The sequence below is a fragment of the Paraburkholderia sp. NMBU_R16 genome (assembly GCF_013282575.1).
Taxonomy (GTDB): domain Bacteria; phylum Pseudomonadota; class Gammaproteobacteria; order Burkholderiales; family Burkholderiaceae; genus Trinickia.
This window is the reverse complement of sequence record NZ_JAAAYE010000043.1, coordinates 1-51,835: the sequence shown is the minus strand read 5'-3', so window position 1 is coordinate 51,835 and position 51,835 is coordinate 1. Positions and strand designations below refer to the sequence as shown.

General features: G+C 62.9%; 45 protein-coding genes, 1 tRNA gene and 1 pseudogene. 25 read left to right on the top strand and 22 right to left on the bottom strand.

Annotation, left to right across the window (positions count from 1 at the left end; translation table 11 throughout):
• Window positions 1–408: 408 nt before the first annotated feature.
• From GWC77_RS20345 to GWC77_RS20325, 5 genes are all read right to left on the bottom strand, one after another.
• The gene (locus tag GWC77_RS20345; RefSeq protein ID WP_173259955.1) at window positions 409–756 is read right to left on the bottom strand and encodes a hypothetical protein; all 348 of its coding nucleotides are present in this window, start codon (window positions 754–756) and stop codon (window positions 409–411) included.
• Between the two features lie 30 nt (window positions 757–786).
• Window positions 787–1,458, bottom strand: a complete 672-nt coding sequence (locus GWC77_RS20340) for a SagB/ThcOx family dehydrogenase (protein ID WP_173259954.1) — start codon at window positions 1,456–1,458, stop codon at window positions 787–789.
• Between the two features lie 167 nt (window positions 1,459–1,625).
• Window positions 1,626–4,136 carry a cation-translocating P-type ATPase gene (locus GWC77_RS20335; RefSeq protein ID WP_173259953.1) on the bottom strand — a complete coding sequence of 837 codons (2,511 nt, stop codon included), beginning with the start codon at window positions 4,134–4,136 and terminating at the stop codon, window positions 1,626–1,628.
• Between the two features lie 44 nt (window positions 4,137–4,180).
• Window positions 4,181–4,654, bottom strand: a complete 474-nt coding sequence (locus tag GWC77_RS20330; RefSeq protein WP_173259952.1) for a carboxypeptidase regulatory-like domain-containing protein — start codon at window positions 4,652–4,654, stop codon at window positions 4,181–4,183.
• A 185-nt stretch (window positions 4,655–4,839) separates the two neighbouring features.
• Window positions 4,840–5,700, bottom strand: coding sequence for an MBL fold metallo-hydrolase (locus tag GWC77_RS20325; protein WP_173259951.1), 861 nt, complete (start codon window positions 5,698–5,700; stop codon window positions 4,840–4,842).
• A gap of 84 nt (window positions 5,701–5,784) precedes the next feature.
• On the opposite strand from GWC77_RS20325, the gene GWC77_RS20320 reads away from it, so the two are divergent.
• The 4 genes from GWC77_RS20320 to GWC77_RS20305 are packed head-to-tail and all read left to right on the top strand — an operon-like array spanning window position 5,785 to window position 7,546.
• Window positions 5,785–6,102 carry a metalloregulator ArsR/SmtB family transcription factor gene (locus tag GWC77_RS20320; protein WP_173259950.1) on the top strand — a complete coding sequence of 106 codons (318 nt, stop codon included), beginning with the start codon at window positions 5,785–5,787 and terminating at the stop codon, window positions 6,100–6,102.
• Between the two features lie 15 nt (window positions 6,103–6,117).
• Window positions 6,118–6,552: a YeeE/YedE family protein gene (locus tag GWC77_RS20315; protein WP_173259949.1), complete on the top strand. Its 435-nt coding sequence runs from the start codon at window positions 6,118–6,120 to the stop codon at window positions 6,550–6,552.
• A gap of 1 nt (window position 6,553) precedes the next feature.
• Window positions 6,554–6,985, top strand: coding sequence for a DUF6691 family protein (locus GWC77_RS20310; protein ID WP_173259948.1), 432 nt, complete (start codon window positions 6,554–6,556; stop codon window positions 6,983–6,985).
• A gap of 30 nt (window positions 6,986–7,015) precedes the next feature.
• On the top strand, window positions 7,016–7,546 hold the full coding sequence (locus tag GWC77_RS20305) for an aspartate carbamoyltransferase (RefSeq protein ID WP_173259947.1): 531 nt from the start codon (window positions 7,016–7,018) through the stop codon (window positions 7,544–7,546).
• A gap of 13 nt (window positions 7,547–7,559) precedes the next feature.
• Here the strand turns inward: GWC77_RS20305 and GWC77_RS20300 are convergent, their stop codons facing one another.
• Together GWC77_RS20300 and GWC77_RS20295 are read right to left on the bottom strand one after the other, a co-directional pair.
• Window positions 7,560–7,907 (bottom strand): carboxymuconolactone decarboxylase family protein, encoded by a 348-nt coding sequence (locus GWC77_RS20300; RefSeq protein WP_173259946.1) that lies wholly within the window; start codon window positions 7,905–7,907, stop codon window positions 7,560–7,562.
• 182 nt (window positions 7,908–8,089) lie between these two features.
• Window positions 8,090–9,325, bottom strand: coding sequence for an MFS transporter (locus GWC77_RS20295; protein WP_173259945.1), 1,236 nt, complete (start codon window positions 9,323–9,325; stop codon window positions 8,090–8,092).
• A 134-nt stretch (window positions 9,326–9,459) separates the two neighbouring features.
• On the opposite strand from GWC77_RS20295, the gene GWC77_RS20290 reads away from it, so the two are divergent.
• Entirely contained in the window at window positions 9,460–10,152 is a 693-nt protein-coding gene (locus tag GWC77_RS20290) for a CBS domain-containing protein (protein ID WP_173259944.1), read from the top strand.
• A gap of 122 nt (window positions 10,153–10,274) precedes the next feature.
• Here GWC77_RS20290 and GWC77_RS20285 read toward each other — a convergent pair whose 3' ends face one another.
• A complete protein-coding gene (locus tag GWC77_RS20285) occupies window positions 10,275–10,964 on the bottom strand; it encodes a TetR/AcrR family transcriptional regulator (protein ID WP_173259943.1) in 690 nt (229 codons plus the stop codon).
• A 276-nt stretch (window positions 10,965–11,240) separates the two neighbouring features.
• Between GWC77_RS20285 and GWC77_RS20280 the strand changes: the two genes are divergently transcribed.
• From GWC77_RS20280 to hydA, 5 genes are all read left to right on the top strand, one after another.
• Window positions 11,241–12,512, top strand: coding sequence for a Zn-dependent hydrolase (locus tag GWC77_RS20280; protein ID WP_173259942.1), 1,272 nt, complete (start codon window positions 11,241–11,243; stop codon window positions 12,510–12,512).
• Between the two features lie 69 nt (window positions 12,513–12,581).
• Window positions 12,582–13,955 (top strand): NAD(P)-dependent oxidoreductase, encoded by a 1,374-nt coding sequence (locus GWC77_RS20275; protein ID WP_173259941.1) that lies wholly within the window; start codon window positions 12,582–12,584, stop codon window positions 13,953–13,955.
• 47 nt (window positions 13,956–14,002) lie between these two features.
• The gene (preA, locus tag GWC77_RS20270; RefSeq protein WP_173259940.1) at window positions 14,003–15,295 is read left to right on the top strand and encodes an NAD-dependent dihydropyrimidine dehydrogenase subunit PreA; all 1,293 of its coding nucleotides are present in this window, start codon (window positions 14,003–14,005) and stop codon (window positions 15,293–15,295) included.
• Between the two features lie 91 nt (window positions 15,296–15,386).
• Entirely contained in the window at window positions 15,387–16,898 is a 1,512-nt protein-coding gene (locus GWC77_RS20265) for an NCS1 family nucleobase:cation symporter-1 (RefSeq protein ID WP_173259939.1), read from the top strand.
• Window positions 16,899–16,946: 48 nt separating this feature from the next.
• Window positions 16,947–18,398, top strand: a complete 1,452-nt coding sequence (gene hydA, locus GWC77_RS20260; protein WP_173259938.1) for a dihydropyrimidinase — start codon at window positions 16,947–16,949, stop codon at window positions 18,396–18,398.
• A gap of 5 nt (window positions 18,399–18,403) precedes the next feature.
• On the opposite strand, the gene GWC77_RS20255 is transcribed toward hydA, so the two are convergent.
• Together GWC77_RS20255 and GWC77_RS20250 are read right to left on the bottom strand one after the other, a co-directional pair.
• Window positions 18,404–21,370: a hypothetical protein gene (locus GWC77_RS20255; RefSeq protein WP_173259937.1), complete on the bottom strand. Its 2,967-nt coding sequence runs from the start codon at window positions 21,368–21,370 to the stop codon at window positions 18,404–18,406.
• Window positions 21,371–21,731: 361 nt separating this feature from the next.
• Entirely contained in the window at window positions 21,732–23,297 is a 1,566-nt protein-coding gene (locus tag GWC77_RS20250) for a Na+/H+ antiporter (protein WP_173259936.1), read from the bottom strand.
• A 196-nt stretch (window positions 23,298–23,493) separates the two neighbouring features.
• On the opposite strand from GWC77_RS20250, the gene GWC77_RS20245 reads away from it, so the two are divergent.
• Together GWC77_RS20245 and GWC77_RS20240 are read left to right on the top strand one after the other, a co-directional pair.
• Entirely contained in the window at window positions 23,494–23,799 is a 306-nt protein-coding gene (locus GWC77_RS20245; RefSeq protein WP_173259935.1) for a hypothetical protein, read from the top strand.
• The gene (locus GWC77_RS20240) at window positions 23,796–24,155 is read left to right on the top strand and encodes a YcgJ family protein (RefSeq protein WP_173259934.1); all 360 of its coding nucleotides are present in this window, start codon (window positions 23,796–23,798) and stop codon (window positions 24,153–24,155) included. The genes GWC77_RS20245 and GWC77_RS20240 overlap by 4 nt, the downstream gene beginning before the upstream one ends.
• Window positions 24,156–24,236: 81 nt before the next feature.
• On the opposite strand, the gene GWC77_RS20235 is transcribed toward GWC77_RS20240, so the two are convergent.
• The 4 genes from GWC77_RS20235 to GWC77_RS20220 all read right to left on the bottom strand — a co-directional run bounded on the left by GWC77_RS20235 (window position 24,237) and on the right by GWC77_RS20220 (window position 28,880).
• On the bottom strand, window positions 24,237–24,662 hold the full coding sequence (locus GWC77_RS20235) for a hypothetical protein (RefSeq protein ID WP_173259933.1): 426 nt from the start codon (window positions 24,660–24,662) through the stop codon (window positions 24,237–24,239).
• A 239-nt stretch (window positions 24,663–24,901) separates the two neighbouring features.
• Window positions 24,902–27,163, bottom strand: coding sequence for a molybdopterin cofactor-binding domain-containing protein (locus GWC77_RS20230; RefSeq protein ID WP_173259932.1), 2,262 nt, complete (start codon window positions 27,161–27,163; stop codon window positions 24,902–24,904).
• Window positions 27,160–27,615, bottom strand: a complete 456-nt coding sequence (locus tag GWC77_RS20225) for a (2Fe-2S)-binding protein (RefSeq protein ID WP_173259931.1) — start codon at window positions 27,613–27,615, stop codon at window positions 27,160–27,162. Before GWC77_RS20225 ends, GWC77_RS20230 begins: the two co-directional genes overlap by 4 nt.
• Complete coding sequence (locus GWC77_RS20220; protein ID WP_173259930.1) at window positions 27,612–28,880, bottom strand: cytochrome c; 1,269 nt, start codon at window positions 28,878–28,880, stop codon at window positions 27,612–27,614. Before GWC77_RS20220 ends, GWC77_RS20225 begins: the two co-directional genes overlap by 4 nt.
• A 214-nt stretch (window positions 28,881–29,094) precedes the next feature.
• Between GWC77_RS20220 and GWC77_RS20215 the strand changes: the two genes are divergently transcribed.
• Both GWC77_RS20215 and GWC77_RS20210 read left to right on the top strand, forming a co-directional pair.
• Window positions 29,095–30,012 carry a hypothetical protein gene (locus GWC77_RS20215; RefSeq protein WP_173259929.1) on the top strand — a complete coding sequence of 306 codons (918 nt, stop codon included), beginning with the start codon at window positions 29,095–29,097 and terminating at the stop codon, window positions 30,010–30,012.
• Between the two features lie 133 nt (window positions 30,013–30,145).
• Window positions 30,146–30,487, top strand: a complete 342-nt coding sequence (locus GWC77_RS20210; RefSeq protein WP_173259928.1) for a hypothetical protein — start codon at window positions 30,146–30,148, stop codon at window positions 30,485–30,487.
• 133 nt (window positions 30,488–30,620) lie between these two features.
• On the opposite strand, the gene fabI is transcribed toward GWC77_RS20210, so the two are convergent.
• Entirely contained in the window at window positions 30,621–31,415 is a 795-nt protein-coding gene (gene fabI, locus GWC77_RS20205) for an enoyl-ACP reductase FabI (protein ID WP_173259927.1), read from the bottom strand.
• 126 nt (window positions 31,416–31,541) lie between these two features.
• Between fabI and GWC77_RS20200 the strand changes: the two genes are divergently transcribed.
• From GWC77_RS20200 to GWC77_RS20180, 5 genes are all read left to right on the top strand, one after another.
• Window positions 31,542–33,431: an extracellular solute-binding protein gene (locus tag GWC77_RS20200; RefSeq protein WP_173259926.1), complete on the top strand. Its 1,890-nt coding sequence runs from the start codon at window positions 31,542–31,544 to the stop codon at window positions 33,429–33,431.
• Between the two features lie 51 nt (window positions 33,432–33,482).
• Window positions 33,483–34,529: a microcin C ABC transporter permease YejB gene (locus GWC77_RS20195; RefSeq protein WP_173259925.1), complete on the top strand. Its 1,047-nt coding sequence runs from the start codon at window positions 33,483–33,485 to the stop codon at window positions 34,527–34,529.
• Between the two features lie 82 nt (window positions 34,530–34,611).
• The gene (locus GWC77_RS20190; RefSeq protein WP_173259957.1) at window positions 34,612–35,643 is read left to right on the top strand and encodes an ABC transporter permease; all 1,032 of its coding nucleotides are present in this window, start codon (window positions 34,612–34,614) and stop codon (window positions 35,641–35,643) included.
• Window positions 35,640–37,274, top strand: coding sequence for an ABC transporter ATP-binding protein (locus GWC77_RS20185; RefSeq protein WP_173259924.1), 1,635 nt, complete (start codon window positions 35,640–35,642; stop codon window positions 37,272–37,274). Before GWC77_RS20190 ends, GWC77_RS20185 begins: the two co-directional genes overlap by 4 nt.
• A gap of 136 nt (window positions 37,275–37,410) precedes the next feature.
• Window positions 37,411–38,097: a C40 family peptidase gene (locus GWC77_RS20180; protein WP_173259923.1), complete on the top strand. Its 687-nt coding sequence runs from the start codon at window positions 37,411–37,413 to the stop codon at window positions 38,095–38,097.
• A gap of 116 nt (window positions 38,098–38,213) precedes the next feature.
• On the opposite strand, the gene GWC77_RS20175 is transcribed toward GWC77_RS20180, so the two are convergent.
• Window positions 38,214–39,095, bottom strand: coding sequence for a patatin-like phospholipase family protein (locus GWC77_RS20175; protein ID WP_173259956.1), 882 nt, complete (start codon window positions 39,093–39,095; stop codon window positions 38,214–38,216).
• 301 nt (window positions 39,096–39,396) lie between these two features.
• On the opposite strand from GWC77_RS20175, the gene gltX reads away from it, so the two are divergent.
• From gltX to GWC77_RS20155, 4 genes are all read left to right on the top strand, one after another.
• On the top strand, window positions 39,397–40,806 hold the full coding sequence (gltX, locus tag GWC77_RS20170; protein WP_173259922.1) for a glutamate--tRNA ligase: 1,410 nt from the start codon (window positions 39,397–39,399) through the stop codon (window positions 40,804–40,806).
• 107 nt (window positions 40,807–40,913) lie between these two features.
• Window positions 40,914–40,989, top strand: a tRNA-Ala gene (locus tag GWC77_RS20165).
• A gap of 413 nt (window positions 40,990–41,402) precedes the next feature.
• A complete protein-coding gene (locus GWC77_RS20160) occupies window positions 41,403–42,704 on the top strand; it encodes an MFS transporter (protein WP_173259921.1) in 1,302 nt (433 codons plus the stop codon).
• 13 nt (window positions 42,705–42,717) lie between these two features.
• Window positions 42,718–43,512: a substrate-binding domain-containing protein gene (locus GWC77_RS20155; protein ID WP_173259920.1), complete on the top strand. Its 795-nt coding sequence runs from the start codon at window positions 42,718–42,720 to the stop codon at window positions 43,510–43,512.
• Between the two features lie 36 nt (window positions 43,513–43,548).
• On the opposite strand, the gene GWC77_RS20150 is transcribed toward GWC77_RS20155, so the two are convergent.
• On the bottom strand, window positions 43,549–44,490 hold the full coding sequence (locus GWC77_RS20150; protein ID WP_173259919.1) for a LysR family transcriptional regulator: 942 nt from the start codon (window positions 44,488–44,490) through the stop codon (window positions 43,549–43,551).
• 145 nt (window positions 44,491–44,635) lie between these two features.
• On the bottom strand, window positions 44,636–45,556 hold the full coding sequence (locus GWC77_RS20145) for a LysR substrate-binding domain-containing protein (RefSeq protein WP_173259918.1): 921 nt from the start codon (window positions 45,554–45,556) through the stop codon (window positions 44,636–44,638).
• A gap of 167 nt (window positions 45,557–45,723) precedes the next feature.
• On the opposite strand from GWC77_RS20145, the gene GWC77_RS20140 reads away from it, so the two are divergent.
• Window positions 45,724–46,128, top strand: coding sequence for a RidA family protein (locus tag GWC77_RS20140; protein WP_173259917.1), 405 nt, complete (start codon window positions 45,724–45,726; stop codon window positions 46,126–46,128).
• An 84-nt stretch (window positions 46,129–46,212) separates the two neighbouring features.
• Window positions 46,213–47,670 carry an aldehyde dehydrogenase family protein gene (locus GWC77_RS20135; protein ID WP_173259916.1) on the top strand — a complete coding sequence of 486 codons (1,458 nt, stop codon included), beginning with the start codon at window positions 46,213–46,215 and terminating at the stop codon, window positions 47,668–47,670.
• Window positions 47,671–47,755: 85 nt separating this feature from the next.
• Here the strand turns inward: GWC77_RS20135 and GWC77_RS20130 are convergent, their stop codons facing one another.
• From GWC77_RS20130 to GWC77_RS20115, 4 genes and pseudogenes are all read right to left on the bottom strand, one after another.
• On the bottom strand, window positions 47,756–48,886 hold the full coding sequence (locus GWC77_RS20130) for a DSD1 family PLP-dependent enzyme (RefSeq protein WP_173259915.1): 1,131 nt from the start codon (window positions 48,884–48,886) through the stop codon (window positions 47,756–47,758).
• A 305-nt stretch (window positions 48,887–49,191) separates the two neighbouring features.
• The gene (locus tag GWC77_RS20125) at window positions 49,192–50,499 is read right to left on the bottom strand and encodes an FAD-binding oxidoreductase (protein WP_173259914.1); all 1,308 of its coding nucleotides are present in this window, start codon (window positions 50,497–50,499) and stop codon (window positions 49,192–49,194) included.
• The gene (locus tag GWC77_RS20120) at window positions 50,496–51,257 is read right to left on the bottom strand and encodes an amino acid ABC transporter ATP-binding protein (protein ID WP_173259913.1); all 762 of its coding nucleotides are present in this window, start codon (window positions 51,255–51,257) and stop codon (window positions 50,496–50,498) included. Before GWC77_RS20120 ends, GWC77_RS20125 begins: the two co-directional genes overlap by 4 nt.
• Window positions 51,254–51,706, bottom strand: a pseudogene (locus GWC77_RS20115) (amino acid ABC transporter permease); the annotation flags it as partial. The pseudogene GWC77_RS20115 and the gene GWC77_RS20120, both read right to left, overlap by 4 nt.
• Window positions 51,707–51,835 lie beyond the last annotated feature (129 nt).

The window sequence follows — 51,835 nt, the reverse complement described above, 5'->3', positions numbered from 1 at the left end:
GATGACGGGGGACTGCTCGGCGCGGCGTGGCGGCAGCGGTTCCGGGCTACGCCCTTCACCGCTGCCGCCACGCCAGTACTCTCATCCTGATTGACGCGCTGCTCTCATCTTGTTTGACGCGCGGCAGCATGTGTTCACCCTCGCTTGCGAAAGGAAATCGCGCGCTTGGCAGGACTATCGGCAGGCTATTGACGGGCGTGCGTGCTGGCGAAGCTGACACGCACGGCGTCTTCCCGGCTGCGAGTGTCAACGGCGGCTGGGCCTGACGTGCGCCGTCATGATCATCGTCGCTACTCATCCACGCAGCATTGCGCTTGACGATGCCGTGCAGCCGCGCGGGCTTCATCTCGTGCGACGGCGCGCTTCAATATTTTGACGGCTTCTGCGTCCTCTATCTGTTCACCTTCATCAGAACGCGGCCTGCAGCCAGTAATCGAAGGCGAGCACGGCGAACGAGCAAAGAAGTCCCATTGCCAGGTTCGTCAGGCGATGCTCGAGATCGGCGTGCCGATAAAGCCAGGCACCGATCAGAAACAGCGCTTCGACGACCACCTGCACGGCGAACACCGCGAGCATCAGCCCATACTCGTAGCCCATCTGCTTGAAGTTCGCGAAGCTCATGCCGAATGCGGCAATCCAGGACCCGACACGGTAGAGCTCATAGATGAACAATAGCGCCGGGAACACGTAGCTCACGACGTAGGTCGGCTTCGTCGCATGCTGCAACTCGAAATGAAGATGGTGTGTATTTTCCATGTCAGCCTCCTACGGGATGTCGCGAAAGCGCTAAGCGGGGCTCTGTTGTGCCACGTCGTCGATGCGCAAACCGATCGACTGCGCAAGTATGGGTACTTCGTCTTCATTGAGACTGAGCGCCTCGCCGAGCAGTCGATGATCGATCCAGCCGCGCACGACGGTAGCGAGGCCCGCGGACGCGCAAAACAGCGACACATTTTGCGAAATCGCGCCGGCCGTCACAGCGGGAAAGATGTCGCGCTGCGAGGCGGGAATCGTCAGCAGTTTCGAGGTACGAACGACATAGACGAGATCGAGCGGCGCGGTGCCGACGAAGTCCTGATATCCGGTCATGTTGCGCGCATCGATAGCGTGCTTGAGTATCAGTCGATGCGTAGGAGGATCGTAGCGGTACACCCCGTTCGGGAGTGCGACGTAGATATCGATCTCGTGCAGCCCGTGCGGCGAGGGAGCGGTACGTCCACCCGTGATCGAGCGGTTGACGCCGTCGGCCGCCCACAGCAATGGCCCCAGCGTCTCGAGCGCTACTGGCGCTGCGGCGAACTCACGCGTGCTCGCGCGAAGCGAAAGCGCCGTCATCAGTGGCAAGGTCGCCGCTAAATCCGGGCGAGGCAAATCGATGGCATCGGGGGCGCCGCCATCCGCCGGTTTCGGAACTAGTCCGGAAAGAGGCGCATAGGATACCTGTTGCGTCTGCGTCATTTCGCGCTCCCGTCGTGAGCATGTTGCAATCCGGCTACTCGCAATTTCCGTATCGGCTCTACCGCACTTTAAAAATAGCGAACGGTGAAGAACCGGAATTGATCTCGGTCAACCCGGCCGCAGGACGACTTTCCGGAAATCGATTTTGTGCCTGCCGTACGCCTGCTTCAAGGACCGAACAGCGCAACCAGTCCGAAGAGTCGCGCCAGGGCGGGAACGGTCATCAAAAGCACGAGCGCCACCCCCGTAATGCTCAGAACAATCCAGAGATAGCGATTCCGCTCGGACGCATGCGCACGGCTCCCAGACTGCGGCAACGCGCGGATTGCAAAGATCAAAGCAACATTGCCCACTACGAGTGACGCAAATGCCAGTGTGCGAGCGAACGGCAGCGGGTAGCCATGAGTCAGCAGGCCAGCATAGAGGCCCACCACGAGCGTGGCGGCCACGGCGCCAGCCGTCGCCCCCTGAGCCAGCGCGCGATTCGAAAGCAGCCGCTCACCGGCGCGGCGCGGTGGCAGACGCATCAGGTTCGCCCGTTCGGGCTCGTTCTCGAACACGACCGAGCAGACTGGATCGATAACCAGTTGCAGAAAAACGATGTGGACCGGCGCGAGCATGGGCGGCCAGCCTACAAGAACCGGAATCATCGTGGCAGCGATCATCGGAATATGAACGGCCACCGTGTAGCTGATCGCTTGCACAAGATTGGCGTAGATACGCCTGCCCAGCCGTATCGTCGATACGATCGGCGCGAAGTCGTCACGTAGCAAGACTAGCGAGGCGACCTCGCGTGCAACTTCGGCGCCGCGCAACCCCATTGCAATGCCGATGTGCGCCGCCTTGAGCGCCGGTGCATCGTTCACGCCGTCGCCCGTCATTGCGACCACCTGCCCACTTTCCCGGAACGCGTTGACGAGCCGCAGCTTCTGCTCCGGCTTTACCCGTGCGAATGTGTCGACATTCTCGATGGCATCGCGAAGCTGTACATCGTCCATCGCTGCCACTTCCCCGCCGGTCACGATCCGTGCGCCGTCGATGCCGACTTCGGTCGCAATAGCCCGCGCCGTGGACGGATAATCGCCGGTGATCATCACGACGCGGATACCGGCTGCCTGGCATTGCGCGATGGCGTCCGCGACTTCCGGACGCACCGGGTCCAAGAGACCCACAAGCCCTACGAAAGAGAACTCGAAGTCATGCTGTTTTTCGGGCCAGGCCGCATGTGAGTGCTGTGCCTTGGCCACCCCAAGCACCCGTAGCCCGCCGGACGCCATCTGCGCGGCATGGTCGAGGACGGTTTGCGTTTCGCGCTCACCAAGGTGACACAGAGCACAGACCGCCTCCGGCGCGCCCTTGCAGGCCACTGCGTGATGGCCGGGTTCCAGCGTATGCCACGCGTGGGACATCGCCGGCAACTCCGGTGTCAGCGCGTACTCATGAACCAGCGACCAGTCCTTGTGAAGACGTCCGGTGCCGGCGAGTCCAACCCGACCCGTTTCGTGAAATGCGCGCTCCATTGGATCGACCGGCTCGATTTCGCTGGCGAGCACGAGATATTCGATCAGTTCGTGATAGGCCTCGTCTATGCGCTGAGTGTTCTGATCGATGATTTGCCGCTTTCCTTGGGCGAACAGCACGCGCACGGACATGCGATTTTGCGTCAATGTGCCAGTCTTGTCGACGCAGAGTACCGAAGTCTGGCCAAGGGTTTCGATTGCGCTCATGCGGCGCGTCAGCACGCCTTCGTTAGCGATGCGGCGCGCACCTAATGCCATGAATACGGTCAATATCACGGGAATCTCTTCGGGAAGAATTCCCATGGCCAGCGTGATGCCGGCCAGCACGCCCGGAAGCCACTCCCCGGAGCGCCAACGATAGGCCACGACCAGCACCAAACACAGTGCGATCGCAGTCAACGCGAAGCGATTGACGAATGTTCTCGTTTCGAGTTGCAACGGCGAGCGGGCTTCCGTAATGCCGGTCAACGATTTGCCAATGCGACCGAGCATGGTATTCGGCCCCGTCGCTGTCACGATCATTTGCCCCTGACCTTGTACAACCATCGATCCGAAGAAAAGTTGACTGTCCGGGGCTTGCTCGGGAGGTGCATCGGCTCGCAAAGCGGACTTACTCACCGAAACGGATTCGCCCGTCAGAAGCGACTCGTCGACGCTCAGTTCGTGAGCCTCCGTCAAGGCGCCGTCAGCCGGCACGCGTGCTCCTTCGTCGACGAAAACCACATCGCCGGGCACCAGTTCGGCGGCGGAAACGAGTTGCCGCTGTCCGTCTCGAAGCACCTGCGCGCGGGGCGCGGACAGTTCGCGAAGAGAGTCGAGAACCTGAGCGGTGCGGTGACTTTGGAAGACCGTGAGAAAGACGATCCCCGCCACGAAAGCGAGGAGCGTCAGCGCTTCGGAAACGTCTCCAAGCACGAAATAGATTGCGCTCGCAGCGAGCAGCAGCAGGAACATGGGTTCACGGAGCACTTCCTCCAATGTTCGCCACCAGGTGCGCCGCACCGCGGAATCCACGACGTTGCGGCCGAAGCGGGCACGCAGTTGCTCCACGCGTGCGCTCGTCAGCCCACACGTTTTATCGACGTCCCCAGCCGGCGATGCCGGTTCGACGTAATCGGAGACTACGTCCGGGACGGGCTCAATGCGATTTGCCGGCATTGTGGTGCCGATTTATGCAAGGACTGCGTGATGGAACCGGCTACTCACCGACGGGCGGGGCCCCGACAGCTCTTGCAGATTTGAATGACTCCATGGGCATCTGGATCGTCCCAATAGAAACGCAATTCAGCCCCGCCGTGTGCGGGCACCTGGATCGTTTTGGTTTCGGAGACGTGAAGTCTTTGCGCCCCGATCCGGTAGCGCCCGGCGGGCAGGCGGACATAGAGGAACGGCCCGTCTGTCCGAACGGTCAGGACAGTTTGTCCCGCGCGCGACGTTATCGTTACATCGACGTCGGACAAATAATTCCCCGCTTTCGACGCGAATGTCATGCGAAGGTTGTAGTTTGGCGCTGCGGCGCGAAATGCCTGCACTTCGTCTTCGCCTACACCGCCGGTTATGTAGGAGACGCCATTTTGCGAAGTGGGTTGCGGTAACGATTGCGCGAGCGCGGCGCCGTTTGCGCAGACGCAGACGAGAAAAGCTGGAAGCAACAGAAAGCGAAGTTTCGTGTACATGGCGATCCCGGATGCGCGAACTTTCCTGCGAGGCGGGCGACCGAAACCGCGGTTCATCGGCGCCCGGTCAAGGAACGTTCAATCCACTGCCGGCAAATGCCGTGCACAGAGCGTACCCGTCTCCAGAATGGCGCGAGGCGACCCCGCCATCCTTGACTTGCGTCAAGTAGTTGACTCTGGGCGTGCTACAACGCATTCAGCGGAATCTTCAGATAGCTGACGCCGTTTTCCTCGACGGGCGGAAATTCGCCGGCCCGTATGTTGACCTGCACCGACGGCAGAATAAGAACAGGCATTGCGAGCGTCGCATCACGCGCTTCGCGCACGCTTACGAACTGTTCTTCCGTCACCCCGTCGTGCACGTGGATGTTGTGCGCCCGCTGCGCGGACACCGTGGTTTCCCATTCGGCTTCCCGACCCTCGGGCGGATAGTCGTGGCACATGAAGAGTCGCGTGTTGTCCGGCAGGCTTAGCAGCTTTCGTATCGACCGGTAGAGCGTATGCGCATCGCCGCCGGGAAAATCGCAGCGTGCGGTACCGAGATCCGGCATGAAAAGCGTATCGCCCACAAACACAGCGTCACCGATCTGGTAAGCCGTATCCGCGGGGGTGTGGCCGGGCACGTACAGCGCCTTCGCTGTCAAATTGCCAATCGAAAACGCCTCGTCTTCGCCGAATAATCGGTCGAACTGTGAGCCGTCCAGCCGGAATTCGGCCCCCAGGTTGAAGAGCTTCTTGAAGCTCCGTTGCACCGTACGTATGTGTTCTCCGATCGCAATCTTGCCACCGAGATGGATGCGCAAATAATGCGCGGCCGAGAGGTGATCCGCGTGGGCATGCGTCTCCAGAATCCACTGCACTTGCAGGCCCCGCTGGCGAACGAACTCGATGATCTTGTCGGCATTTGTCGTGGAGGTACGTCCCGCCTTCGGGTCGTAATCGAGGACTGGATCGATGACGGCGCAGTACCGCTCCCCGGGCCCGGAGACCACGTACGTTACGGTGCCGGTAACAGAGTCGAAGAACGCTTGAACGATGGGCTGCATGAAATCCTCCGTGGGTGCACTCATTCTATTTGCAAATAGTTTATAGTTCAATATAATGAATGCATATGAGTCATTGAGTGCGCGATGAAGAAGAACTTCGCTCGAATCGACCTGTCGGCGATGCAATCGTCGGCGGAAAGGGCCTGTGCGCTTCTTAAGGTTCTGGCTAATCCGGACCGGTTGCTGCTGATGTGCCAGTTGTCCCAAGGGGAGTGGTGCGTGAGCGATCTGGAAGAGCAGTTGGGAATTCGTCAGCCCACACTCTCCCAGCAGCTCGGGGTGCTCCGCGATAACGCGCTCGTCGAGACGCGGCGGGAAGGGAAGAACATCTTTTATTCCATCGCGAGCAAGGAAGCGATTGCGATCATGGCCGTGCTGTACGACCAGTTTTGCTCGCAATGAAGATGAGGAGTGGCCATGTCGATCGATATCGTGAGTTTCACGCCGGGTCTGTCACTGGCCGGCGGCCTGGTGATAGGCGCCGCGGCTGCCGTGCTCGTTTTGTTCAACGGACGTATCGCGGGCATCAGCGGCATTTTCGGTAGCCTGCTCGGCTCGCCGCAGACGGATGCGGGCTGGCGTCTCGCTTTTCTTGCGGGACTTGTCGGGGCGCCCGTTCTGGCGGCGTTGCTCGGGCACCCCATAGCGCCCGATATCCAAGCCGGATGGGGTGAAATACTCGTAGCAGGATTTCTGGTCGGTATCGGCACGCGTTACGCGAGCGGTTGCACGAGCGGCCATGGTGTCTGCGGAATCTCGCGCGGCTCCATCCGTTCGGTCGTTGCGACGGCAACATTCATGGCGAGCGGCATTTTGACCGTTTTCTTCCATAGGCATCTGCTGGGAGGCTGAGATGGGGTGGCTCACCGCACTACTTTCCGGGCTTCTTTTCGGAATCGGCCTGATGCTATCCGGCATGGCGAATCCGGCAAAAGTGCTTGGGTTCCTCGACATCGCCGGACGATGGGACCCATCGCTGGCATTGGTGATGGCTGGGGCAATAGCCGTTGGGGTCATCGCGTTTGCGTTTGCAAAGCGTCTGAAGAAATCTCTTTTGGGCTTGCCAATGTGGATTCCGAGCGGTTCGTCCGTTACCTTGAGACTGGTGCTCGGCAGCGCGGTGTTCGGCGTGGGCTGGGGGCTTGCGGGGTTTTGCCCGGGTCCGGCGTTGGTCGTCCTGGGCGCAGGCTTTCCGAAGGCATGGGGTTTTGTGGCCGCGATGCTCGCCGGTATGGCTGTATTCGAGTTGATCGAGCGTGCGAAGCAGAGCCGGCTGCATGCTTGAGTCGTTGCGGATAGGTGGAGGGGAGGTTCGATGAATGCAACCGCATTGCTGGCTGCCGCGGTAGTGGCAGCAGGGCTGAACACGCCGCTGCAGGCGTTTGCTGCAGACGCTGGACGCCAGGCGGAAGTGGCGGCGCGGGGTGCCGAAGTCATGCCCTTTACGGTCGATGGCGCGATTCACATCTTCACCAAATCCGACCATGGCGGAAGCCAGCGCGTCGTCGTCCGAGACCCATCCGATAAAGCCCAGATCCCGCCGATACGTGCGCACCTGCGCAAGATCCAGGCCGACTTCCGGCGTGGCGATTTTTCTGCCCCCGCCCGGATTCACGGTGCGGACATGCCCGGTTTATCGCAACTCAGGGCGGCCAAGCCGGGGCGTATATCGATTGCTTACCGTGACGTAGACGGTGGGGGTGAACTCGTTTATCGCAGTGATAACCCAAAGCTCGTGTCCGCGCTTCACGCGTGGTTCGATGCGCAGATCTCGGACCATGGCGCGGACGCCATGGACGGACATGCGGCGCATCACCCCGGCACGGTGCAGCCGGGAGCGGAGTGACATTGAAACCTGTTCAAGACGAGAATTGCTCGAACGCTGCAAGCGCATGGGTGGCGTACATCATCGAGGGGCCGCCGCCCATATAGACGGCGGTGCCGAGCACGTCCTCGATCTCTGCTTTTGTCGTGCCTAGTCTCACCAGAGTTTGCACGTGAAAACCGATGCAATCATCGCAACGGCAGGCAATCGCAATCCCCAGTGCCACCAACTCCCGCGTCTTCCGGTCCAGTGCACCGTCTTTCGTTCCCGCGCTCGCGAGCAGGCCGAACGCGCTCATCAAATCCGGCTGCGATGTACGCATCGCCCGCATCTGAGCGGCAACCGCGCGCGTGATTTCCTTGTAATCGGGAATGCCGCTCATCATTGTTCCTGTCGCCTGCGTGGCGCTCGACGTCGATACGTGTAGTGCGTCTCTGCATATGGCGGAACTGGCCGATACCGTTGCTGCCACGTCGCTGCAACCGAGACACCGTGCTGTGAACCGAATATCCACGTTACGTCCCGGTCGCGCGCAGTGCGTTGACTCAGGTCAAACACTCACGATCATGCCGGATGAGTTTCTTGCAATCGTATCGCCACGATTACGCCGGAAAGCAGTGTCAACGCCGCCACCATCCACACCGCAAACGACAACCCGAAGAGGTCGGCAGTGATCCCCGCGAGCAACGCTCCGATCGCATAGCCCAGGTCGCGCCACAGCCGGTAGACACCGACCGCCGACGCACGCCATGAGGGGTGCGCGACGTCGCCGATCGCAGCGAGCAGGGTCGGATAGACCATCGCGGTTCCGATGCCGAGCAACACCGCGCTAAGCGAAAACAGGACGAAATGCGTGGTCAATGCGGTAATCGCCAGGCCGAGTGCCTGGACCCACATGCCGGCGGCGATCAGCCATTTGCGTCCGATGCGGTCCGACAGGGCGCCGGTGAAAATCTGCGTCATGCCCCAGACCGCGGGGTAAATAGCGGCGAGCATGCCAATCTGCTTCAAGGTCATGCCGGCGGTTGCGAAGACAACGGGGAACAAGCCCCACGCCGTGCCGTCGTTGAGATTATTGACGAGTCCAGCCTGGCTGACGCTCGATAGATTTCGGTCCGTGAGCGAAGTTCGGCGGAAGACTTCGCCCGGGCTCAGGACATCGTCATTGTGCATAGGACGGTGGCCACGCATTTCATGGACGACGTGGTGCCGGGTTTCACGCACCGCCAGTATTGAAAGCAGGAGTCCGGCCGCTACATAGACAACGCCGAGATAGAAGGGCTGTGGCCTGAGGCCGAACCGGGCCGCCATCCACCCGGTCGCGAGGGCGCTGGCCGCGAGAGCGGCATAACCGGAAAATTCATTGAGACCCATGGCCAGGCCCCGCTGTCTCGGCCCGACGAGGTCGATCTTCATGATGACGGTGGTGGACCACGTCAAACCCTGGCTTATGCCCAGCAGCAGGTTCGCCCAGACGACCCAGTGCCAGGTCGGGGCCCGCATCAGCATCAGCGGCACGGGAATGGCCACCACCCATCCCGCCACGAGGACCAGCTTGCGGCCAAACCGGTCCGAGAGGCGTCCCGCGAAATAGTTGGTCAGCGCCTTGGCGATGCCAAAGACGACGATGAAAGATAGAATCGCCGCCCTGGCCGCGATATGGAAATCGTGCTCGGCGATAGCCGGAAGAATGCTGCGCTCCAGTCCGACCGTGGCGCCGACGAACGCATTGACGAGCACCAACAGCGAGAACTGTCCGAGGTTTTCGCGCAGCCCGAGACGGATGGGGGTGGCGTGCATGGTCAGGTCGCGCGAACCGGAGAAAGCCGAACACTACCGCGTAGTTCCCTCGCTCTTCTTGATTGAAATCAATAGGCTGTTCGCGCATGCCGCTAATCTGTAACCACGATTGGAGCAACCTTGGAGGAGCCGCCATGCGCGCACTTGATATCATGACTTCGCCCGTCGTCACAGCCTCGCCGGGGATGACGACGCAAGCCGCGGCGAAACTGCTGGCGGATAATCATATCAGCGGCGCACCGGTCGTCGATGCGGCTGGCCGGGTCGTCGGGATTGTGAGCGAGGGCGACCTGCTCCGGCGCGCGGAAATCGGAACGGGTACTGCGCGGCGATCGTGGTGGCTCGAGCTTCTCGCCGGTACGCGCGAACTGGCGGCCGCCTATGTCAAGGAGCATGGGCACGTCGTTGGCGATGTGATGAACGACCGCGTGATCTCGATCGGGTCCGACATGCCGCTCAAGGAAATTGCCGACGTTCTCGAGCGCAACCGAATCAAGCGCGTGCCGGTGCTCGACGGCGGCAAGCTCGTTGGCATCGTGAGCCGGGCAAACCTGATCCGTGCCCTGGCGAGCGTTGCGCCGGCCGACGACTCGCTTTCGGCTCGTAACGATACGAGTATTCGCGATGCGATCGTGCGAGAAATGAGCGGGACGCGCTGGGCGCTTTCGAAGAAGGACGTGATCGTGATGGATGGCGTCGCGCACCTGTGGGGTGTGATCGAATCGGAAGAGGAGAAGCGAGCGATTCGCATTACCGCGGAGGCCGTGCCTGGGGTCAAGGAAGTCGTGAGCCATTTGACATATCCGCCGATCATTCCGGCGATGTAGCGGCTCATCACGCGTCGTCCGCCCAGCTTCCCTCGTCAGAGCGAACGGCACTCAGCGGCAGCGGCGGCTGCCGCGAGGGCGCCACGCGTTCGGCGAGAGTGGCGCATTCCCGCGTCGGCGCGCTAAGGCGCTTTTGCGCCACATGCGCGAATCACCAGCGCGACGACTTCCTCGGTCAGCGCTTCGAATGCCTTTTTCGACAGCGCGCGTTTGCCCGAAAGCGCCTTGATTTGCGCATCGAAATCGGCGTAATGCTGGGTCACGGCCCAGATCAGATAGAGCAGCGCGTAAGGGTCGATGGGTGCGAGCAACCCGCGCGCGATCCAATCGTTGATGACGACGACGCGCGATTCCATCCAGGGCTTGACGCGCTCGGAAAGAATGTCCTGCATATGCGTGGCGCCCTGAATGATCTCACTGGCCCACACCTTCGATCCGAGGGGACGGCGTTGCGATAGCGCCATTTTCGCCCGCACATATCCGCCAATCGCTTCGACCGGGTTATCGCTCGAATCGAATGTATCGGCCGCGCAATGCCACTCCTCGAATACATCTTCCAGCACCCGGCGATAGAGCACGAGCTTCGTCGGAAAGTAGTAGTGCACGTTGGCCTTCGGCACGCCGGCACGTTCGGCAATCATCGCGGTGCTCGCGCCCTCGAGGCCACGTTCGGCAAAAACGGCCTCGGCACAGGCGAGCAGATGCGCTTCGTTCGACAGCCGGATATGTGCCTTGCGGCGTCGCACGATCGGCGCGTCCGGTTGCGCGTCGCTTTGTCCGGTCATGGCCGCTGGTCGGTCGTCGATCTTCATTGAATGGGCCTTGTTCGCTCATGTGCCGCGTCTGATCGCATTGTAGTCGCAACGTTACGGCAAGCGCCGGCAAACCCCACCTCTTGGAGCGAACGCCGACGGTCTCTCATCGCCCGAATAAAGAAAAGATTGCAATGTCGGAGCCAATGTTCTAAAACCTGTCCAATCGGACAGGATTGGATTGGGCGACGAAGCGATGAAGCGCGTACTTCAAAGCGCGCTCGCAATCGATCGTTAGGCCTGCTAATGGTGCGGTTTCGACAAGGAGCGCGGCCGATGAGCACGAGTGCAATGACTGAGCGCGGCATCGATACGTCGGTGAAAATCAACGGCCAGCGTCTGTGGGACAGCCTGATGACGATGGCCAAAATCGGCGCAACACCGAAAGGCGGGGTCTGCCGCCTTGCGTTGACCGATCTCGATCGGCAAGGGCGCGATCTGATCGTCAGTTGGGCGAAGGAAGCCGGCTGTACGGTCAGCGTCGATCAGATGGGCAATGTCTTCATGCGGCGCGCGGGCCGTCATCCCGACGCGGCTCCGGTCATGACGGGCTCGCATGCCGATTCGCAGCCCACCGGCGGCCGTTTCGACGGCATCTACGGCGTGCTCGGCGGGCTCGAGGTGATTCGCACGCTCAACGATCATCGCATCGAAACGGAGCATCCGGTCGAGGCCGTCATCTGGACGAACGAGGAAGGCTCGCGCTTTGCCCCGGCGATGGTGGCCTCGGGCGTGTTCGCCGGCGTTTTCACGCTCGAATACGGGCTTTCGCGTAAGGACATCGAAGGAAAGGCGATCGGCGAGGAATTGCAGCGGATCGGTTACGCTGGCGACGTGCCCTGCGGCGGCAGGCCAATCCATGCGGCGTTCGAACTGCATATCGAGCAGGGCCCGATTCTCGAGGCCGAGGACAAGACGATCGGCGTCGTGACCGATGCACAAGGGCAGCGGTGGTATGAAATCGTGCTGACGGGCCAGGAGGCGCATGCAGGTCCCACGCCGATGCCGCGTCGCCGCGATGCGCTGCTCGGTGCGGCGCGCGTGGTAGATCTCGTCAACCACATCGGGCTCGCTCACGCACCGCTTGCCTGCGCAACGGTCGGCATGATGCAAGTCCATCCGAATTCGCGCAACGTGATTCCCGGGCGCGTGTTCTTCACCGTCGACTTCCGTCACCCCGACGATGCCGTGCTCGCACAGATGGACGCGAAGCTGCGGCAGGGCGTGGCCGATATCGCCAACGGTATCGGTCTGGAAACTGCATTAGACCAAATCTTTTACTACGCACCCGTTGCGTTCGATCGCGCTTGCGTCGAGTCGGTCAGGCGTGCCGCGCAGCGCTTCGGCTATTCGCACCGCGATATGGTGTCGGGCGCCGGACACGACGCCTGCTATCTCGCGCAAGTGGCACCGACATCGATGGTATTCGTGCCGTGCGTCGACGGCATCAGCCATAACGAAATCGAGGATGCCACGCCCGAATGGATCGAGGCGGGAGCGAACGTGCTGTTGCACGCGATGCTCGAGCGCGCATGCGAGCCCGTTTGACGCACGCGGTTTGATCGGCTGCTTTTTTACGTCGTCCAGTCCTGTCGTCCCTCTTGCGAAGGAGCACGCATGACCATCAAGAAAACCGGCGATATTGCCGCCGGCCGGCTTGACGCGGCTCAGTTGGCTTGCGAGTTTGCCGATATCGCGCCACTCATGAACGCCACAGAGGCAGCGATTGCGACCAGCCGCTGCCATTATTGCTACGACGCGCCATGCGTGCATGCCTGTCCGACGCAAATCGACATCCCCGGCTTCATTCGCAAGATCGGCAATGGGAACCTGAAGGGCGCGGCGCGCGATATTTTGTCGGCCAATCCGCTCGGCGGCATGTGCGCGCGGGTCTGCCCGACCGAGATTCTGTGCGAAGGTGCGTGCGTTCGAAACGATCAGGATAACGAACCCGTACGGATCGGCGCGTTGCAGCGGCATGCGACGGATTGGGTCATGGCCCGAAGCGAGCCGCTCTTTGCGCGCGCACCCGATACGGGGCGCCGCATCGCCGTGGTCGGTGCGGGACCGGCCGGGCTCGCCTGTGCGCATCGTCTTGCACTGTCGGGCCATCGCGTAACGATTTTCGATGCGCATGCGTTGCCAGGCGGCCTCAATGAATACGGCATTGCCGCCTATAAGACCGTCGACGACTTCGCGCAGCGCGAGGTGCAATGGCTGCTGTCGGTCGGGGGCATCGAATGGCGCTCGGGGGCGGCGCTGGGGCGTGACATCGACCTGGCGGAGTTGCGCCAGCAGCATGACGCGATCTTTCTGGCAGTGGGGCTCGCGGGCGTCAAGGCGGTCGGTATCGAGGGCGAAGGGCTGGTCGGCGTCGAAGACGCCATCGCGTTCATCGCGCGGCTGCGCCAGGCAAAGGACAAATCGACCTTACCCGTCGGCCGTCGCGTGGTCGTCATCGGTGGCGGCAATACGGCTGTCGATGCCGCGGTGCAAAGCCGCAAGCTCGGCGCCGAGAGCGTGACGATGGTTTACCGGCGTGGGGTGGAGGCGATGAGTGCGACGTGGGCCGAGCGCGAATTCGCGCAAAAGCAAGGCGTAACGATCGTGCTGTGCGCGCGGCCGCTGCGCCTCATTGCAGACGGCGACGGACGCTATGTGACCGGCGTGGAATTCGAGCGCACCAGCGAAGACGAATCGCACCGCCTTATCGACACGGGCGAGCGTTTCGCCATCGAGGCCGACATGGTACTGAAGGCGATCGGACAGAAGCTTGTCGCTGACGGCATCGATCGCGAGATTCTCTCGCTCGATGGCGGGCGCATCGTCGTTGACGACGAACGCCGTACCTCGCTTGCGCAGGTCTGGGCCGGCGGCGACTGCGCCGCACGTGAAGGCCTCGATCTGACGGTCCAGGCCGTGCAGGACGGCAAGCTCGCGGCCGAATCGATGGACCGGCATTTCGCTCGCACGGCCAAGCACGCGGCCTGACGCGCTCAGCCCGATTCTTTCCCAGCCTTCGCCCCACGGAGCCGACCATGGCCGATCTTCGCTGCACCGTTGCAGGCATTTCATCGCCGAATCCGTTCTGGCTTGCTTCGGCTCCGCCAACCGACAAGGCCTACAACGTCAACCGCGCCTTCGAGGCGGGCTGGGGCGGTGTAGTCTGGAAGACGCTCGGTCTCGATCCGCATGTCGTCAACGTCAGCTCGCGCTACGGCGCTGTGCAATGGAACGGGCAGCGCATCGCGGGGCTCAACAATATCGAGTTGATCACCGATCGCCCGCTCGACGTCAATCTGCGCGAAATCGAGCAGGTCAAGCGCGATTGGCCCGACCGCGCGCTGATCGTCTCGCTGATGGTGCCTTGTAACGAGCAGGACTGGAAATGGATTCTGCCGCGTGTCGAGGACACCGGCGCCGATGCCGTGGAACTCAATTTCGGGTGCCCGCATGGTATGAGCGAACGCGGCATGGGCTCCGCCGTCGGTCAGGTGCCCGAATACATCGAAATGGTCACGCGCTGGGTCAAGGAGGGGACGCGGCTGCCGTGCCTCGTGAAGCTCACGCCGAATATCACCGACATCCGCCTCGGCTCGCGTGCCGCATTCAAGGGCGGTGCCGATGGCGTATCGCTGATCAATACGATCAATTCGATCGTCGCGGTCGATCTCGATCAGATGGCACCCATGCCGACCGTCGACGGCAAAGGCACGCACGGCGGCTACTGCGGCCCGGCCGTGAAGCCGATCGCGCTCAACATGGTGGCCGAAATCGCGCGCGACAGCGAGACGCCGGGCTTGCCGATTTCGGGGATCGGCGGTATTACGACGTGGCGCGACGCAGCCGAGTTCATCGTGCTGGGCGCGGGCAGTGTGCAAGTCTGCACTGCCGCGATGCATTACGGCTTTCGGATCGTTTCGGATCTTGCCGACGGGCTCTCGAACTGGATGGATGAAAAGGGCTACGCGACGCTCGACGACATTCGCGGCCGTGCGGTGCCGAACGTGACGGACTGGAAGTACCTGAACATGAGCTACGACATCAAGGCGCGCATCGATCAGTCGCGCTGCATCCAGTGCGGGCTGTGCCATATCGCCTGCGAAGACACGTCGCATCAGGCCATTACACGAGAAAAGGACGGCGTGCGCCATTTCGAAGTGATCGACGACCAGTGCGTCGGGTGCAATCTTTGCATGCACGTCTGCCCGGTCGATCAATGCATCACGATGGAGCGCGTCGACAGTGGCGCCTATTCCAATTGGACCACGCATCCGAACAACCCGGCGCGCACGCAGGACGAGGCCGGCGTTCCTGCGCGAGCGGCCTGACGCGAGCCCGGACGCGCTGCATGAGACGGCGCGCCGGCCATTTGATAGTCGATGCGTGCACATGGCACGCAGGCGACGACGGGAGAACCCAATGAATCAGTCCGTAGGAAGCAGCGATGCCGTGATGCAGCCGGGCTTGGCTGCGAGTCCGCTTTACAACGACGACCTCGCGCCGACCGATCCGGCTCGCCGAACCTGGAAGTGGTATCACTTCGCGGCGCTATGGGTTGGCATGGTGATGAACATCGCCTCGTACATGCTGGCGGCCGGGTTGACCGATCAGGGCATGTCGCCGTGGCAAGCCGTGCTGACCGTACTGCTCGGCAACATGATCGTCCTCGTGCCGATGCTGCTGATCGGCCATGCGGGTGCGAAGCACGGGATTCCCTACGCCGTGCTCGTGCGCTCGTCGTTCGGTACACAGGGCGCCAAGCTGCCCGCGTTATTGCGTGCGATCGTCGCCTGCGGCTGGTACGGGATTCAGACCTGGCTCGGCGGCAGCGCGATCTATACGTTGCTCAACATCCTGACCGGCAACAGCTTGCAAGGCGCGCCGATCGCGGTGCTCGGCATTTCGGCCGGGCAGGCGGCCTGCTTTCTGTTTTTCTGGGGCATTCAGATCTACTTCATCGTCAACGGCACCGATTCGATCCGCTGGCTCGAGAGCTGGTCCGCGCCGATCAAGGTCGTCATGTGCGTGGCACTCGTCTGGTGGGCGACGTCGAAAGCGGGCGGGGTTGGCTCGATGTTGTCGACGCCATCCCAGTTCGTGGCGGGCGGCAAGAAGGCGGGGCAATTCTGGGCGACGTTCTGGCCTAGCCTGACGGCGATGGTCGGGTTCTGGGCCACGCTGGCGCTGAATATTCCCGACTTCACGCGTTTCGCCCGCACACAACGCGATCAGGTCGTGGGGCAGGCAATCGGGCTGCCGGTGCCGATGGCGTTGCTTTCAGTGATCTCGGTGGTGGTGACCTCGGCCACGGTGGTCATCTATGGGAAGGCGATCTGGGACCCGATCGACCTGACGAGCCGCATGACGGGCATCGGCGTCGGCGTCGCGCTCGTCATCCTCACGCTCGATACGATGTGCTGCAACCTCGCGGCGAATCTCGTCGGTCCTGCGTACGATTTCTCGAGCCTTTGGCCGAAGGCCGTGTCGTATAAGACGGGCGGCCTCATCACGGCCACGATCGCGATCGTCATGATGCCGTGGAAGATCCTCGCGACCACGCAGGGCTATATCTTCACGTGGCTCGTCGGTTACTCGGCGCTGCTCGGCCCGGTGGCGGGCATCATGATGGTCGACTACTTCCTCGTGCGGCACACGCGGCTCGACCATGGCGAACTCTTCGACGAAAACGGCGAATATTCGTACGTGGGCGGCTGGAATCCAGCCGCTGTCGCGGCATTGCTGGTCGGTGTGCTGCCGAATCTGCCCGGCTTCCTCAATACGGCCTTTCCATCGGTGTTTGCGAACGTGCCCGATGTGTTCAAAGGACTCTATACGTACGCCTGGTTCGTCGGTCTCGCTTTGGCCGCGCTCGTTTACGGCATCTGGATGCGGCTCGGCGATCGGGCGAACCCGCGCATCGCCAGCGCGTAGAAACGTCAATTTCCATTGACGGCATTGCATCGGATAGGAGACATCGAAATGGCAATCCTGATTCGCGGTGGCACCGTGGTCGACGCGAACGACACTTATCGGGCCGATGTGCTGTGTCACGACAGTGGGGCGGGCGGCACGATCGCGCAGATCGGGCTCGATCTCGATGTGCCGTCCGGCGCGACCGTCATCGATGCGGGCGGGCAGTACGTGATGCCGGGAGGCATCGATCCGCATACGCATATGGAATTGCCGTTCATGGGCACGCGGGCCAGCGACGACTTCTTTACGGGGACGGCAGCCGGTCTGGCGGGCGGCACCACGAGCATCATCGATTTCGTGATTCCCAATCCGCAGCAGCCGCTCCTGAGCGCGTTCGAGGACTGGCGCGGCTGGGCCGAAAAGGCAGCGGCCGACTACGGCTTTCATGTCGCGGTGACCTGGTGGGACGAGTCCGTTCATCGCGACATGGGCACGCTCGTGAACGAGCATGGAGTCTCGAGTTTCAAGCACTTCATGGCCTACAAGAACGCGATCATGGCTGACGACGAAGTGCTCGTGAACAGCTTCATGCGCGCACTCGAACTCGGTGCGCTGCCGACGGTCCACGCGGAGAATGGCGAACTGGTGTTCCGCCTGCAGCGCGAATTGCTTGCTCGCGGCTTTACGGGACCGGAGGCCCATCCACTATCGCGCCCACCCGAGGTCGAGGGCGAGGCGGCCAATCGCGCGATACGGATCGCCCAGGTGCTGGGCGTGCCGGTCTATATCGTGCACGTGTCGGCGAAGGATGCGCTCGATGCGATCATCCGCGCGCGCAGCGAAGGCCAGCGTGTATTCGGGGAAGTGCTCGCGGGCCATCTCGTCATCGACGAATCCGTCTATCGGGATACCGACTGGGGGCGCGCGGCCGCGCATGTCATGAGTCCGCCGTTTCGTACGCAGGCGCATCGCGATGCGCTTTGGCACGGGCTGCAGGCAGGCCATTTGCAGACGACCGCGACCGATCACTGCGTGTTCTGCGCTTCGCAAAAGGCGATGGGACGCGACGACTTCACGAAGATTCCGAACGGCTGCGGCGGGGTCGAAGATCGCATGTCGGTGCTTTGGCATTTCGGTGTCAACATGGGGCGCCTCACGCCGAACGAGTTCGTGCGCGTGACGTCGACGAACGCCGCGCAGATTTTCAATCTCTATCCGCGCAAAGGTGCGGTGGCCAAAGGTGCCGATGCCGATCTCGTGGTCTGGGATCCCGAGGCGAGCCGAACGATCTCGGCGGCGACGCATCATCAGAACGTCGATTTCAATGTGTTCGAAGGGATCACGGTCAAGGGCGTGGCCACGCATACGATTGCACGCGGTGCGCTGGCATGGGCCGATGGCGATCTGCGCGCGCAGCGCGGGCAGGGCCGTTATTTGAAGCGGCCCCCGAATCCCGCCTACTTCGAGGCCACGCGGGTGGCGAACCGCCTCAAGGAGGCGGCGCCGGTGGCGCGCTGAACGACTCAACGGCGCTTCGTTTTGCCGCTCGCCTTCTTGCCGCGGCTGTCAGTCCGGGAGCTGCTGGCGGGGCGCGGCGGCGGCGCGGTATGTGTTGCGGGCAGCAGCTGTTTCAACCGCTCGCGACACGTTTGCACTGCTTGTCTGATCTCGTTGTTCTCCCGGAACGCGTTGGCCATCTGATCCTTTTCCGAGCCCTCCACGCGAAGGGCGGCGAGCGTGAGAACCTTTGTGCCGGCTGCCAGATGCTGGTCAAGCATACCGAGCAGTTGCTCGGCGCCGAACGGAACGGTGCCGGCGGGCTGGTCGAGCCGCGCGGCGAGCGCACGCACCGTCGCGCGCAGCCACTGGCGCTTGCCGCTATCGAAGTCGGCGATGTAGCGCCATTCGAGACGACCCGTGAACGAGCGAATCTGCTCGATGTCGTTCGCAGCGATCGTCGCGGCATCCTCGTTGGGGTGCCGCGTGCCGACATCCTCGATCAATTGGTTGCGAGTGGCGTCGATGTCCTTTGCGGCACGTGTTACGTCGTCGCTCAGTTGATCGGATATCCGATGAAAGCGCAGTGGGTCCAGCGTCGGCTCGCGGCTGAGTTCCGCCGTCTTTTGGTAGCCCCGCGACAGATCGGCGAGCACCGTCAGCGTGTATTGAATGGACTTTACCGTGCGCGCCACCCGCCGCGTGAATTGCAATGTGCGCTCGGCGCGTTCGCCGGCCGCGCCGCGCGTCAGACGTTTGTTCCGAGCCGCGGCCGGCATCTCGGAGGCACGTTCGCCCACGCGCCGCATACGGTCGGCCAAAAGCCGTAGCTTCGCCGTGCGATCGGCCGTGGCGCCGTCGAGGATTGCGCGACTGGCTTCGCCGCAGCATTCCACCGACTCGACGATCGAGCTCAGCGCGGCGCTGAGGGCGTTCAGGTTCAACTGCAAGTTGGCGTGATTGTCGTGGATGACTTCGATGGCATCCGCGGGCGGCGCAGGCATCTGCGCAAGATGTGCCTCTATACGTTGCGTGGCTTCGCGCATACTCGAGACGAGGGCTTCGTTGGCAGTTTGTTCTTCTCGTGCCACGGCACGATCTTCGGGCGAAGCGCCGAACTGCACGACCGGGAGCGATTGCCGAAGGCCATAGATGCATTCCAGTGCCGGCCCCATCGCGTTGGATTCGCGAATGGTGAACGCGATCGTGTCGGCCTGAGCCTTCCGGAAGGCTGCATTGAGAAGCGCCTTGCGCTGTTGGGCGCACGAGTTCGTGAATTGCCGAAGCGCGGGGACGAGGGCACGACCGTAAACGGGCACCGCCTTCTCGGCTGCCAAAGCGGCCTGACGCACCCGATTCGCTGCGTCGAGAAGGTTGGCCTCCCGTTCGAGCAGCGCTTGAACGTACTGTTCCAATGCGGCGAAAGGCGCCGACAGGCGCAGAGTATCGATATCCGCCGCGTCGCGCGGGAAAGGCGACGCTTCGAGCTTGGCCCGCAGCGCCTGGCAGCGCCGGAGCAGGTCCGAACCGATCGATATTTCCGCAGCAGAGACAGCCGCGCTCGATGCGGACGCATCGGCATCCTCGTCGTGCGGCTCATGGGCCTCATACGGTTCATCCATGCCGGCCGACAGCGCGGAGAACAACTCGACGAGCGCTTCGTTCATCCGCCGGACGGCCGTACGGCGGGACTCGCCCAGCTCCGCGAATTTTTGCCTCGCTTCAGGGGCGGACTGCGCCGCTTCGGGCCAGGACGCTATGGTGTCCTCGAACGTGTGAACCGCATCGTCGTAGGCACGCGCGGTCTGGTACCAGGATTCGAATGTATCGGTGAGACTGTCGAGGGAGCGCGATGGGTCGCCGCTGCGCGCCTGAGCCGCGACCAGAAGACCGTCGGCTTCGGCCATCGGCGCGGCGAGCGCCGAGCGCAGCGTAGCGAGCAGCGCCGGCACGTTCGGCTCGCCGCGCAAGACCAGCGGCAACGCGCTCACGACATACTCGAGTTCGGACCATGCGTTTTTGCTTCTCTCCGCGCAAGCCGTCCCGACGTTTTGTGCCACCGCGGACGATCCCTGGCCGAGGGCGGTGGCAATGGCATGAAGCTCGTCGTCGAAGGCATCGATCGGTGCTGCGTCGAGCGGCAGAGCACGAAGCGCATCTGCCTCGCAACGCTCGAGCGCCGTACGCAGAGGTTTCAGCATCGCTTCGACGGCACGCGGATGGCCTGTCGCGAGAGCATGCCCGTTCCGCTTGAAATGGATCGCGCCGGTCAGCAACGATGCCTTGATGACGAGCCGCGTTGCTTGAGCGTCGCAGTGCGCCGCCTCCTCGTCGAGCTCGGCGATGTCCGCGGGCCTGACGCCGACCTTGCCGGCCAAGTCGATGGCGGCGTGGTACTGGTCCGCCGCGGTCTGCCAGGCGAGCGCGGCGTCCTCGCATGCGAAGATCGTCTCGGGCAATTGCTCGTGCGGATGGAACGCGCGCAATGCGTCGCGGAAGTCCGTGGCGAACGCGATCGGATGGCGCTGCTCGGCCTGCTTGCGCAGCTCTCGCGCACCCGCGGCCAGCGCCTCTGCATCGGCCGGAATGGTCGACAGTGCCGCCCACTCGGAGAGCACCTGCAGCCGTTCGACGCGTCGGGCGCCGCCCGACCAGAAGTTTGGCGTGCCGTTGAGCGCGGAATCCGCCAGCACCAGAAAATCGTCGTCGTTGTCGTTCGTGCCCCGCTGTTGTTGCCGGCTCGACGAAGCCGACTCGTTCGAGCGCGAGCGCGATTCGACGACGTCGCGCGAGGAGGAACGGCCTGCACCGTCATGCAGGCGCATCGCATCGAATTGACGAACCAATGCGCGCCGAGCGCGCGGCCCGCGTGCGATGGGCTGAAGCTCGGGCCGCGAGCGGTCGTCGCCGATGCCGAACGCCGCCGCGCTGCTCGGGCGCCCGCCCGATGCGGCGTAGGGGGCCTCGGGAACGCGCGCGCGCAGTTGGGCCAACGGCCCGCTCGGCGTACGAACGCGGCGGCCCGACTGACCGTGCGACGCGGAGGGTTCCGTGGTTCCGGATGGCGCCGACCTGGCACGGGGGTCGACATGAGCGCCCGAAGAGGAGGTCGGATCGGTGGGTGCCGTTGTGGGCGGCAGGGTCGGGCGGTCGATGGGCATCGCGTCTGGCTATGCGGGCCGACTCGCGCAAAAAGAAGCCGAGCGCCGCGCACTATGGCTCGTAGGAGAGCGGGCCGCCAGCATAGTGCGCGTGACTGCGCCGCGGGAAGTAGCCGGCGAAAAGCCGCAGCCCCGAGCGAACGCCATCGGAACTTGCCAAAGGAGCGCGCGCCAACTCGCGCCATGCCGTTCGCTATTCGTTACCCCCGGCCGACAGCTCGGCCCAGTCCAGTTCTTGCACGAGCGTGCGGTAGGCCTGGTCGCCGATGACTTCCTCGTTGCGAAGCTCGATGACCTTGCGCCGCGCAGCGGCGATGGCCTTGCGCCTTATCGGACCGCCGGGGACTTCGTTCAGCGGTTTGTCTTGATCGTGGCTCGCGTTCAGTTCGACGACGGCCTGGTACTCCTTTTTGAGTAGTTTCGCGTGCATGGAGTCGTCCGCTTCGATCGAATCGAGCAGCGCTCGATAGATCAATGTCCGGCCCGTCCGGACCTCTTTCGCGACGGGATCGTCATCGGACAGCTTCAACAGCCGGATGACCGATTTCATCGTCAAGCCTTGCAGCACGAGCGTACCGGATACGACCGCGAAAGCGCAGAGCAGAATGACGTCGCGGTACGGAAACGGCGAGCCGTTGGGCAGCGTTTCCGGCACGGAGAACGCGGCCGCAAGCGTCACGATGCCCCTCATGCCCGCCCACGAGACAACCAGCCCGGCCCCCCAAGACCGGTTCTTGCGGGTCGCCGGATTGGCGTTCCTGTTCTGAAGCATCACGAGCGCGCTATAGCCCATGACCCACAGGAATCGTGTCGCGATGACTACGCCGAGCACGACGGCGGCGGCCACGATAGCATCGATGCGCGGGGTCGCCGTTCCCGTGCCCAGACGCTCCCAGATGGGCCGCAATTGCATGCCGATCAACACGAACGCGAGCGCGTTCAGGACGAAGACGACGGACTCCCAGACCGCAAGGATCGGCACGCGCATACGCGCCGGGATGCGTGGTCCGCCTCCGCGGGCCATCGTCATGGCGAACGCTACCATCGTCAAAATGCCGGAAAGGCCGACTCTTTCGGCCAGCACCCAGACAGCGAACGTGAAGGCGAACTGCAGGATCAGGGAAATGGGCACGTGGTCCGACGCAGTCGTGATGGGGCGCAGGACGATTGCCAGAACGATGCCCGCGGCGATGCTGCCGAATATCGTGATCAGGAACATCGGCATGTAGTCGGCAAAGCTCAGCGATCCCGCGATCGCGCTCGTCAGCGCGACACGGTAGATGAACAGCGCGCTCGCATCGTTGAGCAGACTCTCGCCTTCGAGCACGTTCAGCACCCGGTGAGGGAGGCGCACCTGGCGCAGGACGGCTGTCGCCGCAGCCGCATCCGGCGGCGCGACGATCGCGCCCAAGGCGATTGCGATAGCCCACGGCATGCCCGGCATCAGCCGGTGACAGGCCAGGGCCACGCCGATCACGGTCGTGCCCACCGCGGCGATCACGAGCCCCGCGACAGGGCGCCAGTTGGCGCGCAGGTCGCGAGGCGAAGCGTCATAGGCGGCATCGAGCAGCACGGGCGCGACGAACAAAGCCAGCGCCAGCTGCGGATCGAGCGTCCATCGCGGCGTTGCGGGCAAAAATGCCACGCCCGCGCCACCGAGCGCGAGCAGAGTGGGGTACGGTGCCCCGATTCTGCGAGCCAGTTCCGCTAGAAACGCTGCGGCGATCAACAGCACGATGATCCATTCGAATGTTTGCACGGCTCGATCCCTGTTATCTGCCGATTCGGAGTTTAGCGTGAGCATAAACGGGTCCATCGAGGTGAACACTGGATGAATTGCACGAGCGCCGCAAAGCAGCGAATACGGATGTGTGAAAAACCTATAAATAACCCTAGGCCGGCGCGATACGCGCGCCGATAGAATGAACGCGTTGGCATTCGCCGGATCACCGGGTATGAAACGCGTCGTTCCGTTGCTGATGGTCTCCTCGGCTGTCCTCAGCGGTACGAGTTCGTTCGCGCTGAAACCTGATGGCGGCACCGGAAGCCTCGCCTTCGAAACGATGTCCGATAGCGGAAAAAAGCATGTCTTCGGTGTGGAGGTGACTCGCGTGAGCTTTACGATCGATACCGGTGCGAATGCAGCGTGGCAGCCCTCTATCGGCCACGTGATCGTTTCGCCGCCCGATATCGACGGTATCCGCTTCGGCTGCATGCTGCCCAAAAATGCTATCGAACAGCCGGCGTCGATTGCGCCATGAATGAGCGAACGCTTCTAGCCTGCCTGGTGGCGTCGTTGTCTAGCGTAGCGATATGGGCACATGCGCACACCGCTATCCCGGTTTGGTCGCCCGCCAAAGGGGTGCTCTGCGATCGGTTCATGTGCGCGAGCGACATGGGTGTCTCGCGCTCGCTGACGGAAAAGTACCTCGGCGTGCGTACTGCAACGCGGCTGTTTTCCAAGGGCGAGTTCAGCCTGACGGAATTTACTTTCGCAAACGGTATCTTCTGCGACGTGAATGAGCGGCTCTGCCGGATGAATCGCTACTACGGCGCGGACGGCAAGCGCAGCGGCGCAATATCGAAAAGGTACACAGCGCTCTTGTTCGGGAACTGAGGGTCAAGTCCGCGCCGATCGACCGCGCGGGCGGGCGCACAGCGTCCGCCCGCATTTCGATCGAACGATGAATCGCGTGCGTCAGGATCCTTCCGGGGTCGTTCCGGCTTTGCGGACGATGGAGTGGCGATGGACTGCCGTCCTGGTGCTCTTGCCATGATGGGGCGAAGTTGCAGTCGATCGATCCGTCTCGCCGACCCGATCGGCCTGTGTATCGGAACGATCGGCGGCGCGCTCGAGGCCCTTGTCGCGATCGCCCGAAATCGGACTGTTGGAATTCTTCATTCCTTCCGAGCTCATATGGCTGGCCGATACGCCGCCGACATTGCCTGCGGCGCTGCCCATCGCGCCGCCCATGCCCGCACCGTGCCCACCGCCCGAGCCGCCGCCTGCGCCCCCTCCGGCACCGCCGCCACCGCCACCCCCGCCACCGGCAGCAAACGATACGGACGATACAGCCAGGGTAATACTCGTAATGGCAAGAACTGCCCAGTGTTTTGTTTTCATACTGATCTCCCTGATCGAGTGCCTGCGAACAGCATTGTGCGTGTGCGCGGCGTCAATTCAATGCGATGTCGTTACCGTTTGTATCCGGAAGCAACAGACGGGAATGCCGCGAGCAGCATGCCGACTGCGAGCCGCGGCCGGGCGGCCGTCCGTAAGCGGGGTGCCGTCGGTGAGAGATTCGATACAAATTGCACTGCAGCATCGAACTCACCGCGGGCCGTGCCGCTGCCAGGTGCCGCTCATACCTGCGCTTCGAGCGCAGTTCGCAGGCGCGCCGGGGACATCGGCAGCGCCCTGACCCGCAGTCCCGTTGCATGAGCGACGGCATTCGCAAGGGCTGCCGCCATCGGTCCCTGCGCGGCTTCGCCGACGCCGAGAAACGGTCGTCCGGGACGGTCTATCAGTTCGACGTCGAGTGCGCGCGGAGCCGACGCGAAGCGCAGGATTGGATAGGTGCTCCAATCGAAGCTCGTGATCGTATGTCGATCGAAGGTCGTCTCCTCGAACAGCGTCCAACTCGCCGATTGCACGATGCCGCCTTCGATCTGATTGCGCACGCCGTCGGGATTCACGATCTGTCCGCAATCGACCGCGCTGACGATCCGTTCGATCGTGACTTGCCCGGTGTCGCGCTCGACACTGACATGCGCGGCAACCGCGCAGTAGGCCATGAGATTCTTGTATTGGGCAAATCCGAAGCCCTGTCCGCTCCAACGCGACGGTGGCCGATTGCGCTCCCATCCGAACCGCTGCGCGGCCCGTCGAATGACATCTTGCGCGCGCGGATCGTCGAGATGGCGCAGCCGGAAGTCGATCGGGTCCGTCCCGGCGGCCATGGCCAGTTCGTCGATGAAGCTCTCGATGGTAAACACGTTGTGGTATGCGCCGAGCGATCGCATTGCGGAGACGCGGATCGGCATCTCGGGCAGGAAGTGATGCTGCACGTAGACGTTCGGGATGCGATAGAGCGGGATGCTGTTGCGGTCGCCGCCGCCTTCGGGCATGGGGATCGGTTTCGGCGGCGCCGGTGTGAACGGTTTGGCGAGAAACCATGTGGGCATCAGACGTCCGGCGTTTTCGATGCGGTTATTGTGCGTATTGCTCCAGATCTCGAATCGCCAGTCGACGATCTGTCCAGTTGCGTCGATCGAGGCGGCCACATCTGTAATCATCGCGGGCCCGAATGGCTCCCACATGTGTTCCTGTTCTCGCATCCACTGCACACGTACGGGTCGCCCCGGCAGTGCGTGCGCAATCAGCGCGGCATCGGCTGCGGCATCGTCCGCGCCGTTGTGTCCGTAGCAGCCGGCGCCCTCGACATGGACGCAGCGAACGTGTTCCGGTGCCATCGACAGCATTTCGGCGATGCCCTTTCGCAGCGGAAAAACGCCTTGTGTATGCGTCCAGACCGTCATCTGCGTTCCGTCGAATTGCGCCAGCGCACAGGAGGGTCCCATGGCGCCATGCGTCAAATACGGCTTCGTGAACCGTGCGTGCAGCGTCTTTGCCGCGGCGGCGGCCGTTGATTTCCGGTTGGCTACGGGGATTTCCTCAGTGTGCAGTTTCAGCAATGTCTCAGGGAGCCTCGCTTGATCGGGTAGCGGCGGCCCGGGATTCCACGTAGCGCTGGCCGAGAGCGCGCGCATGGCAACGATGGCTTGCCATTCGTCCTCGGCGACCACGGCCAGATAGCTTCCGTCGCGAATGACGGCCACCACGCCGGGTAGCGAACGTACGCCAGCGATGTCGGCCGAGGCAAGCGTCGCCGCATAGGAAGGCGGGCGTACGACGCGCGCGTGCAGCATTGCGGGCAGCCGCATGTCCTGCACGTAGCTCGCGCCGCCCGTGACTTTTCCCGGTATGTCGACGCGGGGGTGAGACTGCCCCACGATCGCAAACGATTTGGGGTCCTTCGTGGGCCGCCCGGGCTCGGCACGTCGATGCAGGTCAGCGCCGCTCACGGTTTCGCCGAACGACAGCCGGCGCCCGTCAGCCGACACGATCTCACCCTGTTCGATCGTCAGCGTGGCAGCATCGCAGGCGAGCTTGGCAGCGGCGGCCTGGATGAGCAGTTCTCGTACTTGGGCGGCGGCGTTGGCGATGGCGGTGCCGCTGTCCGCTGTCGAATGACTGCCGGCGGTGTAGCCCTCGTTGGGAGTGACCGACGTGTCGGCCGTCACCACTGTGAGTCGTTCTGGCGGCACGCCGAGTTGTTCGGCGGCGATTTGCAGGAACGCAGTTCTGATGCCGGTGCCGAGTTCGGCCTTGCCCGTGAACACGGTGATGCGGCTCTCGGCGTCGATTTTGATCCAGGCATCGAGCAAGGGAGTGGTCTTTAAACTGCCCGGCAGATCCGGCTCCGATGCGTTGAAAGTCCCGGCTTCCGTCGTCGCCTGGGCCCATAGGCGCGCGCTGGGCAGCAGCGAGAAGCCGACGGTCAGGCTGCCCGCCGCGAGAAACCGCCTGCGCGATGCGCTTACGATTGGAGCCGGGCCGCTCATGCTTTGCGTCCCGCGTCATGGATCGCCGCAAGAATGCGCATGTGGGTGCCGCAGCGGCACAGATTCGGCGCCATATGCTCGCGGATCTGTGCTTCGTTGGGAGCGGGCACGCGATCGAGCAGCGCCTGCGCCCGCATGATCATGCCGGCGATACAGTATCCGCATTGCGCGGCCTGCCGATCGATGAAGGCTTGCTGCAGCCGGCTCGGATGCTCGGCATCGCCAAGACCTTCGATGGTGCGCACATTGCGCTCGCCTACCGCCGATACTGGCAACAGGCACGAGAACACCGCCTCACCGCCGACGATTACGGTGCATGCGCCGCACTGTCCGAGGCCGCAGCCGAACTTCGCGCCGTTTAGCGCGAGCGGATTGCGCAGCGCGTAGAGCAGTGGCATCGAGGGATCGATGTCGAGTACGTGGCGTTCGCCGTTCACGGTCAGATCGATCATGGCTCGCTCTTCTCCTTGCGAAGCTTTGCCACGTAGCTCGCGTCGACGCGCCACGGGGCCTGGGTGCTGAAGCGCGCGCGCATGAATGCCGTCACGTCGGCGATCTGCGCATTCGTCAGTGTGGCGGAATAGGCCGGCATATAAAGTGCCCCCGCGCTGTCCTTGTCGCGGATACCGTGCAGCACGAAGCGCACCGCATTGCGCGCGCTTCGTGCATTGACGGCGGTGCCGAGCGAAAGCGACGGCCTGCCGCCATATGCGGACATGGGCGCGGCGTCGTCATGACACGATGCGCAAGCCGCTGCAAAGAGCGTGCTGCCGCGACGAAGCTGGGCCGTATCGGCTCGATCGGCGGTGCTCGTCGCCGCTTGCGCGGGCGCAGCGGTTGTTTGCAACGTCATCAGATACGAGGCCATCGCCCGCACGTCGGCTGGGTCCGCATAGGCCAGCGCGCTCGTCACGTCGCGCATCGGTCCGGCCGCCATGCCATGTTCGCTTGCCAAGCCGGTTCGCAGATAAGCGCTCATTTGATCGACAGTCCACGGTTTCGGTCTTTCGAGCAGCGCGGTCAGAGCGGGCGCCTCCCAGCCCTCGACGACAGCGCCCTGGAATGCGTGGCCTATTTTCTCCGCGCCCAACGCGTTGAGCGGCGTATGACAGGCAGCGCAATGTCCGAGCGTATCGACCAGATATTTCCCGCGTTTTTCGTCGGCGCGATCGGGCACGCGTTGCGGTTCGGCGGGGCGATGGAGAAAGAGCATATTCCACGCTGCCATCAACGGGCGAAACTGGAGTGGGAACGTCAGATGATTTTTGGGCGGCGCGGCCTGTACAGGGTCGCGCGTCATCAGGAATCGATAGACGGATTCGAGATCGATGTCAGTCATACCCTGAAAATGCGGATAGGGAAATGCCGGATAAAGGCGATGCCCATCGCGGGATATGCCGCTTCTCATGGCGCGGGAGAAATCGCTGGGCGACCACTGGCCGATGCCGGTTTTGGGGTCGGGGCTGATGTTGGTGGAGTAGAGCGTACCGAATGGCGTATCGAATGCGCGCCCGCCGGCGAATGGAACGCCGCCCGGGGCGGTGTGACACACCGCGCAATTGCCGACCGCGGCGAGGCTCGCGCCGGGCTGAACCGATTCCGCGACCGGCCATGCGGCGAGCGGCGGATCGGACGAGGCGCCCGCAGCAGCACACGCCTGTTGAGCGGCCACCGTTGCGCACGCCATTGCCGCTGTTGCGAGGGCCATCTCGCGCATCGCCCCTCCTGCCGATACATCGCTTCCCAAGTCTAGCATCGTCGCACAAGTAGCAAAACGACCGCGCTCGAGTCGCCGCACGTCTTCCGCTTGCGCTTCGATTGAGAAAAATCGCGTGGCGATGACCGTCGTGCGTGCGCATAGTGGCGAGCCCTTGGGTGCTGCCGTCATTCATCGCACCCTCCGGCTTGAACGCAACGCAGGAATCCATTTCATGACTTTCAGTTCCGAAATCAGCCCGCCGAGCCGGCTTGGCGCGCATGTTCTCCGTGTAAATCGAGGGCGCCTGCTTCTCGCATTTTGCCTGACCGCGGTACTGTCGCTGAGCGTGCACGCGGTCATGCTTCAACTGTTCGACGTACCGTATCCGTCGGCACAGATCTCGAGCCCGCTGCCGGACATCGTCAATAGCGCTATCGCAGTGTGGGCGGCCATCTGGTTGTTTGCCCAAATGAGGCGGACATGGCCGCATCGTTCGCGGCTTGTCCACGCCGGCATTCTTTTCGTGCTCGTATGCGGGCTGAACGAGACGCTGCGGGGATGGTTCATGAACGGCTATTGCACGAGTGCTCGAGGTTGGCTGTTTTTTGCAACGATGGCGATGCCCGCATTGCTCGTCTATGCAGCCACCGCGGTAGCCGCCGCGCTCGTGGAGCGCGTGTCCGGAACGCGGCGAGCATTTCATCTCGCCGCGCTCGCCGTGTCGGTCCTGCTTGGCGTCTTCGCGTTTGCGTGGGTGTCATGGGGGAAGGCGGCTCTATTCGCCGCGTTCGGCGATATGGTGGCAGGCGGCGGGTGGTGCCGACTTCCCTATGGAATGAATGTGTTGGTGCCGGCCTATCTGACGTTTATCGAGCCGGCCCTCGCATGTCTGATGTGTTGCGCGCTAGCTTCGCCGTCGTTGTGCAAGAACCGGGCAATGCGAACCGTGCAATTCATGTTCCTGACACTGGCGCTGAAAAAGCAACTGTTGATGTCGTTGTTCTACGCTATATATGCGCCGCTGCCTTTTGCCTCCGCGCTCGTGAGCATGGGGCAGTTCACGCTTGAAGCGGCCGTATTGGGAGCCGCGACCGCCGTGAGCTGGACCTTTGCGCGCAATGGCGTGGAGACTGCGAAGCCCGCACCGTAAAGAGTCGTGCCAAAGCCCGTGAATGGCGCCGCATAGATAGTGCAGCAACAGTTACAAGTACGAAACATGCGCCGGCAAGCTCTGGGGTATAGTCCGCTCATCGAATTACCGTATGACGGACGGGGGTTATGTCATGACTACCAAGAACACACGCATTGTTGGGGGCCTCGCGGTTGCGCTGATCGCAGGCGCGTCGAGCGCGGCGATGGCCGCGGATGTCAGCGTGGGCGTGAACATCGGCGTGCCCGCGCCTGTGTATGTCGCCCCCGCGCCCGTTTATGCGCCGCCCCCGCCGGTGGTCTATGCACCGGCGCCGGCGATCGTGATTGGATGGCACGGCGATCGTTACTGGGACGGGCGCCGCTATTGGGAGCGCGAGGATTGGTACCGCCATCATGGCCGCGGCCCCGATTGGGACGACGACCACTGGCATGGCCGTGGCCATGGCCGCGGTCACGGTCGTGGGCATGACTGATCGCGCCTATTGATAGGCTGACAGGCGGTCTCCGCACCGCGCCCATATGAAAAAACCGCCCACCGTGACTCTCCGGTGGGCGGTTTTCCATGATGGCAATGCTGGGAGCCGAGAGGCTCTCGGCCCGCCGAACTTATTCGGCCGGTAAAGATGCCATCCCGCCCACGACGGCGTGAAAACCGCTATCGACATGCATGATCTCGGCCGTGACGCCGCTTGCGAGATCGGACAGCAGAAAGGCGGCTGTATTGCCGACCTGCTCGATCGTCACATTGCGCTTGAGCGGTGCGTTTTCGGCGACGAAGTCGAGGATTTTGCCGAAGCCTTTGATCCCGCTTGCCGCGAGGGTCTTGATGGGGCCGGCGGAGATGGCATTCACGCGCACGCCGCGCGCGCCGAGCGAACCGGCCATATAGCGCACCGACGCTTCGAGAGCGGCTTTGGCGACGCCCATCGTGTTGTAGTTCGGAATCACTTTTTCGGCGCCGAGATAGGACAGCGTCAGCAGCGATGCGTCTTGCGACAGCATCGGCAGCGCGGCCTTTGCGAGCGCGGGGAAGCTGTAAGCCGAAATGTCATGCGCGATGCGGAAGTTTTCGCGCGTCATACCATCGAGAAAATCGCCGGCGATTGCCTCGCGCGGGGCGAAGCCGATCGAATGCACGAGACCGTCGATACTCGGCCAGTGTTGCTTCAGCGAGGAGAAGAGCGCTTCGATTTGCGCATCGTCGGCCACATCGCAAGGGAACACGAGTTCGCTGCCGAATTCGGTGGCGAACTCGGTAATGCGATCCTTGAAGCGCTCGCCGACGTAGGTGAAAGCGAGCTCGGCGCCTTCGCGCTTGCAGGCTTGCGCGATGCCGTAGGCAATCGAGCGGTTCGACAGCAGACCGGTCAGCAAAATGCGTTTTCCAGCGAGAAAGCCCATGAATTCTCCTATGTCAGGTATGCCTTGCACGGCGGCGCGTAAGCGATCGGGCGGCCGGCGAATGGTTTTTCAGTACAATTTGCGCAATTCTCTCATATCGCCATCCCCGCTCGAGCATAGGTGCTTATGACGACAGGTTTGCGACGAACCGCCGCGCTGCGTTGGCTGTTGGTCTTGTTCGGGTTCGCATGCGCGTTCGGTGTGTCCGCCCCGGTCGAGGCAGCCTATGCCATCGCCCAATTCGGTACGCCCAAGTATCCCCCGGGCTTTGCGCACTTCGACTACGTCAACCCCGATGCGCCCCAAGGCGGCACGCTCGTGCTTGCCAACCCGAGCCGTCTCACGAGCTTCGACAAGTTCAACCCGTTCACGATGCGCGGCAACCCGGCTCCCGGCATCGGCATGCTGTTCGAGAGCCTGACCACGGGCAGCCTCGACGAGCCGGCTTCGGCATATGGCTTGCTGGCCGACGATATCCGCATCGCGCCCGACCGCCGCTCGGTGACATTTCATATCGATGCGCGAGCGCACTTTTCGAATGGCGATCCGGTGACTGCCGAGGACGTCAAGTATTCGTTCGATACGCTCAAGAGCCGGCAAGCCGCTCCGCAGTTCGCCGCCTTCTACGCCGATATCGCGCGCGCGATCGTCGTCGATCGGTCGACCGTTCGCTTCGAATTCAAGCAGGCGAACCGCGAATTGCCGCTGATCGCCGGCGGCGTGCCCGTGTTTTCGCACAAGTGGGGCCTGCGCGCCGACGGCACGCACATACCGTTCGATCAACTCGCGTTCGACAAACCGATCGGCAGCGGACCGTATCTGATCGAGCAGTACGACGGCGGCCATACGATCACCTATCGGCGCGATCCGTCGTACTGGGGCGCGGCGTTGCCGGTCCGCGTTGGAACGAACAACTTCGAGCGCATCACCTATAAGCTCTACGCCGACAGTGTGGCGAGGCTCGAAGCTTTCAAGGCCGGCGAATACGACGCGCTCGTCGAATACATCGCGCGTAACTGGGCGCGGCGCGATGTCGGCAAACGCTTCGACGACGGCGAACTCATCAAGCGCGAATTCCGGCAGCACAATGGCGCGGGGATGCAGGGTTTCGTGTTGAACCTGCGTCGGTCCCTGTTTCAGGACTTGCGCGTACGCAAGGCGCTCGATCTTGCATTCGACTTCGAATGGCTGAACGAGCGCCTTTTTTTCGGCGCGTACACGCGGCTCGACAGCTACTTCGCCGATAGCGAGTTGCAGGCGAGGGGAGCGCCTGGCCCCGGCGAGCTGAAGTTGCTCGAACCGTTGCGCGCACAACTGGATCCCGCGGTGTTCGGGCCTATGCCGGTGCAGCCGAGCACGGACCCGCCGAACTCGTTGCGCGGCAACTTGCGCAAGGCGCGCGCGTTGCTCGCGCAAGCGGGCTGGACCTATCGCGACGGCGCCTTGCGCAACGCCAAGGGCGAGCCGTTCGTCTTCGAGATCCTCGAGGATTCGGGGCAGGGGGCGTCGATGGAGCCCGTCATTGCCGCCTATATCCGCAACCTCGCGAAGCTCGGCATTCGCGCCATCTATCGAACAGTCGATTTCGCGCTGATTCAAAAACGCTATGACGCCTTCGATTTCGATGTCACGATCGTGCGTAATCCGGGCACGCAGATTCCCGGCGTCGAACAGGTCTCGCGCTTCGGCAGCCGCTCGGCCGACGAGCAGGGCTCGGACAATATGGGCGGACTCAAATCGCCTGCCGTCGACGCGATCCTCGATGCGCTCGTGCATGCGCAGACCAAGGACGAGCTCGTGAATGCGGCGCATGCGCTGGACCGGGTGCTCATGCACGGTTATTACGTCATTCCCCAATGGTTCAGCACCACGCATCGAATCGCCTACCGGCGCGACCTGCATTATCCGCGGACGCTGCCGCTGTACTATTCCGCCGAGGACTGGATCGTATCGACGTGGTGGCGCGAGCCCGACAAGCGGGCAGGCGTCGAATCGAGTGCCGATAGCGCGCGCTGAATGCGCCGCTAAAACGCGTTGATGTGCATACAAGCTGACGGATAACCGATTATGTGGGCCTATATTCTCAAGCGGTTGCTGTTGATGATTCCGACGCTCGTCGGGGTGCTCACCGTCACGTTTGCCGTGATTCAATTCGTGCCGGGCGGGCCGGTCGAGCAGGCGGCCTATGAATTGCGCAAGGGAGCGGCCCAGGAGGGGCAGCCGCCGCCGTTCGGCTTGCGCGCGCACAACGGCGTCGACGCGCAGCAGATCGCGCAATTGAAGGCGCTATACGGTTTCGACAAGCCGCCTTTGACACGCTACTGGCTGATGCTCTCGCAATTTGCGCGCTTCGATCTCGGGCAGAGTTACTTCCATCACCGTAGCGTCTGGTCGCTCGTCATATCGAAGCTGCCCGTATCGATCAGCATTGGTCTCTGGACATTTTTCCTGACCTATCTGATTTCCGTGCCGCTCGGCATCGCGAAGGCCGTCCGCAACGGTTCGCCGTTCGATGTGGTGTCGAGCCTGATCGTGCTCGTCGGATATGCGATCCCGGGTTTTGTACTCGGCGTGCTGCTGCTCGTGCTGTTCGGGGGGGGCTCGTTCTGGCAGTTCTTCCCTCTGCGGGGACTGGTCTCGGACGATTTCGCCCAGCTCTCGTTCGGCGCGAAGATCGTGGATTATCTTTGGCACATCGCGCTGCCCGTCACGGCATCGGTGGTCGGCAGCTTTGCCATCGTCACGATGCTGACCAAGAATGCGTTTCTCGACGAAATCAAGAAGCAATACGTGTTGACCGCCAGGGCGAAAGGTCTCAGCGAGAAACGCGTGCTCTGGAAACACGTATTCCGCAATGCGATGCTGCCGCTCGTCGTCGGCTTTCCCGCCGCATTCATCGGTGCGTTTTTCACGGGCAGCTTGCTGATCGAAACGCTGTTTTCGCTCGATGGCCTGGGTCTGCTTTCGTACGAATCCGTCGTGCGGCGCGATTATCCCGTCGTGCTCGGCACGCTTTACGTCTTCACGCTGATCGGGCTCGCAACCAAGCTGATCTCCGACCTCTGCTACGTCTGGGTCGATCCGCGTATTCAATTCGAACAACTGGAGCGTTGACGTGGGCCGAGTCCGTCCTCATATCGGGCAAGACGCGCAGCCGCGCAGCGAGATCGCGGAAGCGTTGGCTTCGCCCACGCCGATGCGGCGCCTCTGGCGGCGCTTCAAAGGGCAACGGATCGGCTATTGGAGCTTGATTGTCTTTTGTATCGCGTTCGTCGCGAGCCTCGCTGGGCCGCTATGGTCGAACGACAAACCGCTCGTCGTGCGCTATCAGGGCCAATTTTATTTTCCGCTCGCGAAGACGTATGCCGAGACGACGTTCGGCGGCGACTTCCCGACGCCCGCCGATTATCTCGACCCGTACGTGCGCCGCCGCTTCGATCTGCCCGGCAATTTCGCGATCTATCCGCCGAACCATTACTACTACGACACGCTCAACTATTTTTCGAAGGAGCCGAATCCCGCACCGCCGTCGCGCGAGAACTGGCTTGGCACGGATCAGCAAGGGCGCGACGTGTTCGCGCGACTGCTCTACGGTTTTCGCATTTCAGTCGAATTCGGGTTGATCCTGACGCTGATCGGCAGTGTGCTCGGCATCCTGGCCGGCGCGGTCCAGGGATATTTCGGAGGCCGAACCGATATCCTCGGCCAACGGCTCATCGAGATCTGGAGCGCGCTGCCCGAACTCTATTTGCTGATCATCTTCGCGTCGATCTTCGAGCCAAGCTTCGTGCTGCTCATCGTGCTGCTTTCGCTTTTCGGCTGGATCGGGCTGTCGGATTACGTACGCGCCGAGTTTCTGCGTAATCGTACACAGGACTACGTGCGAGCGGCGCGCGCCATGGGCCTGAGCAACTGGCAGATCATCTGGCGTCACATACTCCCGAACAGCCTGACCCCCGTCATCACGTTCTTGCCGTTCCGGATGAGCGGCTCGATTCTCGCGCTGACGAGCCTCGACTTTCTCGGCCTGGGGGTGCCCCCGCCGACGCCCAGCCTTGGCGAGTTGCTGGCGGAAGGCAAAGCGAATCTCGACGCCTGGTGGATCTCGTTATCGACATTCGGCGTGCTCGTCGCCACGCTGCTGCTGTTGACGTTCATGGGCGATGCGCTGCGCAACGCACTCGATACGCGGCTCGCCGATGCCATGCGAGCGGGAGGCAACCAATGAGCGCGGCGCATAGCAACCCGGTCATGGACGCGAACGGGGCGCCGCTGCTGTCGATCGAAGGACTCAGCATCGCTTTCGGCGAGGCCATTGCTGTGAATGACATCACGCTTGCGATCGGCCGCGGCGAGCGCGTCGCGCTCGTCGGCGAATCGGGCTCGGGCAAGACCGTCACGGCGCTTGCCATTCTGCGACTGCTGCGCGATGCGCAAGTGAGCGGCGCCATCCGGTTCGCCGGGGCCGATCTCAACGCCAAGAGCGAACGCGACATGCGCGCGCTGCGCGGCTCCGATATCGCGATGATCTTTCAGGAGCCGATGACGGCGCTCAATCCGCTTTATACGATCGGGGAGCAGATAGCCGAGACGATCGTCGCACACGACGGCATCGCGCCCGCCGAAGCGCGCCGGCGCGCCGTGGCATTGCTTGCGCGCACCGGCATTGCCGAGCCGAACAAGCGCGTTCTCAGTTATCCGCACCAATTGTCGGGCGGGCAGCGGCAGCGCGCGATGATCGCAATGGCGCTCGCGTGCCGTCCGCGCCTGCTGCTCGCGGACGAACCGACGACAGCGCTCGATGTCACGATTCGCGCGCAGATCGTCGATCTGCTGCTCGAGTTGCAGCGCGAGGAAGCGGCCAAGCGCGGGATGGCCGTGCTGTTGATCACGCACGATCTGAACCTCGTGCGGCGGTTCGCCGAGCGGGTGGCCGTCATGGAGCACGGCGTGCTTGTCGAATGCGGCCCCGTCGAGCGGATCTTCGAAGCGCCTCAGCACGCCTACACGCGCCGCCTCATCGAAAGCCGCCCGCGTCGTTCGGTGCAACCCGTACTGCCGATCTCGCCCGCGGTGCTCGAAGCGCGCGACGTATCGGTCGCATTCCGGACTCGCTTGCCCGGCATGAGAGGCTGGTTTCATTCGGGCAGCTTTGCGGCGGTATCGAATGCGAGCGTGGCGGTGCGCCAGGGCGAGACGCTCGGCATCGTCGGCGAATCGGGTTCGGGCAAATCTACGCTTGCGATGGCGTTGCTCGGCTTGCAACGCACCGCGTTCGGGACGATCGAATTTCAAGGCCAGCCGCTCGCAAGCTATCGAGGGCGGGCAAAGACGGCGCTGCGTTCCAATATGCAGGTCGTCTTTCAAGATCCATTCAGTTCGCTTTCGCCGCGCCATACGATCGAACGCATCGTGGGCGAAGGGCTGGCGCTCCATCGGCCGGAGCTCGGCGCCGCCGCACGACGCGAAAAGGTCGTGGCGATATTGCGGGAAGTGGGGATGGATCGGACCGTGCTCGCGCGCTACCCGCACGAGTTCTCGGGCGGTCAGCGACAACGGATTGCAATTGCTCGCGCCCTCATACTGGAGCCGCGACTTCTGGTACTCGACGAGCCGACGAGCGCCCTCGACGTGTCCATTCAGCAGCAGGTGTTGGCGCTGCTGAGCGCCTTGCAACAGAAATACAACCTTGCATTCATTTTCATCAGCCACGATCTGGCCGTCATCGGGGCAATGGCTCATCGCGTGGCCGTCATGCAGGACGGCGCGATCGTCGAGACGGCGGACGTCGAAAAGATATTCTCGAAACCGCAGCATCCGTATACGCAAAAGCTCCTCGCGGCGAGCATGCAAGGATGATCGCGACAATTATGACGGTACCCCGATTGTTTTTTTTAATTTGTTTTGACAACTGGTTACATCCTGGCTAGTATCGTCCAAACTTTCCGCAGAACCCCTCGCAGATCCCTGATTCTTAAGCAAATCCTACCGACCGATGCAGCACCGATACTTTGCCCAGGCTTGCGCGCGCGTCGTCACCGGAATGTTCGTTGGCGTCTTGATGAGCGCAGCACCCGGTGCGTTCGCGGATGAAGCGAACACGTTGTCGCAAAGCACCGCCTATCCGATTCGCGCAGAATCGACCTCGCTTTCCTCAGTTTCGTCCCCCGATTCGCAAGCAGCGGCGCCTACGACCCGCGCCGGCCGCGCCAAAGCCTTTTTCTCGGGCATGGCGGGCAAGGCGGGTGATGTCGTCGTCGGCGCACTGAACATGATTGGCGTACGTTACCGCTGGGGCGGCGATTCCCCTGATTCGGGGCTCGATTGCAGCGGATTCGTCCGCTACGTATTCCAGGACACCCTCGGTCTCGCGCTGCCGCGCCGTGCCGAAGAAATGAGCCGCGTCGGCGAAAAGGTCCGCATCAGCGACCTGAAGCCCGGCGATCTGGTGTTCTTCAATACGATGCGTCGCACGTTCTCCCACGTCGGCATCTATATTGGCGACAACAAGTTCGTGCATTCGCCGTCCACCGGCAGCACGATTCGCGTCGACGATCTGGACGACCGCTATTGGGAAAAGCGCTTCACGGGTGCTCGTCGCATCGAGTCGCGCTTTCCCGTCAAGGCCGACGAATTGCGTCAGCGCGTGAGCGCGACGATGGACGCGACGGCCGGCAACTGATTACGACCGGCTCGCCGCAGTTGCGGCGGGCGGGCTCTTCGTTTGTCTAAACCCGCTGCAGGTGTAAGCCGGCAGCGGGTTTTGTCGTTCGGTTCCAGCCCTCTGCGCCGCGCGTTTTACGACGCGGGCACGGAAGCGGCCCGTACGTGGCCCGTTGCCAGCCTTTGCTCCAGTTGCGAAAAGACCTTGGCGACCGCTTCCTCGCCCGCGAGGATCGCCGCGTTGCGCTGTCCGAAATCGCTGCCGCTCATCGCGGCCAGATTCGGACGAATCACGAAGTCCGCGTATTTTTCGAGTTCGTAGGTTTTGATCGTCTGCCCCATGATCGTGAAGGTCTGAAGCAGTACGTCGAATGAGTTCTGCGTAAGCGCGCTCTCCGGGTTGGCGGAGATATCGACGGCGATCACGAAATCGGCCCCCATTCTCCGCGCAAACGAGGCGGGTACGGGGCTGACGAGTCCGCCATCCACGTATTCGTGGCCGCCGATCTTGACCGGTTCGAAAATCGACGGAACGCTGCATGAGGCGCGTACGGCCACACCTGTGTTGCCGCGCTGAAAGAGAATCGGCTGGCCCGTGCGCAAATCGGTGGCGACGATGCCGAGCGGGCGTGCCATTTTCTCGATCGGCCGATTGGCGAGCGTCGTGTTGACGTAGTTCTGCAATGCAACGCCTTGCAAGAAGCCGCGCGTACGGAACGGCATCGCCCAGTCGCTGATCGAAGCCTGATCCATCGTCAACGCGAGCTTGTTGATCGCGATGCCATTCATGCCCGACGCATAGAGCGCGGCGACGACCGAGCCCGCGCTCGTACCGCACAGCAGATCGGGCGTGATGCCGCGCGCTTCGAGCGCCTTGATGACGCCGATATGGGCGAAGCCGCGCGCGGCGCCGCCGCCGAGCGCGAGCCCGATGCGAAGCGGCCGCTCGGGCGCGGATGCGACGGGCGGGTTCTCGTTCGTTTTCGGCGGTGCCGATGCACAAGCGCCGACGAGCATGGAGGCGCAGGCCAGCGAGAAGTTGCGCCGGGACAAGCCGGACGATTGCGGTGGTTGCGGCAAAGTAGAGCGGGGGGAAGCGGGTTTCAACGATATCTCCTGCGGCCATGATGCGCACCGTGCGCGAGCTGGAGCGCGGCGTGCGCAATGTCGTGCGCGGGCACATCATAAGGCAAAGCGCGGCTCATGCGCGGCACGTCCCGGCGAACCGCGCCGCTGCGGGGCTTCGGTATGGCCGGGTATAATCGCGGTCTCTTTCCGTTTGCTCGCTATGCGTGTATCCATCGCGCGAAATCCGCCCATGTCCAACGTCCGCACCCGTTTCGCACCCAGCCCCACCGGTTTCATCCACCTTGGCAACATCCGCTCGGCGCTCTATCCATGGGCCTTTGCGCGCAAGATGAAGGGGACCTTCGTGCTGCGGATCGAAGACACCGATGTCGAGCGTTCGACGTCGGCCTCCGTCGATGCCATTCTCGAAGGCATGGCGTGGCTCGGCCTCGATTACGACGAAGGGCCGTTCTATCAGATGCAGCGCATGGACCGCTATCGCGAAGTGGTCACGCAAATGCTCGAGCAGGGTCTCGCTTATCCGTGCTACATGTCGACGGAAGAACTCGATGCGTTGCGCGAACGTCAGCGCGAGGCCGGTGAGAAGCCGCGCTACGACGGCACCTGGCGGCCGGAGCCCGGCAAGACTTTGCCGACGCCGCCAGCCGGTGTGGCGCCCGTCATCCGTTTCCGGAATCCGCTTACCGGCGTGGTGGCCTGGGACGATGCGGTGAAGGGCCGGGTCGAGATTTCGAACGAGGAACTTGACGACCTCGTGATCGCGCGCCCCGACGGGACGCCGACTTATAACTTCTGCGTGGTCGTCGACGATCTCGACATGCGCATCACGCATGTGATCCGCGGCGACGATCACGTGAACAACACGCCGCGTCAGATCAACATTCTGCGTGCGTTGGGGGCGGAGCCGCCGGTCTACGCGCATTTGCCGACCGTGCTCAACGAAGCCGGCGAGAAGATGAGCAAGCGCCATGGTGCCATGAGCGTCATGGGTTATCGCGATGCGGGTTACCTGCCGGAGGCCGTGCTCAACTATCTCGCGCGTCTGGGCTGGTCGCATGGCGACGCTGAGATCTTTTCGCGCGAGCAGTTCGTCGAATGGTTCGATCTCGAACATCTTGGCAAGTCGCCGGCGCAATACGATCACAACAAGCTCAACTGGCTCAACAACCACTACATCAAGGAAGCCGACAACGCCCGGCTTACCGGGCTCGCGCTGCCGTTTTTTGCGGAGTGCGGCGTCGACGATGCGACGCTGGCGAAAGGGCCGTTGCTTGCGAGCGTGATCGCGCTGATGAAGGATCGGGCGACGACGATCAAGGAGATCGTCGAAAACGCGCTCATGTTCTATCGGGAGCCGGCGCCTGAGGCCGAGGCGCTCGCGCAGCATCTGACCGATACGGTGCGCCCGGCGCTTGCCGACCTTGCGGCCGCACTGCGTGCGGCCGAGTGGACGAAAGAGGGTATCGCGGCCGCGTTGAAGGCGACGCTCGGCGCACACAAGCTGAAGATGCCGCAGCTCGCGATGCCGCTGCGGCTGGTCGTGGTTGGGACGACCCATACGCCGTCGATCGACGCGGTGTTGGCGCTGTTCGATCGCGACGTCGTGGTGAGCCGGATCGAAAAGCACGTGCGAGCGTGACATCTGGTTGGCGTGCTCGAGCGCTGCGATAAAAAATCGTGCGTCGGTCCGCGAAGGGTATTTACAAACCAGGAATTGGCCTCTAAAATCTCGTTTCTGTTCTGCAAGGGGGTATAGCTCAGCTGGGAGAGCGCTTGCATGGCATGCAAGAGGTCAGCGGTTCGATCCCGCTTACCTCCACCAAGACATGGTCCGCAGACAGTCGCAGTAGTCAGAAAAGCCCTGAGAAATCGGGGCTTTATCTTTTTCTACGGTCCGTAGAATTCTCCGCCGTTCCGTCGTGTCCAGTTTGCACGTACCCAAAGCGTCCGGGCAGGCCGGACCAGCGCGTCGTGCAGCGTCAGCGCGGCACCTATCCCAAGCCCACTACGAAGACCGCTGTTGTCGTGGCGATTGATGACCGCGGGCGGGGGACCGCTGAAACTCGCATCGTGCCATCCGCCAACTTCATCGATTGATCGACGCCACGCATCAATCCATCCAAAACTTGCACTTCACATCGGAGACGGTTCCGAAGAACAATGCGCATTCGCCCAGCAGCTCAGACACATGACCCGCGAGCGGCGTATCGACCAGAACCATCCGGAGACACCTCGATGCCACAAGCAGCCGTCGCATCCAATCGACGCAGCACAAGCGCAACCGTACTGCGCGTGACCGCCGGCAACTTCCTCGAGCAGTTCGACTTTTTCCTGTTCGGCTTTTATGCCACGCAAATCGCCGCGGTTTTCTTTCCGTCGTCGAGCGAGTTCGCTTCCTTGATGATGACCTTCGCGGTATTCGGCGCCGGCTTTCTGATGCGGCCGATCGGTGCGATCGTCCTCGGCGCCTATATCGACGATGTCGGCCGCCGCAAAGGCCTGATCGTCACGCTTTCGCTGATGGCTGTCGGCACGATTCTCATTGCCTTCGTGCCCGGTTACGCCAGCATCGGTCTCGCCGCGCCCGCTCTCGTGCTGCTGGGCCGTCTGCTCCAGGGTTTCTCGGCCGGTGCCGAGCTCGGCGGTGTCTCCGTCTACCTGGCCGAGATGGCGGCGCCGGGTCGCAAAGGTTTCTATACGAGCTGGCAATCGGCAAGCCAGCAGGTCGCGATCGTCGTGGCGGCCACGCTTGGTTTCGCGCTGAACCAGTGGCTCAGCAAAGGCATGATCGCTACATGGGGATGGCGGGTGCCGTTCTTCGTCGGCTGCCTGATCGTGCCTTTCATCTTCGCGCTGCGCCGCAATCTCGCCGAAACGCAAGCGTTTCAGCAACGAAAGCACCGGCCCCATCTGCGCGAGGTGTTCCTCACGTTGGCCCGCCATTGGGCGACCGTGCTCGCCGGCATGATGCTGGTCGCGATGACCACCACGAGCTTCTATCTCATCACCGTCTACGCGCCGACCTTCGGCAAGACGGTGCTGCACCTGAGCACGGCCGACAGCCTGCTTGTCACGCTGTTTGTCGGCGTATCGAATTTCATCTGGTTGCCCATCGGCGGTGCGCTGTCGGACCGCTTCGGCCGCCGTCCGCTGTTGGTTGGCATGAGTGTGCTTACCGTACTGACCGCGTATCCGGCGCTGTCCTGGCTCGCGCATGCACCGAGCTTCGCGAGCATGCTGGGCGTGCTGCTGTGGCTCTCGTTCATGTACGGCGTCTATAACGGGGCGATGGTGGTCGCGCTCACGGAGATCATGCCAGCCGAGGTTCGCGTGGCCGGCTTCTCGCTCGCATACAGTTTGGCAACCGCCGCATTCGGCGGGTTCACGCCCGCGGTTTCCACGGCGCTGATTCATTGGGCCGGCGACAAGGCCGCACCGGGGTACTGGCTCAGCTTCGCCGCCGCCTGCGCATGCTGTGCAACATTCGTGCTGTACCGTCGCTCGCCGGCCGCATTCGGCGCAGTCCAATCCCAATAAGAGGCGCCGTACGATGATGCGCACCCTTCGATCCGTTTTGCGGAAGTTCGTTACCGTCGCGTTTTTGGCCGGCGCGCTTGCAGCCGCGCACGTGCAAAGCGCGGAACTGCATGTGATGACCTCTGGCGGCTTCACGGCGGCCTATCAGTTGCTCGGCCCGCGCTTTGCCGCGGCAACCGGAAACACGCTGGAAACGGTCCAGGGCCCGTCGATGGGCAAGTCCGCCGCCGCCATACCGAATCGCCTCGCGCGCGGCGAGCCCGCCGACGTCGTGATCATGGTCGGCTACGCACTCGACGAGCTTATCAAGGAGGGCAAGGTCATCCCCGGCTCGCGCGTCGAGCTCGCCGATTCGCGCATCGGCATGGTGGTGCGCGCAGGCGCGCCGAAACCGGACATCGGTTCGCTCGACGCGTTGCGGCAAACCCTGTTGCACGCGAAGTCGATTGCCTATTCGGACAGCGCGAGCGGCGTATATATCGAACGCGAGCTTTTCAAGAAACTGGGCATCGAAGACGACGTCAAGCCGAAGGCGAAGATGATCCCACGGATTCCAGTTGCATCGGTGGTCGCTACCGGTGACTACGAAGTCGGTTTTCAACAGGTCAGCGAGTTGCTGCCCGTGAAGGGCGTCACGTTCGTCGGCACGATTCCCGAATCGGTGCAGTCCGTCACGCGCTTTGCAGCGGGCATCCCGGCCGGCGCATCGCATCCTCAGGAAGCCGAGCAGCTTCTTCACTATCTCGCATCGCCCGAGGCCCGGCCGGCGGTCGAATCGACAGGGCTCCAGCCGGTCGGTGAACACTGAGCCGGTGTCCAACCGGGCAGGGCCGCGCTGCGAGGTTCACGATTTCCGTTGCGCGGTTCGTTTCTTGGCGCCGGGTGCGCCGCGCTTGCCCTGGATGTCGATAACCATCCGGTAGAACTCTTGTGCCGCAGGTGTCATCTGGCGGCCGCGCCGGTGTACGAGACCGACGCGCCGCGTGACGACCGGGTCGACGAGCGGCACGCTCGTCAGTAACGGATGCTCTGACTGCGGCATCGCCATCGACGGCACGGCAGCGACGCCGAGCCCGGCTTCGACGAGCCCGAGCGCCGTCGTCACGTGGCGCGTCTCGCAGACGCTCGGTGCGGGCGGTGCGACGGCCGCGAGCGCTTGGTCGAGCAGCAGGCGGTTGCCGGACGTCTTGTCGACCGATACATATTCGTGTTGGTAGAACTCGCTCCACGAAACGCGCTTCTTGCCCGCCAGCGGATGATCGCGCCGGCACGCCACGACGAAGCGGTCTTGCAGCAACAGCTTGAATTCGATGTCAGCGTCCTGACTGCCGACGAAGCCGACGCCGAAGTCGGCTTCGCCGTTCTTGACCGCGTTCAACACTTCGTTCGAGCTTGCATCGAAGAGCTTGACGCGGATACGTGGATAGCGAACGCGATATTGCGCGATGACGGCCGGCAGAAAATAGTGCGCAGCCGACGGCACGCACGCGATCGTCACATGCCCGAGGCGGCTCGAAGACACTTCGCGGATGCTGAGCAGCGCCGCATCGAGGTCGTCCAGCAACTGCTCGGCGCTCGGCGCGAAGGCTTGACCAACCGTCGTCAGGTACACACGGCGCGTCGTGCGCTCGAACAGCCGAGCGCCAAGTGCTTCTTCGAGCTTGTCGATGCGTCGGCTCAGGGCCGGTTGGGAGATGTTGATCGATTCGGCGGCCTTGCGGAAGCTGCCCAGCTTGACCACCGCGGTGAAGGCCTGCAGATCGTTCAGATCCAAGTGGATGGCCACCGTATGCGCTCACTTGTCGAAAACGCCATTGTGCATGAGGTGGGCCGCCTTCGCCCCTTGGACGATCGCGCTCAGCGAAAGTTGTCGAGCAGGCTATGCCACACGACCCTCGCCGCAATGTTTTTTCCGGTTATCGATCCAAAGATCATTTCCGCCAGGGCGCGGGGTTGAAGGCATGTTTCGCGGCTTCCAAAAACACACGCTGACGGATCGTCAAGCCCTGACGCGTGGGCGTGAGGGCGATGACTGGCGCGGGTTCGAGGCGCCATGCCGGCAGCACGCGCTTGAGCTTTCCCTCCGCGATCAGCCGCGCGCAATCCCATTCGGAGCGCGCGACGACGCCTAGGCCGTCCATCGCCCAATCCCTCACGACGGTGCCATCGTTCGAAGACAATGCGCTGTTCAACCGAACCGTGACGGCTTTGCTCATGCGTTTGCCCGCGGCATCGTGTTGAGTGAAACGCAGACGGGTCACGTCTTCATCGTTCTCTCGCAAGGTCAGGTAGGCGTGCAGGGTCAGCTCGGACGGGTGCTTGAGCTTGGACAGGCTGCGCGCCAAGGCGGGGCTCGCACACAAAATGCGGTCGTTCGGCGCCAAATAATGTCCGATCCAGGACGACCCTTTGATGTGGCCGATGGAAATGACGACGTCCGCACCCGACGCGCAAGCGAGCGGGCTTTCAACCAAGATGAGCGAAATCGCGAGCTTCGGGTGCGAGCGATGCAGGTCGCGAATCAGCGGTGCGACATATTCGCGACCGAACCCGAACGGCGCCACGACGCGCAGATGGCCGCTCACGCCGCTCGCCTCTCCGGAAATGCGGGAAGGAATCGACTCGATCCGCTCCAGGATGTCGATGGCTTCCTGAACGAGGCGCCGGCCCTCGTCAGTGAGCGAAATTCCCCTGGCCGCGCGCGTGGCAAGGCGCACCCCCACGCGCTCCTCGATGCGCTGTAGCCGCACCGTGACCGCGGGCGGTGTGAGATCCAGCAGCCTCGCGGCCGCGGCAAGCGATTGCGACGCACCGAGCGCGCGGAGCAGTTGCATGTCTTCCAATTGAAGCATTAAGCACCTATTAACGATCGATTCATCGAATCTTAAACCCGGGAAAGATAATTTTTTTTATAGTGGCTAACGTGCGCTTGGCGCCGTGCGGTATCCGCAAATCCGCCAGCATGCCGACTCCGTGCGGACAGCGGCCGGCAAGCTTCTTACCCCTATGAGCGGTCCACATGGATAAAACAGAACATGGCGAGCGGTGTCCGACGACGATCAACCCGGCGGGGCTTGCAACGCCCGGCGGCCACTACAGCCACGTCTCGATCGCGAGCGGGCTGGTGTTCGTGTCGGGCCAACTGCCGATCGACTCGACCGGACGCAAACTCACGGACAAGCCGTTCGAAGCCCAGGCCGAGCAGGTGTTGGCCAATCTCGCTTCGGCGCTGGCCGGTGCGGGCAGCGACGTCACGAAACTGGCTCAGGTCCGTGTCTATATCGTCGATATCGAGTATTGGGCAGCGTTCAACGAGATATACGCGCGTTGGGCCGGAGAGGCGAGACCCGCTCGCGCCGTGGTCCCGGTTCCCGCGCTGCATTTTGGTCTGAAGATCGAAGTCGAGGCGGTGGCTTTGGTGTAGTCGGTCCGATTGAATCGGTGCGGCGCAAGTCTGCCAATTGTTGCCGTTCGTGGGCGAATGGTATCGACTCAAGGACACACTGCAATGACTTCACCTGTTCGTCACCTCATGCAAGCGGGACGGCTGGACCGGTTCTTTATCGGCGGGCAATGGGTGGCGCCCGAGAGTGCGGAGCGAATCCCAGTCGTCTCGCCTTCCACGGAAGACGAGATCTGCGAGACCGCGCTGGGAAACGAGCGCGACGCTGAGAAGGCGGTGCTCGCGGCGCGCAAAGCGCTCGTAGCTTGGTCGGCGACTTCGCCGCAAGAGCGTGCCGCGCTGCTCGACCGCGTTCATACCTCGATGCTCGAGCGCGCCGAGTTGTTCGCCACGGCGTTGACGACGGAAATGGGCGCGCCGATCAGCTATGCGCGCACTGCGCATGTGCCGCTCGCTGCCGAACATCTCCGCGTTGCGCGCGATAATCTTGCCAGCTACCCGTTCCGCGTTCAGCGCGGTACGACCGCGGTCGTTCGCGAGCCGATCGGCGTGTGCGCGCTGATCACGCCGTGGAATTGGCCCATCTATCAGATCACCGCGAAGGTCGGCCCCGCGCTCGCGGCAGGTTGCACGGTGGTCCTCAAACCCAGTGAACTCTCGCCGCTCAGTGCATTGCTCTTTGCCGAAGTCATCGCGGACGCCGGCGTCCCGCCGGGCGTATTCAATTTGGTGACGGGCACGGGCCCGCAAGTCGGAACCTTGCTGGCGTCACACCCGCAGGTCGATATGGTTTCGATCACCGGGTCCACGCGTGCCGGCGTGCTGGTTGCACAAGCGGCTGCTCCGACGGTCAAGCGCGTGGCGCAGGAGCTTGGCGGCAAGTCGCCGAACGTCTTGTTGCCCGACGCCGATCTGCCGCGCGCCATCTCGCTCGGCGTTGCCGCCGCGTTCCGGAATATGGGCCAGTCGTGCAGCGCGCCGACGCGTTTGATCGTACCGCGCGCCGCGCTGGGGCAGGTGGACGCGTTGGCCGTCGCCGCAGTGGAGCAGATGATCGTCGGCGATCCTTTTGCCGATGCGACGACGCATGGCCCCCTGGCCAATCGCGCGCAGTTCGGCAGAGTGCAGACGATGATCGAAGCGGGCATCGACGAAGGGGCCAAACTGATCGTGGGAGGGCCCGGACGGCCCGAGGGGTTCAGCAGGGGTTTCTATACGCGACCCACCATCTTTTCCGACGTTCGTGCCGATATGACGATCGCTCGGGAGGAGATCTTCGGGCCGGTTCTGGCCATCCTGGCCTACGACTCGGTCGAAGAAGCGATCGCTATTGCGAACGACACGGTGTATGGGCTGGGCGCGCACGTCCAAGGCGCGGACAAGGCGCTCGTGCGCGCCGTTGCCGCGCAAATTCAGTCGGGCCAGGTGCATCTGAATTATCCGGCCTGGGATCCGCAGGCTCCGTTCGGTGGATACAAGCAGTCGGGCAACGGCCGGGAGTACGGTATCGAAGGCATGGAAGAGTACATGGAGGTCAAGTCGATCCTCGGGTACTACGATTGAAGCGACGGCTACGCCTGACGTGATGACGCTGACGAGGCGTACCTCATCGCAACGCTCCTGTCATGGCTTTGAATTTTTGCGCACCTTACCAGCCATAGAAGCGCGGCCAGGTTTCGACACTGCCGTCCGGGCCCAGGGCCTGATAAGCGGGGTGCTGCGCTCCGGTGGCGCACGCATGGTTGGGTAGGATGCGCAGACGCGTCCCGATGGGAAACCGCTGTTCGATTTCGCGATCCGGCGCGCCCGAGCGGGAGACGATGCCGTGCTCCTGGTTTGCGCCGCTCATCAGGTAGTCGTTCAACACTTCCCCGTCTTCGAGGCAGACGAGTCCGTAGCCGAAGTCGCGCTTCTGACGCTGGGTGCCGCGATCGCGGCTCATCGCCATCCAGCCCGCGTCGACGATGGCCCAGCCTTTTTCCTTCTGGTGGCCGATCACGGTGGTCAGGACGGTCAACGCAATCTGGGACGTGTCGTTGACGCCCACGTTGTGCATGACGAGATCGAACATGACGTAGACGCCCGCGCGCACTTCCGTCACGCCTTCCAGATGTTCCGCCGCCAGCGCGGTCGGCGTCGACCCGATGCTGACCACATCGCATCGCAGGCCCGCCGCCCGCAAGCGCTCGGCGGCATGCACGCAGCGCGAGCGCTCCTGCTCGGCAATCCGCACCAGTTCTTCATGCGTATCGTGTTCATAGCTGGAGCCTGCATGCGCCAATACACCGCCAAGCCGCATGCCGCCTTTGACGAGCGTCGTTGCGACAGCGACAAGCGTGTCGTCCTCGGGTGCGATGCCCGAACGATGGCCGTCCACGTCGATCTCGATCCAGACTTCGAACGCTTCTTCGTTGGCCCGTCCAAAGGCGACGATGGCCTCGGCGCAGGCGACGCTATCGGCGACGATTTTCAAGTCGCAGCCTTGTCGGCGCAGCGTGAGCGCCTGCGGTAGTTTGTTCGGGGCCATGCCGACGGCGTAGACGATATCGCGGATGCCGCATGCGAAGAGTTGCTCCGCTTCCTTGAGTGTGGATACCGTGATGCCGCGTGCGCCCGCATCGATTTGCGCCTGAACCACCTGCGCGCATTTGCTCGTCTTGACGTGCGGCCGGAAGCTCACGCCGAGTGTATCCATGCGTTGCTGCATCCGCTCGATGTTGCGGTTCATCCGCGCGATATCGATCAATGCGGCGGGCGTATTCAACGACTCCAAATCCATTTGTGGCTCCTGGCGATTCGTCGCGCGATCGGCATCGCTGTGCCCACATCGCGCATTCGGATGGGCCACTATAAAAGCGCACCGAGAATTTGTGCTTAACGACTGATAAATCGGGCGTTAAGCCATATTGAATGTTCGAGCACTAGAGTCCTGTCGCGGCAGGGCGGTGCGAGACGAGACCGTCGCGTGGGCGGCGTCAAGCTATCGCGTTAACGATCCAGGATTTGAAGGGCACGGTTGTGGCGTGAACGAGGGTAATGCCGCGTTGCTGTCGAAGATCAACGACGGGCTGACCAACATCGCGCTCAGCCGAACTTGTCCAGCAGGCTGTACCACGCGACCCCCGCCGCAATGTAAAAGCGCTGAAGCCCATGCAGCGGAATCGGAGTCATCTGCGATTGCGGATACGGAAACCGGTTGCCGCTGCCCGCGAGCCGCTCCGCGATGTGCCGACCGAGACTCGTACAGAGCGCAATGCCGCGACCATTGCACCCAAGAGCCATCGTCACACCCGGCGCCGGCTCGTGAATATGGGGCATGAAATCCCGCGTAATGGCAATTCGCCCGGCCCAGCGATATTCGTAATCGAGCGGCCCCAACTGCGGAAAAAGCAATTCGAGCGAGCGTTCGAGATGCGCAAAATCACCCGGACCGCGCGGCTCGGTGAAGAAGCCGCGTCCACCCATCAACAAGCGGCCCGCTGCATCCTTGCGGAAATACAGCAGCAGCCGCTGTGAGGTCGAAGCGGTTTCGCCGCGAGCGAGAATGACTTGCGCGTGCGCTGCACTCAGCGGCCGCGTGGCGACGATGAAGCTGTTGGCGCTCAGGACGGTCTGCGCCAAGCCCGGCCATAACGAGCCGGTGTAGCCGTTGGTGGCGATCACGACACGCTCGGCGCGCACTTGGTTGCCTTCAGAAGTGATCGCGATCCAGCGCGTGCCTTGCCGCTCCAGCTTGGCGACGGTCGTTCGCGCGTGCACAGTGCCTCCGGCTTTTTGCACGGCACCCGCGAGCCCGCGTGCATACGCCAATGGCTGAATGGCACCCGCACGGCCATCGAGCCAACCGCCCGCAAACGCTTCCGTGCCCACGCGCTGAGCCACGGCGGCCCGGTCGAGCAACTCGACGGGCACGCCGCGCCGCCCCCATTGCCGCGCGCGCGCATGCATGGCCGGAACGCTTTTCTCCGAATAGGACAATTGCAGCCAGCCAGCTCGTACGGGCTGACAGTCGATGGTATGCCGATCGATCAGATCGAAGACGAGATCCGCCGAACGCGATATCGCATCGATCAACGGTTCCGCGCGCTCGGCACCCAACATGCGCACGAGGTCGTCCGGGTCGTGCTTCAGTGTCGGGTTCACCTGTCCACCATTGCGGCCCGACGCGCCCCAGCCGGGTTCATTGGCCTCCAGCACCGTCACTCCGACACCGCGTTCGGCCAGGTGCAACGCAGTGGAAAGGCCGGTATAGCCGCCGCCGATGACGAGCACGTCCGTGGCCGTCGATTCGAGCAACGGGGGGGCGGCCGACGCGGCAGGGGCCGTGGCGGCCCACAGCGAAGGCGGCAGCGGCTCGCTCGTCTTTCCTGAGTCGGTGCGCGGTACGGTCATAGACCTGCTTCCCCCGTTGCCACGTCAGCGGGCCGGTGCAGCACGCGGCGCAGGAAATCCTGCGTCCGCGGCTCGCGCGGCGCGCCCAGTACTTGTGATGCAGTGCCCGCCTCGACGATGGTGCCGCTATGGAGGAAGCAGACGCGATCGGCCACCTCGCGCGCAAAGCCCATCTCGTGCGTCACCACGATCATCGTCATGCCTTCACTTGCCAGTCTGCGCATGACTTCGAGCACATCGCCCACGAGTTCGGGATCCAGCGCGGAAGTGGGCTCGTCGAACAGCATGGCCTCGGGTTCCATCGCCAGCGCCCGCGCAATGGCGACGCGTTGTTGCTGACCGCCGGAGAGTTGATTGGGATAGGCCTGTGCCTTGGTGGCGAGCCCAACTTTCTCGAGCAGCGCCATCGCCTTGGCGCGGGCCGCGCCGGGCTGTTCGCGCTTCACGTAGACGGGGCCTTCCATCACATTCTCGAGCACGGTGCGGTGGGGGAACAGGTTGAACCGCTGGAATACCATACCCATGCGGCTTCGCAGCGTATGAATCGACTTGCTGGTCCGGTCTACGCGTTCGCCGAATGCAACGATCTCGCCACCATCGTACGACTCGAGCCCGTTGATGCACCGCAGGACGGTGGACTTGCCCGAGCCGGACGGGCCGATCAGGCAGACCACTTCGCCTTTGTCGACATCGAGGCTCACGCCGCGCAGCACATGGTGATCGCCGAAATGTTTGTGCAACCCGCGAATCTCGATCATGGTTCATTCCTGCCGGCGCCCATACGGCGCTCGAGCCTGCGCAGTCCGTATACCAGCGGCAAACTCATCAAGAGATACAGCAACGCGACGAGCGTATAAACGGTCATGTTCTGGAAAGTCGAGGAGGCGATCAGCTGCCCCGCGCGCGTCATTTCCGCCACCGTAATGGTGGAAACGAGCGACGAATCCTTGAGCATCATCACCAGCGTATTGCCATAGGGCGGCAACGCGATACGGAAGGCCTGTGGCAGGATCACGCGGCGCATGATGAGCCCACCGCGCATACCGAGCGCTTGAGCGGCTTCGTGCTGGCCGGCGTCCACGGCCTCGATGCCGGCGCGGAAGTTTTCGGCCTGATAGGCGGAGTACGCGATCCCGAGCCCGATGACGCCGGCCTGAAACGCGCTCAACTGAATCCCAATGTCAGGCAATACGAAATAAATGTAAAAGGGCCTCTTTTGAATTCCGAGTGGGTGATGTTAGCGGGTCAAGGGCGGGCGTAAGCCCGGCGCAGCGAACCCTTGAGGCGCTCTGAATCGACAAGCTGAGGTATGGCTGGTTGCGGCAGAATGCGGCAA

Coding starts and splice junctions, on each gene's coding strand:
- GWC77_RS20345 (WP_173259955.1), bottom strand. CDS start 756: ATGGAAAATACACACCATCTTCATTTCGAGTTGCAGCATGCGACGAAG.
- GWC77_RS20340 (WP_173259954.1), bottom strand. CDS start 1,458: ATGACGCAGACGCAACAGGTATCCTATGCGCCTCTTTCCGGACTAGTT.
- GWC77_RS20335 (WP_173259953.1), bottom strand. CDS start 4,136: ATGCCGGCAAATCGCATTGAGCCCGTCCCGGACGTAGTCTCCGATTAC.
- GWC77_RS20330 (WP_173259952.1), bottom strand. CDS start 4,654: ATGTACACGAAACTTCGCTTTCTGTTGCTTCCAGCTTTTCTCGTCTGC.
- GWC77_RS20325 (WP_173259951.1), bottom strand. CDS start 5,700: ATGCAGCCCATCGTTCAAGCGTTCTTCGACTCTGTTACCGGCACCGTA.
- GWC77_RS20320 (WP_173259950.1), top strand. CDS start 5,785: ATGAAGAAGAACTTCGCTCGAATCGACCTGTCGGCGATGCAATCGTCG.
- GWC77_RS20315 (WP_173259949.1), top strand. CDS start 6,118: ATGTCGATCGATATCGTGAGTTTCACGCCGGGTCTGTCACTGGCCGGC.
- GWC77_RS20310 (WP_173259948.1), top strand. CDS start 6,554: ATGGGGTGGCTCACCGCACTACTTTCCGGGCTTCTTTTCGGAATCGGC.
- GWC77_RS20305 (WP_173259947.1), top strand. CDS start 7,016: ATGAATGCAACCGCATTGCTGGCTGCCGCGGTAGTGGCAGCAGGGCTG.
- GWC77_RS20300 (WP_173259946.1), bottom strand. CDS start 7,907: ATGAGCGGCATTCCCGATTACAAGGAAATCACGCGCGCGGTTGCCGCT.
- GWC77_RS20295 (WP_173259945.1), bottom strand. CDS start 9,325: ATGCACGCCACCCCCATCCGTCTCGGGCTGCGCGAAAACCTCGGACAG.
- GWC77_RS20290 (WP_173259944.1), top strand. CDS start 9,460: ATGCGCGCACTTGATATCATGACTTCGCCCGTCGTCACAGCCTCGCCG.
- GWC77_RS20285 (WP_173259943.1), bottom strand. CDS start 10,964: ATGAAGATCGACGACCGACCAGCGGCCATGACCGGACAAAGCGACGCG.
- GWC77_RS20280 (WP_173259942.1), top strand. CDS start 11,241: ATGAGCACGAGTGCAATGACTGAGCGCGGCATCGATACGTCGGTGAAA.
- GWC77_RS20275 (WP_173259941.1), top strand. CDS start 12,582: ATGACCATCAAGAAAACCGGCGATATTGCCGCCGGCCGGCTTGACGCG.
- preA (WP_173259940.1), top strand. CDS start 14,003: ATGGCCGATCTTCGCTGCACCGTTGCAGGCATTTCATCGCCGAATCCG.
- GWC77_RS20265 (WP_173259939.1), top strand. CDS start 15,387: ATGAATCAGTCCGTAGGAAGCAGCGATGCCGTGATGCAGCCGGGCTTG.
- hydA (WP_173259938.1), top strand. CDS start 16,947: ATGGCAATCCTGATTCGCGGTGGCACCGTGGTCGACGCGAACGACACT.
- GWC77_RS20245 (WP_173259935.1), top strand. CDS start 23,494: ATGAAACGCGTCGTTCCGTTGCTGATGGTCTCCTCGGCTGTCCTCAGC.
- GWC77_RS20240 (WP_173259934.1), top strand. CDS start 23,796: ATGAATGAGCGAACGCTTCTAGCCTGCCTGGTGGCGTCGTTGTCTAGC.
- GWC77_RS20235 (WP_173259933.1), bottom strand. CDS start 24,662: ATGAAAACAAAACACTGGGCAGTTCTTGCCATTACGAGTATTACCCTG.
- GWC77_RS20230 (WP_173259932.1), bottom strand. CDS start 27,163: ATGAGCGGCCCGGCTCCAATCGTAAGCGCATCGCGCAGGCGGTTTCTC.
- GWC77_RS20225 (WP_173259931.1), bottom strand. CDS start 27,615: ATGATCGATCTGACCGTGAACGGCGAACGCCACGTACTCGACATCGAT.
- GWC77_RS20220 (WP_173259930.1), bottom strand. CDS start 28,880: ATGCGCGAGATGGCCCTCGCAACAGCGGCAATGGCGTGCGCAACGGTG.
- GWC77_RS20215 (WP_173259929.1), top strand. CDS start 29,095: ATGACTTTCAGTTCCGAAATCAGCCCGCCGAGCCGGCTTGGCGCGCAT.
- GWC77_RS20210 (WP_173259928.1), top strand. CDS start 30,146: ATGACTACCAAGAACACACGCATTGTTGGGGGCCTCGCGGTTGCGCTG.
- fabI (WP_173259927.1), bottom strand. CDS start 31,415: ATGGGCTTTCTCGCTGGAAAACGCATTTTGCTGACCGGTCTGCTGTCG.
- GWC77_RS20200 (WP_173259926.1), top strand. CDS start 31,542: ATGACGACAGGTTTGCGACGAACCGCCGCGCTGCGTTGGCTGTTGGTC.
- GWC77_RS20195 (WP_173259925.1), top strand. CDS start 33,483: ATGTGGGCCTATATTCTCAAGCGGTTGCTGTTGATGATTCCGACGCTC.
- GWC77_RS20190 (WP_173259957.1), top strand. CDS start 34,612: ATGCGGCGCCTCTGGCGGCGCTTCAAAGGGCAACGGATCGGCTATTGG.
- GWC77_RS20185 (WP_173259924.1), top strand. CDS start 35,640: ATGAGCGCGGCGCATAGCAACCCGGTCATGGACGCGAACGGGGCGCCG.
- GWC77_RS20180 (WP_173259923.1), top strand. CDS start 37,411: ATGCAGCACCGATACTTTGCCCAGGCTTGCGCGCGCGTCGTCACCGGA.
- GWC77_RS20175 (WP_173259956.1), bottom strand. CDS start 39,095: ATGCTCGTCGGCGCTTGTGCATCGGCACCGCCGAAAACGAACGAGAAC.
- gltX (WP_173259922.1), top strand. CDS start 39,397: ATGTCCAACGTCCGCACCCGTTTCGCACCCAGCCCCACCGGTTTCATC.
- GWC77_RS20160 (WP_173259921.1), top strand. CDS start 41,403: ATGCCACAAGCAGCCGTCGCATCCAATCGACGCAGCACAAGCGCAACC.
- GWC77_RS20155 (WP_173259920.1), top strand. CDS start 42,718: ATGATGCGCACCCTTCGATCCGTTTTGCGGAAGTTCGTTACCGTCGCG.
- GWC77_RS20145 (WP_173259918.1), bottom strand. CDS start 45,556: ATGCTTCAATTGGAAGACATGCAACTGCTCCGCGCGCTCGGTGCGTCG.
- GWC77_RS20140 (WP_173259917.1), top strand. CDS start 45,724: ATGGATAAAACAGAACATGGCGAGCGGTGTCCGACGACGATCAACCCG.
- GWC77_RS20135 (WP_173259916.1), top strand. CDS start 46,213: ATGACTTCACCTGTTCGTCACCTCATGCAAGCGGGACGGCTGGACCGG.
- GWC77_RS20130 (WP_173259915.1), bottom strand. CDS start 48,886: ATGGATTTGGAGTCGTTGAATACGCCCGCCGCATTGATCGATATCGCG.
- GWC77_RS20125 (WP_173259914.1), bottom strand. CDS start 50,499: ATGACCGTACCGCGCACCGACTCAGGAAAGACGAGCGAGCCGCTGCCG.
- GWC77_RS20120 (WP_173259913.1), bottom strand. CDS start 51,257: ATGATCGAGATTCGCGGGTTGCACAAACATTTCGGCGATCACCATGTG.